This is a genomic window from Tunturiibacter gelidiferens, from assembly GCF_013410115.1.
In the GTDB taxonomy this organism is placed as follows: Bacteria; Acidobacteriota; Terriglobia; order Terriglobales; family Acidobacteriaceae; genus Edaphobacter; species Edaphobacter gelidiferens.
The window spans coordinates 403,126-460,796 of sequence record NZ_JACCCV010000002.1 but is presented as its reverse complement, the minus strand read 5'-3'; the positions used below and the strand labels follow the sequence as shown (position 1 = coordinate 460,796).

Sequence of the window (57,671 nt, the reverse complement as noted above, 5' to 3'; positions counted from 1 at the left end):
GCCTGATCTACGTGCTCTTTTGCGTCCGCTCTTTCATCTCCGCTCGCCGCGCTCGCCTCGTATCCTAGCGCCTCCAGCGTAAACTCAACTTAGCTATGTCCTCTTCTTTCGGTCCATCCAGCTTTGGCGGCGGTATGAAAGCCGTAGACCGCCCGTCCCGCGGCACCGGCAGAGCTACGGCGGCCGACCTCACAGCCTCGCGTCCCAAGCCCAAGCTGACCAAAGTGATGCCCGAGGTGTGGAAGCTGGTCAAGCCGCGTCGGTGGCTGCTCGCCGGCAGTTTTTTGTTGATGATCGTCAACCGTCTCTGCAGCTTTGCTCTGCCGGTTTCCTCGCGCTACCTCATCAACAACGTAATGTACAAGCATCAATTGAACCTGCTGCCCTGGATCATTGGAACCGTTGCGACCGCCACTTTCCTGCAGGGAGTCACCTCCTACACTCTCACCCAACTCCTCTCCACAGCCGGCCAACGGCTCATCTCAGAGCTTCGCACCCGTGTTCAACAACACATCGGCCGTTTACCTGTAGCCTTTTATGACGAGAACCGAACCGGCACTTTAGTCGCCCGCATCATGACCGACGTCGAAGGTGTCCGCAATCTGGTCGGTACCGGCTTACTCGAGTTCGTGGGCGGCATCCTCACCGCAATCATCGCCTTCTGCATCCTGATTCGCATCAGCGGACGCATGACGCTACTCACCGTCTGCATCCTTCTGGTCTTCGGCCTCATCCTGCAGAAAGCCTTCAAGACGATTCGCCCCATCTTCCGCGAACGCTCCAAGATCAACGCCGAGGTCACTGGCCGCCTCACCGAATCGCTCGGCGGCGTGCGCGTCGTCAAGGGCTACCACGCCGAAGAGAGCGAAGCCCGTGTCTTTGCTCGAGGCGTCGAACGGCTCCTCAAGAATGTAATCAGCTCCATCACCGCCCAATCTCTGATGACCCTCTCCTCGACGATGGTCCTCGGCGTCGTCGGCGGCCTCATCATGTACCTCGGCGCGAAAGAGATCGCCGCCCATCGCCTCGATGTCGGCGGTTACGTGGAGTACACCATGCTGCTCGCCTTCATGGTGGCGCCCATCGTTCAGCTTGTCTCTATCGGCACTCAGCTCACCGAAGCTCTCGCGGGCCTGGACCGTACCACCGAGATCCTGAACGAACGCGAAGAAGACAGCGAGCCCAACCGCACCGTCGTAATCAATCCGATCCACGGTGACGTCGCCTTTCAAAACGTAACCTTCGCCTACGAGACCGACAAGCCCGTCCTCCACGGCATCAGCTTCGACTCAAAACCCGGCACCGTCACTGCACTTGTGGGTTCCTCGGGCTCCGGCAAGTCCACAATCATCTCGCTCATCTGCGGCTTCCACAACGCCGTCGGCGGACAGGTTCTTATCGACGGCATCGATCTCGCAACCATTCGACTCAGCAGCTACCGCCAGCAGCTCGGAGTCGTTCTGCAAGAGACCTTCCTCTTCGACGGCACCATCCGAGAGAACATCCTCTTCAGCCGCCCGCAAGCCACCGAAGAACAGCTGATGGAGGCCAGTCGCATCGCCCGTGTCGACGAGTTCGCCGAGCGCTTTCCCGAACAATACGATACCGTCGTCGGCGAACGAGGCGTCAAGCTCTCCGGCGGCCAGCGTCAGCGTATCTCCATCGCCCGCGCCATCCTTGCCGATCCGCGCATCCTCATCCTTGACGAAGCCACCAGTTCGCTCGACTCAGAGTCCGAGGCGCTCATCCAGAGCGGTCTCAACTTCCTCATGCAGGGCCGCACCACCTTCGTGATCGCGCATCGACTCTCCACAATCCGCCGCGCCGATCAGATCCTCGTCATCGAGCAGGGAAGGATCGTGGAACGTGGAACCCATGACTCGCTCTACAAACTGCAAGGCCGCTACTACGATCTCTACACCCGCCAGCATGGCTTGGAAACGAACCTCTTTCTCGCCCCAGGCGAAGGCGACAAAGTTGAAGAGTCTGTTTCGGCAGAGTCGTAGCGTCAACCGCGCGTTACCCGCAGCGGCAAGGTTGATGCTCACATCCACGAACAATTCAAAATCCTGACGAGCGGGGAAGAAGTGAAAGCTGAGAAAGTCGCAATGAACTTACAGGACCAGTTCGGACAGGTTGATATCTACGTCTTCGACCAGATCCTCCGAGGCAACATCGCTCCCGATATGCGTGTCCTCGACGCCGGCTGCGGATACGGCAGGAATCTCGTGCATCTTCTGCGAGAGGGCTGCGAGATCTTTGCAATAGACGCAAATGCCGAAGGGGTAGCGCACGTGCGAGCGCTTGCAGCCGAATTAGCCCCGACCCTTCCAGCAAGCAACTTCTTGGTGGGAGAACTTGAACGGATAAACCTTCCAGACAACTTTTTTGACGTGGTCATCTGTAGCTCGGTGCTGCACTTCGCGCCGGACGAATCTCATTTTCTCGCCATGATTCAGGAGCTCTGGCGGGTTCTGAGGCCGGGAGGTCTGTTCTTCTGCCGATTGGGTTCGCGCATCGGGATGGACTTCGAACAGCTGCGAAGCCACATCTATCGAATCAACGACGGATCCGAATGGTTCCTGGTCGACGAGTCCATGCTGATGCAGTTGACGCAGCAGTTGGACGCCGTCATGGTCGATCCACTCAAAACTACCATCGTACAGGACTACCGTTGCATGACCACGTGGGTGCTGCGTAAGCGCTCAAACCGGCCCAATGGACAAGCCTAGCTCTCCACCCCAAGCTGTATCAGCAAAAACGCGTAATCGAACGCGATCTCTTTCAGATAGTCGTATCGACCAGAAGCACCCCCGTGCCCGGCGTCCATGTTAATGTGCAGCAGCAGCGGGGTGTCATTCGTCTTCAGCGTTCGCAATCTGGCAACATATTTTGCCGGCTCCCAGTACATCACCTGAGAGTCGTTCAGGCTCGTCTTCACCAGCATAGCGGGATATTCTCCGACCTTGAGGTTGTCATACGGCGAGTAAGACCGCATGTACTCGAAAGCCTCCGCCTCGTTCGGATTTCCCCACTCCTCATACTCCGCCACAGTCAGCGGCAAACTCGCGTCGAGCATCGTGTTCATCACATCCACGAAGGGAACGTGCGACAGAACCACTCGAAACAACTCTGGCCGCTCATTGACCACTGCACCCATCAGCAACCCGCCCGCGCTCCCACCCTCAATCGCAACCCGATCCCTGGCTCCGTACCCCTTGGCGACCAATTGCTCAATCACCGCGATGAAGTCGCTAAACGTGTTGCGTTTCACCATCATCTTGCCAGCATCGTGCCAGGAATCTCCCATCTCCCCACCACCACGAATATGCGCATAAGCGATCACCACGCCTCGATCGAGCAGCGACAAACGCGACGAGCTGAACCCGATGGGAAGAGGATATCCATACGAACCGTACCCGTAAACATAAACAGGATTCGTCGAGTTTCGCGTAAACGAGTCGCGCCGATAAACAACAGAGACCGGAATCTTCACCCCGTCTAACGCTTCTACCCAGACGCGCTCCGAAGCATAGCGAGCAAAATCAAATCCGCCCGGAACCTCCTGCTGCTTCAAAAGCTCCGAAGTGCCCAGCCGAACGTCATATTCATACACCGAAGCTGGCGAAACCAGCGACGTGTAACTGTATCGAAACGCCTGTGTATCGAACTCCCGGTTCGCATGGGCTCCCGCCGAATACACGGGCTCAGGAAATTCAATCTCCTTCGATCTCTGGAGGGTTTCACCGGAGGCAAAGTTGGTTACGGCCAAAGTTGGCAAGCCAAGCTTTCTTCTCGAAGTTACGTAAAATGAAGCGAATACCTCAAAGTCCTCAAGCGGAGCTTCAGCATCTAGTGAGACAAATTCTTTCCAGTCTACGCGCCCAGGCTTTTCGACAGCAGCAGTCACAACTCGAAAGTTCTTCCCAGTATCATTCGTCCGAATGTAGAAAAGGCCGTCGCGATGATCGACCGAATACTCCTGATCATCGATCCGCGGAGCGATCATCTGAAACTCCCCGTCGGGAGAGTCGGCCGCGAGGAAGCGGCACTCACTGGTGGTGTGGCTTCCGGCTTCCATCAGCAGATATTTGCCGTCTCGCGTCTTGCCTAAACCAATATTGAATCGCTCGTCTTTTTCTTCGTAGACCACTACATCCTTGGTCGCCGTATCGCCCAGATAGTGCCGAAAAAGATGATCCTGCCGCTTGGTGACGTCATCCTCGGTCGTGTAGAAGAGTGTCGAGTCCGTCGCCCAGACGATCGACCCTACTCGTTCAGCAGTGTCTGGCAGATCCAAGCCGGTCTTCAAGTCCCGAATGTGCAGCGTGTACTGCCTGAACCCGGTGTTGTCGGTGGAGTATGCCAGTTTGAATCCATCCGGACTCACACTCATCCCGCCCACAGACATAAACGATTGGCCCACCGCAAGCAGATTTACATCCAGCAAAATCTCCTCTGGCTGCGACTCGTCGAACCTCGGCCCCGTCGCCAGCCTCCGGCAATGAATCGGATACTGGCTCCCCTCCACCGTTCGCACGTAGTAGAACCATCCGCGCTGTAGGTATGGAACCGACACATCCGTCTCTTTGATGTGGGACAGCATCTCGTCGTAGAGTTTTTTCTGCAGATCTTCGGTGGCCTTCATCACGGAGAGCGTATAAGCGTTCTCATCTTCTAGATGAGCCAGCACCTCAGGCGATGACTTCTCCCTCATCCAGCGATAGTTATCTTCGAGGGTCTGTCCATGCAGCGTTGTGGGCGTAGGTTCCTGGCGAGCGTGGGGTGGCTGGATGGTACCTGGCGTCATTAATTTGAAGCTCCATTGACAGGATACAGCGTCGCCGCGCCCCGAGAGGCAACCATAAATTAGCCCTGTACACCCAACACAAGAATGGCATCTGCGGCACGAGTGAAACAGTCGTCCGCTACTGGAGCAAAATCATGAAACTCAATTCAGCTTGCAACCTGATCTCTCAAACCCTGGTCCTGAGTGCAGCAATCCTCTATCCCGCAATTCTTCTAGCGCAATCCGATCCCATGAGTCCCCCAGCGTCACAGACACAGCCGAATCGAGCGCAGCAAGCGCCTGCCTCTGCTACCGCCATTCAGGATTCCTCCACAAACTCCGGAGACATCGGCCAGACAATGAAGGACAAGATCTTCCTGCGCAAGGCTGCCCAGGGAGGGATGGCCGAGGTGAAGCTTGGCCAACTTGCGGCCCAGAAGGGAAGCAGCGACGATGTGAAGGCCTTCGGCCAAAAGATGGTCGACGATCACACCAAGTTGAACAACGATATGGCCCCGATCGCTGACTCTATGGGCGTCAGGCTGCCAACGAACCTGAACAAGGAAGACCAGGCCGAGTACGACAAACTCAACGGACTCTCAGGCAATGACTTCGATATGGAGTACCTGTCGTTTATGGTGAAGGACCATCACAAGGACCTGCACGAGTTTCGTCAGGAGGCCGCCAGCACAACGGACCCGACCCTTCAGACCGCGGTCAATAACGCGACGAAAGTAATTCATGAGCACAGCATGATGGTCGACAAGCTCGCCCGTGAAAAAGGTGTCCCCATGCCGCCAGACGGCGGGAACAAATCAGCTAGTCCCACTTCATAACGGTTGCTTTTCGGTTCAGGTGGTCGAGGGTGCCATGTGCACCCTCTTTTTACGCCAGTAAACTGAATTGTCGTTCCACACTAGTCAACGGTAGAAACAGCAAGGGGGTAGAATGACCATCGATGAACTATCTTTCGCGATGGCTGGCCGTCGTCCTCTTGGTCTTTGCGCCGTCGCTTGTGGTCACAGCGGAGTCAGTGAACACGCTGCCGGCGCCAGCTGGCTATGTCAACGACTTTGCCGGCGTCCTTTCTCCCTCGACCAAATCCGGCCTCGAAAACCTCTGCACCCAGGTTGATCGTCAGGCTCATGCTCAAATTGCAGTTGTTACCGTCAAGACCCTCGACGGCGACCAGTCGATCGAAGAATTTGCCACGGCGCTTGAAGATAAATGGAAGGTCGGCGCCAAGGGAACAGATCGTGGCGTTCTGATGCTCTTCGTGATGACCCCGCGACGCGGCCGCATCGAGGTCGGCTACGGTCTCGAGGGCATCCTCAACGACGCCAAGGTCGGAGACATCGGCCGTTCGATGGTTCCCGCGGCCCAGCAGGGGGACTACAACACGGCAATCCCGCTTGGAGTGACGCAGATCGCCCGAATTATTGCGACCGATGCGAGTGTCACCCTGAACCTCGCTCAACCCGTTCATCAGTACCACCGTCAGCAGCAACCCGTTCAACTAAGCCTCACAGAGGTCATTATCGGCGGCGGCGCCATCCTGCTGATCCTCTTCTTTCTAGTCAAGACCGGCAACACGGGCTTGATCTTCTTTCTCCTGGGAAATCTGATGGGAGGCGGAGGGGGCGGTTTTGGCGGTGGCCGGGGACGCGACGACGACCGTGGTGGCGGAGGTTTTGGCGGCTTCGGAGGCGGCAGTTCAGGTGGAGGGGGAGCCAGCGGAGACTTTTGAGGACGCAAATGTAAACCAGGTAGCCGTAAAGAAAGGTAAAAGAAGCCGGTTCCAATGGTAAAGTACAGCCGAAGACGCCATCTGTCGATAGCATCGAAATTTCAGACGAAGGGAAATTGAGGAAACATGAAATCTTTATGGGTTGTGCTTGGTGTTGTAGCTCTTCTCATCGTCGTTCTGCTCTTTGTAGGAGGCAGCTACATCGGCGCGAAAAACACGCTGGTGCAGAAGAATGAGGCAATCAATCAGGCGTTCTCACAGGTCAACGTCGTACAGCAGCGCCGCCTTGACCTGATTCCAAATCTTGTTGCGTCGGTGAAGGGATATGTCGCCGAAGAATCAACGATTTTGACCAACATTGCCAACGCACGCGCCGGTGTTCTCGCCGCAGGCAGCGATCACGCCAGCAATATCAATGCCAACGCCAAGCTCGACGTGGCCTTGGGTCCGTTCTTCCGGCTCCAGGAGCAGTACCCCAACCTGAAGGGCAACGAGCAGTTCACACGTCTCACCGATCAGCTGGAGGGAACAGAAAATCGAATCTCCGTCGAACGTCAGCGATACAACAAGACGCTTGAGGATTACAATGTTTACGTTCGACAATTTCCTCAAAGTATCTGGGCCAATATCGCGGGCTTTCATTATCGCGACGAGTACTTCAAAGGCAACCCAGAGAACAGTGTGGCGCCGAAGGTCGACTTCTCGAAGTAGACGAAGCGAACTGACCTGGCCCAACAAAAAAGCCGTCGCATATCGCGGCGGCTTTTTAGTGCGGCAGAGCTGATTACTTGCTGAAGGAAGAGATTGCGGTTGCCTCATCATCCTTGACGTCGAAGACGGTGTACAGCTTGGTGATCTGCAGCAGGTCGTGTACTTTCTTCGTCAGGTTCAGTAGCTTCAGCTCGCCGCCGCTGTTCTTGACGGTGGTAAAGGCGCTTACCAACTCGCCGATACCCGAGCTGTCGATGTAGCTGATGTCGCCGAGGTTGAGCAGAATCTTATTGGAACCCTTCGCCAGAACATCGCGCACGGCGTCGCGGATCGTCACACTGCCTTCGCCAAGGGTGATACGGCCGCTGAGATCCAGAATGGTGATGCCATCTACCTGGCGAGTTTTTACTTTCATGCTCATGTCTAGTGTTCTCCTTAAGTCCCCGACTGCGCGGGTGGTCGGTGCTTGATAAGTGTCAGTTCCGTGCCCGGATGTAACTGGCGAAAGTTTACCTCATCCATGAAAGCCTTGATGAGAAAGATACCGCGGCCAGAGCCGCGGAGGATATTTTCCGGGGCTAGCGGATCCGGAATCTTGTCCGGATCGAGTCCGGGGCCTTGGTCCGAGATACGGATAATCAGTGAGTCTGAAGTCGTTTCAAACGACGCGACCACATGCTTGCTGGTATCGTACGAGTTGCCATGCAGCACCGCGTTTACTGCTGCTTCGCGCACCGCCATGGCGATATGGGGAACCGTATCTTCGTCGAAGCCAGCCCGTTGCGCACACTGCTCAGCGGTCTGCTCAATCTTGTTAACGCTGTCCAGAGACGAGTCCAGGGTGAAGCTGACACGGCTTGTCGTTGAATCGGCCAAAGCAGTCCTTGCAGTGCTGGTATGCCAGTCGTCAACGTCAGACAACAGCGATGATGGCAGTTTGCTTGTGGAATTCTTGAATGTCAAGGTTCCCCCGAATCTTCTGTGTAATTTCAGACTCTTTTTCGGCCTCCGGGGTTGACCAGGCCGACTCTTTCCGACAAACTATCGACCGCAAGCTGGGCTAACATGCGATTACAGGGTATGTTTGAGAACGCATCCAGTGATTTGTTATGACCAAACATGCTAACCAAAGGACGAGCGTTTCAGCCCTCATGGGATCGGCCATTGCGGACGCCCAGGGGGGCACCTTTGGCCATATCCGTGAGTTCGCCGTGGCCCCCTCTGTCGACGCCGCCCACGTTCACGGCATCGTCCTGAAACTAGCCTCGTCGAGACGCCGCGACAAGCCCTCGCTGGTCCTGATCTCTCAACTCGAACTCAGTCCCGACGGTGCTATGCAGCTCCGCAAGTCCGCGCAACCCACTCCACTGCCTGAGGATGAGAGCTTTCTTCTGCTCGAACGCGACCTGCTGGATCAGCAGATTATCGATGTACACGGCCACAAGGTCGTCCGCGTCAACGACGTTGATCTGGTGTGGGAGAACTGCCAGGAAGACACTCCCGATCTCTCTCTGCGCATTGCGGAGGTCGAAGTCGGTATGCGCGGAGCCGTCCGCCGCCTGCTGAAAGGCCTCCCATCCACCTCGGTCGACCGCATCGCCTCGCGCTTTGGCGCGAGCGTCATCCCGTGGGACTTCGTCGACCTCATCGATCGCGATCCCGCCCGCCGTGTTCGCCTGAAGATCGAGCAGGATCGCCTCTCGAAGATGCATCCTTCCGACATTGCGGACATCCTCGAAGAGCTGGCCCCCGCCGAACGCCACGCTCTCTTTGTCTCGCTCGACGAGGAGGTCGCGGCTGAGGCCCTCGAGGAGGTCAAGCCGAAGATGCAGCAGTCGCTGATCGAGTCGCTCGACTCTGAGCAGATCGCAGGCATCGTCGAAGAGATGGACCCCGGAGCCGCAGCCGACCTGCTATCAGAGCTCACCGACGAGCGTTCCGAAGCCATTCTCGGCGAGATGGACCCCCAGGAGCGGCAGGAGGTCGAAGACTTACTCGAGTTCGCCGGCGACTCTGCCGCGGGCCGAATGACGACCGAGTACATCGCCCTGACGTCGACAGCTCTCGTCGATCAGGCGATTGCAGCTTTGCGCGACTTCGAAGGAGATATCGACATGATCACCGATATCTACCTGCTCGACGAAGAGGAGAAAATCACCGCGCTAGTTCCGCTGGTCCAGCTCCTGCTTGCGGCGGCCGGCACTCCCCTGACCGAACTGCCCCACAGCCATCTCGTCACCTGTAACGTAGATGCCAACGGCCGCAAAGTCGCCGAGCTCTTCGACAAATACAACCTGCGATCACTTCCGGTCATAGATAAGGACAAGCATCTGGCCGGTGTCATACACGCCGAACAGGTGATTGCTCTCCTAAGGGCGAATCACTAGAACCGACAGCAGGCAAAATCTAAAGGAAACGCAGCGCCGCATGAAGATTCTGTACGCTACCGGCCTCTCACCAAACGATACCTCTCTCTATCGCCTCTGGGCTCTTGAACGCCTCGGCCATCAGGTCATCCCGTTCAATGTCTTCGACTACGAATCCAGTAACCCGATCCTTCGCAAAGTAAATCAGCGCCTCGTCATCGGACCTTCCGTTGCCCGACTGAACCGAGAGCTGATAGAGATCGCTCAAGCGGAAAAACCGGATCTTCTTTGGACCGACAAGCTCCTCTACATCCGTCCTGCAACACTCGACCGAATGCGCGCCATGGACATCGTGACTGTCAGCTACATGATCGACAACCCCTTCGGAACCCGCCAGGATCCAGGCTGGCGCATCTACATGAAAGACATTCCCCACTACGACCTCCATGTAGTCCAGCGCGACAAGAACATTCTCGATTACAAATTGCGAGGCGCGCGCGATGTAATCAAGATTCAGACCGCCTACGAACCGACACTCCAATTTCCCCCGCCACAGGGCTGGTCGGACGCCGATAGAAACCGCGAGGTCTCCTTTATCGGCACCCCATACGACGACCGCGCACAAACCCTCACGCGCCTATGGCGCGAATGCGGTTTTCCGGTCGTAATCTCCGGCAACCCCCGGCAGTGGGGACGAGCAATGGAGCCCAGCGCCTATAAAGCCCTCTTCAACGGCGGCGAACTCTTTCGCGACGAGTACCGCGAAGGCATATGGAAATCCAAAATCAACCTCAGCTTCATCACTCACTCCAACTGCGACGAGTTCGTCCACAAAAGCTTCGAGATCGCTGGCTGCGGAGGCTTCCTGCTCGCCGAGCGTTCGGACGGTCACATGCAGCGATTCAAGGAGGACGAAGAAGCCGTCTTCTTCACCGGCTTCGAAGAGCTAGTCGCGAAGATCCGTCGCTATCTGCCCGACGAGGCTGCCCGTCAACGCATCGCCGCAGCCGGCTGCATTCGAGCCGCACGCGACGGCTACTACAACGACCGGCAGGTCGAGCTCATCGTAGAACGCGCACAATCGATCCTTGAAAAGATCAAAGAAAAAATCAAGCCTTCTGCCAAAACAGCGCACGCGGGCAGTCGGTGATCTTCGATCTTCTTCACGAGTCGCCCACCGTTCTCGCTGCGGACCTCTGCATCGTCGGCGCCGGAGCCGCTGGCATCACACTCGCCGTAGAGTCAGCCCGCAAGGGCAAGACAGTTCTCCTCCTCGAAGGCGGCGGCGCAACCCGCGAAGACTCCTCCCAGTCCCTCTACGACAGCGAGATCGCCGGGCTCCCGCACCGCGGCATCCACACCGGACGCATCCGCGTGAAAGGGGGAACCACAGTCCGCTGGGGAGGCCAGATCCTCGAGCTCGACGCCCTCGACTTCACGCCCCGCCCCGGCGTCCCCGAAAGCGGCTGGCCCTTCCCAAAGTCCACGTTGACCTCCTTCTACGAGCGCGCCCTCGCCCTCGAGGGGCTGGCCAAAGTCGAACGCAGCGACGCGGAAGTCTGGAAAGATCTAAACCTTCCCTTCACACAGTTTGAAGATCTCGAAGCCTACCTCTCGCGCTGGTGTCCTGAGCCCAACTTCGCCCGCCTCCATCACAAGACTCTCAACGACCACCCGAACATCCACCTCTGGCTTCACGCCAGCGCCGTCGAGTTGTTGACGGAGGGCGCAGCCGCCACCGGCCTCCGCGCGAGCACCCTCACCGGCATTGAAGCCGTCTTCCGCGCCCCGCATTTCATCTTTGCGCTCGGCGGTATCGAAAGCTCCCGCTTCTTCCTTCAACCTCGCCCCGGCGGCCTGCCCTGGAACCGCTCCGGTCTCCTGGGCCAACACTTTCAGGATCACATCGACTGCAACGCCGCCGCCATCGAGCCGCTCGACGCGAAGCGCTTCCACGACACCTTCGATCCCATCTTCGCCCGCGGCTTCAAGTACCTCCCCAAGCTACGCCTCCTGCCGCAGGCGCAGGCCGCACACGGCACCCTCAATATCGGTTCCACGATGTCGTTTGAGGACACAGGAAAAGCCCGCGGCCAGGCGAAATCAACCATCCGCAACCTCATGCGCGGACGCTTCGGCGAAGTCACTCGCGACAACCTCCGCCACACCGCAAACCATCTCCCCATGCTCGTCCACCAGGCCTGGCGCTACAAAGTAAAACGCCGCGCCTACAGCCCTCCAGATGTCCGCATCTTCCTTCGCGTCCATTGCGAGCAGGAGCCAAGCTCCCACAGTAGCATCGCCCTCACCGATCAGCCCGACCCCCTCGGCCTCTTTCGAATTCGCTTCGACTGGCAGATCTCCGAAAGGGAACTCGACACCATCCGGCAGTACGTCCTCATCGCCCAGCGCGCCCTCGCCGACGTTGCCCGCATCATCCCCAACGAAGACCTGATGTCCGGCAGCCCCGACTTCCTCGCCCGTTGCGACGACAGCAACCACCACATGGGCGGCATGCGCATGTCCCCCTCGGACGCCACCGGCATCGTCGACACCGACCTCCGCCTCTATGGACTCTCCAACACCTACATCTGCAGCTCAGCCGTCTTCCCCAGCTCAGGCTTCTCCAACCCCACCCACACCGTCCTCGCGCTGGCCCTGCGGCTGAGCGATCATCTCAGCTAAGCTCTTCAGCAAACAACAAACGGAGAACAATGGAGCAGATCGCACTCGGAGATACCGGTCGCACCACCACCCGTCTCGGCTTCGGCTGTTCCAGCTTGATGGGCGCGATGGGACGCCGTGACTCCCTCGCCATCCTGGAATCGGCCTATGACGCGGGCATTCGCCACTTCGACGTCGCACCCATGTACGGTTATGGAGAGGCCGAAGGCTGCCTCGGCGAGTTCCTCCAACGCCATCGCCCCCAGGTCACCGTCACCACTAAATATGGAATCCCGCCAGCAAAAAATTCTTCGCTAATATCGGTTGCCCGCCGCGTAGTCGGCCCTCTCACCAAAACCCTTCCCAGCCTGAAGCACCGTCTCGCTCTAGCCGCGAACGCCGCGACACGCACGAACGAGAAGACCACCTTCACGCCGCAGCAAGCCAAAACTTCGCTCGAACACAGCCTGGTCGCCCTGCGAACGGACCACATCGATCTCTGGCTGCTTCACGAGATCTCAGCAGCCGATCTCCACGACGACGCCCTCCTCAGTCTCCTCGAGCAGGAGGTGCAAAGAGGAACAATCGGCACTTTCGGAATAGGAAGTAGTGTCGACAAAATCCCGTCGCTCTTAACCGAACATCCCGCTTACTGCCGCACCCTGCAGTACGAGTGGTCTGTTCTCGACCCTGAAATAGAGACCGCTCCGACCTCGCCCTTCCGCATTCATCATCGCGCTCTAACTGAGAACTTCCGTTCGCTTCATCGCGCTCTGTCCGAAGACAAACAGCTCTGCCAGGGTTGGTCTGCATCGACGAACGCAGACCTCAATAACCCTCAGGATCTCGCCCATCTCATGCTCAAGGCCGCGCTTGTCATGAACCCCAAGAGCGTCATCCTCTTCTCCTCAAAAAACCCGCGCCACATTCAGCTCAACGTGAAAACGGCAGAAGATAGATCCCTTGAAGCCCCTGCAAGAGAGTTCCACCGCCTGGTGCAAACCGAACGAAACCAGCTATCGCTGACACAAGCAGGTGCAAGCTAGATACCAGGTTCAAAAGGATCGCCCACTCCCTCAACGCCGGGCATCAAGATGAGTTAGCCTGATAGGGGCGATCCCACAGGTCTCCAACCAACAAAACTTCCCGCGACACTCGTCCGCACGCAAGGATAAGCAATGAGCCCCTGGCGCACCTGGAGAACCCGACTCATTCTCATCTTTGCCGTGCTCGGCCCCGGCTTCATCACGGCCAACGTGGACAACGACGCCGGCGGCATCCTCACCTACTCCGCAGCAGGCGCGCAGTTCGGCTACACGCTCCTCTGGACGATGATCCCCATCACCCTCGCCCTCATCGTCGTGCAGGAGATGTGCGCCCGCATGGGCGTCGTCACCGGCAAAGGCCTCAGCGACCTCATCCGCGAAGAGTTCGGCCTCCGCATCACCTTCGTCATCATGATCCTGCTCATCGTGGTGAACTTCACCAACGTCATCACCGAGTTCTCCGGCATCGCCGGCAGCATGCAGCTCTTCCACATCTCCAAGTACGCCAGCGTCCCTGTCTGCGCCTTCATCGTCTGGATACTGGTCGTCAAAGGCGACTACAAGAGTGTCGAAAAGGTCTTCCTCATCGCCAGCGTCTTCTACATCGCCTACATCATCACCGGAGTGCTCAGCGGCCCGGACTGGCACCTCGCCCTCGTCGAAACCGTCAAGCTGCCCCCACGGAACGTCTGGTCCGACAAAGACTATGTCTACACCACCGTCGCCGTCATCGGCACCACCATCACCCCCTGGATGCAGTTCTACCTGCAGTCCTCCATCGTCGAAAAAGGGGTAAGCGTCCGCAAGTACAAAGCGTCACGGCTGGACGTCATCGTAGGCTCCATCTTCACCGACATCGTCGCCTGGTTCATCGTCGTCGCCTGCGCCGCAACCCTCTACACTCACGGCATCCGCCACATCGCCGACCCCTCAGACGCCGCCGGAGCCATGAAGCCTCTAGCAGGTCAGTACGCGTTCATTCTCTTCGCGGCCGGCCTCTTCAACGCGTCCCTCTTCGCCGCCTCCATCCTGCCCCTCTCGACCGCCTACACCGTCTGCGAAGGCCTCGGCTTCGAGAGCGGTCTGGACAAGAGCTTCAGCGAAGCGAAGTTCTTCTACTGGCTCTACAGCGTGCTGCTCTTTGCCGGCGCTGCCATCGTCCTGATCCCGAACTTCCCACTGGTCAAATTCAGCATCCTCTCTCAGGTGCTCAACGGCGTTCTCCTACCCCTGGTTCTCGTCTTCATGCTGAATCTGATCAACAAGCACGACCTCATGGGCAAATACACCAACAAGCGATGGTTCAACGTCATCGCTTGGACGACGGTCATCATCGTCACATCGCTCTCGCTCATCCTGGTCTGGAATACCGTCCACGGCTGAATCGCGGCATTACCGTTGCTGTCGCTTTTGTCTTACCCGTGCTGTTGCTTTCGTCTTAGCTGCGCTGTTGCTTTCGTCTTAGTTGTGCTGTTGCTTTCATCTTTGCACTGCGGCTGCTTTTGTCTTTGCAGTCATCCTGAGCGCAGCGAAGGATCCCGAGACACTACACCCACCCATACCACTCGAACCTTTTCACCCAAGCCGCTCGAATACTCCCTTGTTGTCATTTCGCACCCTGAGCAAAGTCGAAGGGGAAGAATCTGCTTTCACTCCTCGGTAGCCCCATCCCAACGCGAAGTCCGCGTTACAGCAACTTCCCCTCAGACAGATCCCGAATCAACCCCAGATCAGCAGCCAGAAAATCGTACCCTGGCAGATCCGTCAAAGGCGTCCAACGCATGTCATTGAAGATCCGGTTCTCCAGCGCGCCATCGAACTCCCGCACCACAAAGAACTGAAGATCGATCGCTCCGCCATTGCGGTACTTGTGCCTCACCCGAGCCACCCGCCTGCCAATCACAGCGGTGATTCCCAACTCCTCATTCAGTTCGCGAGCCAGGGCATCCTCTGAGGTCTCACCGGCTTCGATCTTTCCCCCGGGAAACTCCCACTTCAGACTCATCGGCTGGTCTGGCTTGCGTTGACAGATCAGAACCTCGACCCCACGTCCGCCTCCGTCCGCATCCCCACGTAAAATCAACGCCGCCACCACCAATCGGAGTGGTTTCTGCACCGCGGCCTCAACGTGCTCCTCGAGTTTGCGAATCGGCTCTCTCACCTGACTACAGATTAGACGACATTCGCGGCACAAAAGCTTCTATTCACTTTACTTAGGCCGGTCGAACAGTTGCCGGATAGTAAACCGGCCAGCCTTCCTGCGCACTCCGTTCCACCAAAGCCGCACTCGGATTCACCGGAAACGCCCGCTTCGCAATCGCCAGCATCGCGGCGTCATGGATAGAGTTTCCAAACACAGCGTCCGGCGCGCTCACCCCGGCCCGCGCGAGCGACGCAACCTTGCCCTCATCAGTCGGGACGTCCCGAATCACATCCGTCACCACGCCGTCCTTCACCTGCACACGCGCTGCCAGAACGCGTTCAGCCGGAATCCCAAACCGCTTGACTCCCTCTTCGATGACCCAGTTATTCGTCGAACTCACCGCCCAGATCTCGACACCCTTTGCACGAAGTTCAGCCACCAACTCCTTCATCTCTGAGAAAATATTTGCCTCAATGTGGCTGGCGAAGAAGTTCTTCGCCGCCCGCCGCATCTCGTCTTCGCGCAGGCGCTGGTACATCTGCACCATCTCCCCGCAGATCGCCACCTCAGACACCTCGCCCTTCAGATATCCCCGATATCGCGAGTCGATCCAGTCCGTCATCTCACGCGAGACCAGTCCCGTCTCGATCGTCCACTTCATAAACGAAGATCCGGCATCCCCCGACCACAGGGTCCCATCGCAGTCAAAGACCGCAACCGAAGGGGAGAGCGAAGCAACAGCCGAATGAAACTCCGAGGTACTCAGGCGACTCACTGAAACTACATGGCTCACAATCTATCTCTACTTTTCTGCGCATCTCGCGCGCGCGTTCAACGACAAATTCGACTTGAAGATTGTCATGATTTTACTACCGGTCCGCCGCGAAACTCTCCGCAGGCACCCGTCAAATCTCATCGAGACAGGCCTTCCCCATACCCGCCCTCAAAAATTAATCGAGTATTGATCCTCCGCCGTTGTTGCTAAATCGGCGGCAGCCCCTCCACCACACTCACCCCATCCGGCGGGACAAACGCAAAATCCCCATCTTTCAGGGGCACATTCTCCTGCATTCCTGTAAACGCAAACTCCGTCACCGCCCCATCCACCTCTTCCAACTTCATTCGCTCTATCGCCCCCGCTGCAGTCACCCAAAGAGACAGCAGCTTCACCCTTTGCGCCATCCCCTTCGGCACACCCGAGATCACAAACCCCGTCCCATCCACCACCACGGTCAGGTTATCCAGCTCCTTTTTCAGCTGCGTATGCCCCAGCAGAAACCGCAGCGGCGACCGCAGATCATCCAACTGTTTCGCGGGCACCCGCGTAGCCTGCGCATCGCCCGGCGTGTAGAACCAAGCAAACTTCCCATCCAGCACAAACACCTTGCCCACCGGCGCAGCATAGCTCCACCGCATCCGCCCCGGCTTCTTCAGCAGCAACGTGCCCTCTTCTGTGCGATTCATCCCCATCCCCGCGTAGCTCTCGGTGTAATGAGCCCGCAGGGAACTGAGATGGTTGTAGTGATCATCCACCTTACGCACCAACGCGTCGTTCTCCTGCGCCACCAGCAGCGGAGCGCAGCAAAACGACGCGATCAGTAGAGCCTTCGCCAGCATTACTGGATGGGCTGTGTGCAGTTGGTTCCGCCCGCCGGGTCGTAGCGAATGGTGTTGTTTTCGTCCGTGCAGAAGCCGCGATCACCGGTCTTTCCAATCGAGTTCGGAACCGCCGTAATCTCAAACGAGGTATACATATCCTGGTTGTTCACCGTCACCTTGGTGCAGTTGGTGATCGCAAACGTATACCCGGCCTTCTGTCCGCTCGCCAGATCAGGCGTAATCAGCTGCGCCGACTGCGACGTAGGCGCGCCCGACTTCGGATCCCCACCCAGCGTAGCCAGCGAGCACGAGAAACCATTCGCCGGATAAGCCGAGTTGTACTGCAGCTCCGCCTGCCCAATCGTCCGCAGCGACTGAACCGCCGACGTCTCCTGCGCCTGCTTCCTCAGCTTCAACAGCTGAGGCACTGCAAGCGTCATCAGAATCAGCATCACCGACATCACGATCAGCAGTTCGATCAGCGTAAATCCATCTTCATTCGGTCGTATCTGTAGCCCTGCGCGCAATCGGTCCCGTGCGTTCATCGTCTTCATCAAACCTCGGCAAATTCTGTATCTCGACCACCGAACAAACTCTATCAGGAGAGAGACCTAGCAGGCCAAATCTTCCCGCTCGATCTTCATCGTGCCAAGATTTCCAAGCAGCGTCAACGCCATCGTCTCCGGCTTGAACAACTCCTGCGCCAGCTCCTGCACGTCCGTCGTGGATACCGCTTCAATCTCGTGCATAATCTCATCCACGCCCGTAAATCTGCCAAAGTACATCTGCTGTCGCGCCAGGTTAGCCATCCTGCTGCCCGAGCTCTCCAGCCCAATCACCATATTGCTCTTCAGCTGGTCCTTGGCCCGCTTCAACTCCACCTCGCTGACCGTCTCTTCCTTCAGACGTCGCAACTCCCGCAGGGTAAGCTGCAACACCTCCAGCGTCTTGTCCACCGAGGTCCCCGCATACACGCACAGCGAGCCGGTATCCCGGAACGGATTCATCTCCGAGTAGATCGAGTAAGCCAGCCCCCGGTCCTCGCGAATCGTCTGGAACAGTCGCGAACTCATCCCGCCGCCCAGCATCGTGTTCATCAGGTACACCACATACCGCCGCGAATCATTCACCGGAGGCGCCGGCATCCCCAAACACAACTGCACCTGCTCCAGCGATTTTTTCCTCTTCAGCGTAATGTGCGGCGTCGCCCTCGGAGCGTCGACCTTCACCGGAACACTATCTCCGCTGGCGGCCAGCGAGCCGAACTCCCTCTCCACCTGCGCCACAAAGGCATCATGCTCCAGATTTCCCGCCGCCGAAAAGACCATATTGCGCGGAGTAAACTGCCCCGCATAAAAGTTCAGTAGCGTCCGCTGATCAAAGCTTGAAACCGTCTTCGCGGTCCCCAGAATCGGCCTTCCCAGCGCATCGCCCTTCCAGAAGTTCTGCGTCCACACCTCATGCACCAGATAGTCGGGGTTATCCTCGTCCATCTTGATCTCTTCCAGAATCACGCCCTTCTCGCGCTCCACATCCTCGGGAGCAAAGGTCGGGTGCAGCACCAGGTCCGACAACACATCCAGCGCCGGCGGCACATTCTCATCCAGCACCTTGATGTTGAAGCAGACCGTCTCCTTCCCGGTGAACGCGTCGAGATTGCCTCCGATCGTGTCTACCTCCCGGGCAATCTGCTGCGCCGACCGCGAGGTCGTGCCCTTGAAAACCATATGCTCGACGAAGTGCGAGACCCCGTTCACCCCAGCCGTCTCGTCCCGCGAGCCAGAGCCCACCCAAGCCCCCATCGAGACGCTCCGCACATGCGGCATGCTCTCGGTCAGCACCAACAAACCATTCGACAACACAGTTTTTCTGATATTGCGAGAGGCGTTCTTCGTAATTGCGGCTTCATCTACTAACGTTAAAGACATGAGACTCCTTCAGACTCCATTGTTTCACAGCGCGGTCCGCGCCATCCGTAGCACCCAGGGGAGTAGACTTATATAGATGCTCCGGCCCGACACTACGCTTCTAGACACCTAAAGCCTTTGTTATCAATCTAAGCGGAGCGCCGGACTAGGAGCGAACAGTTTTGCCGTCATCCTGAGCGGAGCGAAGGATCCCGACGAACTCGATCCTGCCCAAACCGCTCGTCCCTTTCAGCCCAGATCTATGTGTCGGAACTATCGAAGATATCCAAATATTTACAAATGAATGATATAGAGCATTTTAATAATCCAAAAGTTGAAGAAAAACCGCTCTTCGGCGCCTCGCTTCAGGAGCTGACCGGTCTGATGGAGAAATTCGCCCAGCCAGCTTACCGAGCCCGCCAGCTTTACGATGCCCTGTACACCCAGCGCATCCCCTCACTCGACCAGATCACCACTCTTCCCGCCACCCTCCGCACCGCCCTCGGCTCCTCTGGCTATACCGTAGGCCTGCCCGAGCTCGTCCAGACCGCCCTCTCCATCGACGGCACCGAGCGCTACCTCGTACGCATGGCCGACGGCGAAACCGTCGAAACCGTCTGGATGCCAGGAGGCGACGGAGGCGAGCGCGGCGACGGAACCCAGGCAGCCGAGGAAGAGGAGCACCCAGCCCACGATGACGACGATTACAAGCGCGCCACCATCTGCATCTCCAGCCAGGTAGGCTGCGCCGTCAACTGCCAGTTCTGCCTCACCGCCAAGCTCGGCATCCGCCGCAACCTCACCCCTGGAGAGATAGCCGGTCAGGTAGCCGCCGTCCTCAACCGCCACAGCGTCGAAGTCGGCCGCGACCGCATCAACCTGGTCTTCATGGGCATGGGCGAGCCATTCCTGAACTACACCGGTTTCATGGACGCCGTCCGCCTCCTCACCGGCCCCATTAGCATCCCCGAGTCCCGCATGACCGTCAGCACCTCCGGCATCCTCCCCGGCATAGAACAGTTCGCCAGCGAGACCATCCGTCCCAAGCTCGCCGTCAGCCTCAACGCCTCCAACGACGTCGTCCGCGAGTCCATCATGCCCATCACCCGCAAATGGAACATCGCTGCGCTCCTCGAAGCCATCTCCGCCGTCCCCCTGCGCCCTCGCGAGCGCGTCACCTTCGAGTACGTCCTGCTCGGCGGCATCAACGACCAGCGCGAACACGCCGACGAGCTGATCGCCCTGTTGAAGAATCTCCGCGCCAAGATCAACCTGATCGTCTGGAACTCCGGCCCCGACATGCCCTTCCACGAACCCACCCCGCAAGACGTAGGCATCTTCCAGAAGCGGCTCCGCGAAGCAGGCATCCCAGCCTTCATCCGCAAGCCCCGCGGCCGCGACATCTACGCCGCCTGCGGCCAGCTCAAACGCACCCTCGAGCAGCCACCTCCCGCCCTCGTCGAGATCGCCACCCTCTAACTGCTCCCAACTCTCGCTCTTCCTCCACCGCAAAAAAGATCGTCATCTCGACCGAAGCTGTTCACAGTCTCATCGTGAACAGCGCAGTGGAGAGACCCCCGTATTTCGTCCTGCCGGACGGGCCCACTGCGCGTGGGGCGGTCACTTCGTGACGTGTATACCGCTTCGCCCGGCGCTCCCGATGGTCGCGAATGACGTTCCTTCCGACCAACGGGAGGACCACGCGAAGCTTTGAAAAGGCGTGCGAACGCCCGCCCCACGCGCAGTGGGCCCGTCCGGCAGGACAGAATCTTTTAAGAAGCTGTCAACCCCCAAAACACCAAAACTGCTTACCAGCCAATCACATACGCATGGCGCATGAGTTTCCCTCCACCAGCTATACTGGATACAGAAGAAAAGATGCCCCGGCCAAAAGCCGGGGCATTGCATTTCAACCCTAAGTCAACCCTAAGCAAGGAGAAGTCCAGACCTAAACCACTATCTTCGAAGACTTTGCACACATTAAGTATGGGGAGGGGGGTACCTACCCCATACCCGAAACCGCCACCGGACGCTCCATCCCCAGCTCCAGCAGCCGCTCCGCCAAAAGGTCATAGTCATGCCGCAACACATCGCCCTCATGGACAAAGTTGCCCATCACCGGCTCCACCCCCAGCGCCCGAACGCGCTCCAGGTCCGCCACGATCGGCTGCTGCCCCTCACGCGCATACTGCTCCAGCCGCGCCGCCGAGATATCCCCCGTATTGATCAGCGCATAGTCGAAGATTGGAACCTTGACCCCACCCGCATGCTGCATGATCTTCTCGATATGCTGAGAGGCTGTCAGCCCCAGCGACTCGTTGGCCTGCGTCATCAGGTTGCACACAAACACCTTGGTAGCCCGCGACGCCGCCAGCGCCTCCGGGATGCCGCGAACCAGCATGTTTGTGATCAGCGAAGTGTAAAGCGACCCCGGCCCCAGAGTGATCAGGTCAGCATTTGCTATAGCCTCCAGCGTCTGCGGCAGAGGATCGGCAGTCTCCGGCTCCAGCCGCAGCTCCACGATGCTGCGCTTACTGGCCGTAATATTGGTCTCCCCCCGCACCAGCGAGCCATCGTCCATATCCGCCGCCAATGTCACGTTCGTATTCGTAGCAGGGAAGATCTTCCCCCGCGCGGCCAGAATCTGCGAGGACATCTGCACCGCCTGGGCAAAGTCTCCCGTGATGTGCGAGAGCGCGGCCACAAAGAGGTTGCCGAAGCTATGGCCCTCCAGCTCGCCATGCTCGAAGCGATACTGAAACAGCTTCGACAGCAGGTGCTCATCCTCCGAGAGCGCGACCATGCAGTTCCGGATGTCCCCCGGCGGAAGCATCTTGAAGTCCTCGCGCAGACGCCCGGACGAGCCGCCATCGTCGGTCACCGTAACCACCGCCGAGAGCTCCCGAATGATGCAGTGCGCCTCAGGGCAGCGTGGCATAGGAGCCCGCTCGACCCGCGCAGACTCTCCCAGCCGAATCCCTCTTCTCCGGTCCGGAGTCACCACGTACCGCTTCAGCCCCCGAAGCAGCGTCGACAACCCCGTGCCGCCGCCAATGGCAACCACCCGAAGGTCTTTTTCTTTCGATTCGGTTAGCTTCCGCAACGACATGCGCAGGTTCTCCTACACCAGCCTAAACGAAGCGCTGTCGGCCTGGAGCAAGTTCGTAGTTACGCCTCGGGATACAGCAGCTCCGTAAAGCGAGGATCGTCGGCCATATCCTGAAAGTCCGAGTCAGCCCGCGCCTGAATCCTGTTCCGTGGATTCTGTCGGATCGCCTCGGTCAGATGCTCCAGGCAGTGATGCGAATCTCCTGTCATGCTCGCCAGCACCGCCAGACCGTAAAAGGCATAGTCCGCCTTATCATTCTCCTTCAGGATCAGGTTGAAGTGCTCCCGGGCATCTTCGTAGTGTCCGTCGTTCAGCAGAGAGATGGCGTAATCGTATTGTTCTTCGCAGTTGGAAAAGGCATTCTTTCCCTTGGTCATCTGCTGCGCACAGGCAGTCGAGTACATGCGGACCCGGTCGCTCAGTTCACCTGCGCCTGCAGCCAGCATCTTGTCGAACGCAGCATGGGCCTTGTCGTACTTTCCATCCTGCATCAGCCGCAGCGCAGCTTCGTAATGAGCCACCACTTGCGCGCGCGCATTGTCGTTTGTCTGAGGAATGGTTCCAGCGATCGTGCGTGGAGCACGTTTTGTTGCAGGTGCAGTTGCAGTCTTTGTCTGAGCCATCGTCATTCCTGTCGCCTAAGGCGTTTCTGAGCTCTCCCATTCTAACGGGTGCTCAATTTAGTTTGTTCTCGTGTCGGTTTTATACGCAGACCTGGCCTTCAGGTCAACCCCACCTCAGTGCGGGTGCAACGGAACCCCCTCTATCGTTCCAAGTCTCATCACACCGCAAATGGCTAACTCCGCCCGTACACCGCCGGGTTCAACTCCGGGTCGTTATACATCTTCATCTGCCGATAGAGCTTAAACCGTCGCCTTCCCCCCAGCACCTCGCTCCACAGCACATCCAGGCAGCCTGCCAAATCCTCGCGCTGCTCCGCCAGCAAAGCCAGCCGTCCCACGTTGCGCGAGCGATGCTCCTCGGTCGCGCTCGCCCTGTGCGCCTCCTCCCGCGTGTGGTAAATCTTCAACGCCAGAATGGAGAGTCGATCAATCATCAGCCCCGGCGTCTCCGAGTGCAGGGGAGCAATCGGATCCTGCTCCAGCCGCGCTATCAGCCAAAGATCCATCTTCTCCACCAGATCATTCCGTCGCTGGTTTAACGCATCGATCGAATGCTTCACCCGCGCGATCTCCACATCCGCGACGCCGGGAACCCTCGCCTTATCTTCCTCATGCCAGAGCTCGAAGTTGGCCTGATGCTGCGCTATCGCCAGCGCCATCAAACCATCAGCGCCAGTCTCAAACCCCACCTCGTTCTCTGTCACATGCAGGGCCGCTGTCATCTCGTCCTGCATCCGGGTTATCAAAAGTGCATCGAGCATAGGCCCTCCTCCCAATCAAAGACTTTACCAGTTGCTGCAGTCAGGGTCCTGTCCACTCAAAGAGGCTCAACAGAGACACCGCATATTTTATTTAGTGTCGTCTTCGAGGACGATCGCATAATCCTCGTCGCCTAGGGTGCCTTCAATTTTGTTCAGCCATCCCAACGAGCGGCTCACCGGCCAAACCGTCCAGGCCGCGGGAATCGTACCCGACTCAAACTCGCAAACCAGAACGATCTTTGATTCGCCGCTCGGAAGCGTAGCCAGTTGCGATTGCGGAATGTCCTGACGATAAATCTCGGCGCGACTCTCATCCTTCACCCCGACGTACCAGAACTCTGGATCGTCGAGCGCCGCAGCAGGAAGTGCCGCGCGATCAAACGTGATCCTGACCATCCACGGAAATATCTGTCCGGCCCAGTCGGCAGCAGCCTCGGGATTAGGCGGCTCCTCACCCCGCACCGTGTAATCCTGAGCCTTGCGCAGCTTGAACGAAAGTCCCGCATAAGCCTCATACTCCTCAAGGCTCCGCGTCGATCCCAATCCATACTTCTCAACCGGCTGTCCCGCAAGCAGCCGCCGCACCTTCTCCTTGCTGCGAGAGTCCAGTTCGTGCCACGGACGACGGGCCTTATCCTCAACGTGATCGCCCCAGTGCTTCGGCGCAGCCGGCCTGCCGTAGTCGTGCCAGACGATCGTCTCCTGCGGATGAAACAGGTCATATCCGCTGGTGAAGGCGCGCACCGTCATCGCCGCCTCCTCCCCCAGAAAATACAACTCCGGATCGTATCCAATCTCTTCCACAAAAGTGCCCTGGGCAAACAAAAAACCCGCCGAAAGAAATCGTGCCCGTGGCGGCCTCGTCAGGTTCTGCCAATCCGCAATCGCCAAAGGCTTCATATGCGGAATACCATCCTCGGTAAAGCCCTGAAAGGCCATCTGCAGCGGCCCATCCGCCAGCACTTCGTCGCCACCTGGCGTAAAGGGCGAAGCATACGTACTCAAAATCGGCTTAGTGCTCTCCGTCTGCCCCATCTCGTCGAGCAGCTTCGCATCCCAATCCCACGCAAACCGGCAGTGCGAGTCCACCTGCAGAAACCACTCCTCGCCCCGCCACAGCTTCATCACCTCCGACCGCGCCCAGCAGGCCCCCTTACTCTCCCGCCAATCGACGGCAATTATCCTGAAGCAGTCGTCATTGCGGAAGGGAAGCGTATCTTCCTTAGGATCGTGTTGCCAGCAGATACCAAATCGCAGTCGCTCCGGGTAGCGAGCCTTCGCGATGCAGTCTTCCATCGTAGGAACCAGCTGCGGATCGCGATACGCAGCAATCGAGACAAAAATCCGTTGATTCGCTTCGTTCAACCCACGTTCCTCGCTCGATCAGGCTAACAGGCTCCTCCTGCCCCTTTCGTCCTATTTGCCGTAACTCCCGGAACCAAGCAGACTAGACAGAGACAATGGCAACCTCCCCAAAACGGGTTCTGATCTACCGCCTCGGCAGCCTCGGCGACACCCTCATCGCACTCCCCGCTCTGCACCTCGTAGCCCGCGCCTTCCCACAGGCCGAACGCCGCATCCTCACCAACTTCCCCGTCAACGTCAAAGCCCCGCCCGCCGCCGCCATCCTCGAAAACAGCGGACTCGTCCAGGGCTACTTTCGCTACGTCGTCGGTATGCGCAGTCCACGCGAACTTATCTCCCTATGGTGGCAACTCCTGCGCTGGCGCCCAGAAGTCCTGGTCTACATGGGGTCTGCGCGAGGAGTAGAGTCGGCACGCCGTGACGAAAAGTTCTTCCGTCTATGTGGAATAACGCGACTCATCGGCGTCCCCCTCACCGAAGATATGCAGCAGAACCGCTGGGAGCAGCAGATCCAGGCTCTTGAACCAGAGGGAGCACGCCTCACCCGCAATCTCGCCGAATTGGGAGACCCTCGACTCGACGACCCCGCAAGCTGGGATCTCCGCCTCACCTCCGCCGAGCATGCCCGCGCCAAAGAAGCTCTCGCATCAGCCGCGGGCCTGCCCGTCATAGCGGTTAGCGTAGGCACCAAAGTCCAATCGAAAGACTGGGGCCGGGAAAACTGGCGTGCACTCCTGCAACGCATCGCCGCTCTCTACCCCAACCATGCACTGGCCCTCTGCGGAGCTCCCGAAGAGGCCGACGCCAGCAACTTCGCAGCCGACGGCTGGAAGCAAAACTCCTCGAAACCCGTCATTAATCTTTGTGGCATCCTCACCCCGCGCGAGAGCGCAGCTGCCTTCGCCCAGTCTCAAATCTTCATCGGTCACGACAGCGGCCCCATGCACCTCGCCGCAGCCGTACAAACCCCGTGCGTCGCCATCTTCGCCGCCCGCAACAAGCCCCGCGTCTGGTTCCCCTATGGCAAACAACACCGCGTCGTCTACCACCAGACCGACTGCTGGGGCTGCGGCCTAGAAACCTGCATCGTCCAAAAAAAGAAGTGCCTTACCTCAATCACAGTCGACGAGGTGATCACCGAGGTTCGCGCCATCCTCGGCTAGCCGAAAGCACCCACCCCCACTCAAAGATGCGATGATGTTCGCGGGAGATCTTTTTCGTTCATGCTGCCGGAACTTCATTCGATCCTGAACCTGCTTGAGGGCGGCTTCAGTCAACTCAAAGTGCTCGTCGTTGGCGACATCATGCTCGACCGCTATATCCACGGCGAGGTTGAGCGCATCTCCCCCGAGGCCCCGGTTCCGGTCATCCGCCACGCCCAGCGTTACGAGCGTGCCGGTGGAGCAGCCAACGTAGCTATGAACCTCGCCGGCCTCGGCTGTCAGACCTTCCTTGCAGGCCTCTGGGGCAGTGACTCCGAGCAGGCAGAACTAGCCGCCATCCTCGAACGCGCCAACATCAACACCGCCGGGGTCGTCTCAAGCTCGCTCCCTACCATCTCAAAGACCCGCATCGTCGGCCGCATGCAGCAACTCTTGCGCCTCGACATCGAGAGCCGAGACCCCGTCCCGGCAATCGAAGGTCAACGCCTTCAGGAGCGCGCCATCGAGCTCGTCTCGAAGGTCCACGCAGTCATCCTCTCCGACTACGCCAAAGGCGCACTCACCCGTTCTCTCTGCGAGTCCGTCATCCGCGCCGCACGCACCGCCGGCATCCCCGTCTTCGCCGACCCCAAGACTCCTGACTTCAGCAAATACTCTGGCGCTACCACCGTCTCTCCCAACCTCGGCGAACTCTCCGCAGCGACCGGCATCCCCTCGCACCACACCGACGAACTCCTCGCCGCAGCCCAGGCCTTGATCACAGAACACGACTTCAATTTCCTTACCGTCACCATGAGCGAGAAGGGAATCACCGTCCTCCGCCGGCCGTCGGAAGGCAGCACCGGCGTCTATCACTCACCCGCGCGAGCCCGTGAGGTATTCGACGTCTCAGGAGCTGGCGACACCGTCATAGCAACCCTCGCAGCCAGCATCGCAGGCCGACTCCAGATCGAAACTGCTGTAGAACTCGCCAACCTCGCCGCCGGAATCGTGGTGAGCAAGGTAGGTACAGTACCGATCGCCGCCCACGAGTTAGTGGCTGCCCTCACTCCCAGCTCCGGACTCACCGCCGGCGAAAAGATCCTCGACCTCGAGCGCATCAAACTCCGCGTAGCCGAGTGGCGCTCCTCGGGCGAGACCATCGTCTTCACCAACGGCTGCTTTGACCTCCTCCATGTCGGCCACATCACCCTACTCGAAGACTGCCACCGCTTCGGCTCCAAGCTCGTCCTGGGCCTCAACGCCGACGCCTCCGTCTGCCGCCTCAAAGGCCCAACCCGCCCCATCGTCTCGGAACGAGAACGCGCCCGCGTCATGGCCGCCCTGGCCGCAGTAGACGCCGTCGTTCTCTTCGAAGAAGACACCCCCCTCGAACTCATCCGCGCGCTGCGGCCCAACGTACTGGTCAAAGGCGGCGACTACACCGTCGAAACAGTGGTCGGCCACGAAGATGTCATCGCCTACGGAGGACGAGTCGAGATCGTCCCTACCGTGGAGGGCTTCTCCACTACCAACATCGTAAAAAAGCTCACGGCAAATCCCACCTCGAGCGAGGAGATAAAGAAGTGATCATCGTCACCGGCGGAGCAGGCTTCATCGGCAGCAACCTCATCCAGCAGCTCAACCGCGCAGGCGAACGCAACATCCTGCTCGTGGACAACTTCGCTCCCGCCGCCAACCTCACCGGCCCGAAGTTCCTCAATCTCGCCGGAGCCGAATATGCCGACTACATGGACAAGCGCGAGTTCCGCGCCGCACTCAAAGCCGGCGACTTCGAGAACACCAGAATCCGCGCCATCCTCCATCAGGGCGCCTGTTCGAACACCCTCGAAGACGACGGTCGTTACATGATGGACAACAACTTCACCTACTCCAAAGAGTTGCTGCACTTCGCACTGGAACGTAAAGTTCCTCTGGTCTACGCCTCAACCGCTGCTGTCTACGGAGCCAGCACCAACTTCACCGAAATCCCCGCCAACGAACGCCCCCTCAACGTCTACGGCTACTCGAAGCTCGTCTTCGACAACTACGTCCGCCGCCATCTTCACGACATGAAGTGCACCGTCGTCGGACTGCGCTACTTCAATGTCTACGGCCCGCGCGAACAGCACAAAGGCCGCATGGCCAGCGTCATCCACCACTTCACCCGCCAGCTCAAAGGCACCGGCACCATCCGGATGTTCGAGGGCTCGGGCGGCTACGCCGACGGCGAGCAGCGTCGCGACTTCGTCTTCGTCAAAGACCTCGCCCGCATCAACATGTTCTTCGCCGGCCTCCTCCCCGAGAGTCCCAAAAAGCCCATCCACGCCGTCGTCAACGCAGGCACCGGCGAAGCCCGCACCTTCAAGGCTGTCGCCGAGTCGCTCATGCAGGTTCACGGCCAGGGCAACATCGAATACATTCCATTCCCAGGTGACCTGAAAGACCGCTACCAGCACTACACCCAGGCCGACCTCTCCGGTCTCCGTGCTGCAGGCTACACCGCGCCCTTTACAGCACTTGAGGATGGTATAAAACAAACCTTCGCCGAGGAGCCCGCTGCAAACTGATTCCTCGCATCAAAAAAAACAGGTACTCTAACCAAACCTCAAACTGTTCGACCTGCAATTTGTTCCTACCGACCAGAGGAGCCAGTGTGACTGATACGCAACGGAACCCCACGATTCTCTGCATCAGCACCTACGAAAAAGGGCAGCCCTTCATGAAAGAGGCTGCGCGTCTCGGCGCGGACCTTCTCCTCCTCACCGTCGACAAACTCGAACACGCCGACTGGCCCCGCGAATCGCTCACCAAACTAATCACCATGCCCGAGCAGCTCACCCCCGAGCAGGTCCTGAATACCGTCGCGTACCTCGCGCGCACAAACCACATCGACCGGATCGTCGCGCTAGACGAATTTGACCTCGAAGTCGCCGCTCTTCTGCGCGAACACCTGCGCCTCCCCGGAATGGGCGAATCACTCACCAGAAACTTCCGCGACAAGCTGGCCATGCGTGTAAGCGCGAAGCAAAAAGGTGTCCCCGTTCCTGAGTTCACGGGAGTCTTCAACTACGACGACCTTCACTCCTTCCTCGATAGCGTGTCCGGACCATGGCTGCTGAAGCCCCGCACCAACGCCTCTGCCATCGGAATCCGCAAAATCGAGTCGCCCAACGACTTGTGGCCCATCCTCGACGAACTAGGCGACCTCCAGTCGCACTATGTCCTCGAGCGCTTCGTCCCCGGCGAGATCTTTCACATGGAAGGCGTCACCTGGAACGGCAAGATACTCTTCGGCGCACCCTACAAATATGGCAAGCCACCCATGCAGACGATGCACCAGGGAGGCATCTTCAGCACTCGCGCGCTGGACAGGGAATCGAGCGACGCGCTCGCTCTCGCCGCAATCCACCAACAGGTGATTGAATCCCTTGGTCTCGTCTCTGGTGTCACCCACACCGAGTTCATCAAGTCAGAGGCCGACGGCAGCTTCTACTTCCTCGAGACCGCAGCCCGCGTCGGCGGCGCTCACATCGCCGATGTCGTCGAGTTCGCATCCGGCATCAACCCCTGGGTCGAGTGGGCGAGAATTGAAGTCGCCACGCTTCTCAACATGGAGTACACCCTCCCAAATCTAAAACACCAATACGCCGGCAGCGTCATCTGCCTCGCGCGACAGGAGCATCCCGACACCAGCACCTACGACGCGCCCGAGATCGTTCACCGTCTCAGTCGCCATCACCATGCCGGCCTCATCCTTCGTGCCGACTCCGCCGAACGCATCGAAGAACTCATCGGTCAATACACACACCGCTTCCTCGAAGACTTCTGCGCCATCGTTCCTCCTCCAGATAAACCGACAGCTTAGAGTTGCCACAGGTGGTGTCTCCTTTAAACATTTCCTCTGCTCATCTCGCCAGCGAGATACTCGGAAGCGCGCATCGAGAGCGCCAGGATAGTCATCGTCGGGTTCTGCCAACCCGCACTCACAAAGCTGGCTCCATCGACGACGAATAGATTCTTATGATCCTGGCTCTGGCACCACTTATTCAGCACGCTCTTCTTTGGATCATCGCCCATGCGACAGGTGCCGACCTCATGAATGCTGTATCCCGGCGGATTTGGGACGACGTTCTTCGAAAGCACTTCGAATCCAGCCGCATCCGCGATGGAGCAGCCAACTTCGACCGCGTCCTTCGCCATATTTAACTCGTTGTCGGTATACCGGGTCTCGATATGCAGCACTGGAATACCCCACGCGTCGACCTTTTCTTTGTCGATGCGGACGTGATTCTCGTAGCGCCCGAGTACCTCGCCCATCACCGTGATGTAGAACCCGCTTCCGTTGTATTCGTGCAGCTTCTGCTGCAGCTCAGCACCATAGGCCGCGAAGTTGCGTGGCTCGACCCCACCCATGCGGCTGGTTACATTCAACGCGTAGCCGCGCAAAAACTTGTCATACTTCGTCGTAATGTTACGGAAACGCGGAACGATTGCTGAGCCGCCCATCAACTGTTCTGTTGCCTTACCGTTCCGCGCCTCAGGCACCGAGCAGGTAACGCCCGGTCCGTAGATCTGGTCCATCAGGAAGTGCCCCATAACGCCGCTCGAGTTGCCGAGATTTGAGTTCAACAACAGGCGCGTGCTCTCAAGCGTTCCCGCGGCTAACACAACCACGCGGGCCTTCACATGCATCTCCCGTCGCGAGAGCCGGTCAATGAAGTGGCATCCATTTGGCTGGCCGGTGTTCGGATCAACCGTTATCTGCCGAACGACTGCATTGGCGATTGAGGTCAGCTTGCCGGTCCGTTCTGCATCCGGCAGCAGAAGATTCACAGAACTCGCGAGACCGTCGCGGCCTTGCGCGCGGCGTTGCTTGCAGACCGGCATGTCGTACGCCTGCGAAGCCTTGATAAACCGCTGCATCGACTCCGACCACACATCGTCGACAGGAACGAAGTTGCCATTCGGCATCTGTGGCGGCCCGTCCTGCGCGCCCGCCACCTGGAAGATCTCCTCCACCCGCGAATAGTACGGCGCCAGGTCGGAGAGACTGATGGGCCAGTCTTCGCCGAAGCCGTCATGCGATTTGGCCTTGAACTCGTAGTCGCTCAAACGGAACGACTGACGCGACCAGAACAGTGAGCGGCCACCGAACAAACGCACCCGCACCCAGTTGTAAGGAGCCGCGGGATCGAACGTGTAGGGAACTTCTTCTTCATCCACCCAGACGTTTGCATTGAACTCGTTGGCCTGGAAGACGTGCTCCAGCCGACCTGGTGGTTTGAAGCCGCGATATGGCAGATCGTATGCTGGCTTGCGTTGTGCATCTCTGGCTACGTCGGCCACGGGGCCCGCGTTCAGCATCAGGCACCGCATGCCCTTTTCCGTCAGAATCTTGGCAGCCATGCCTCCAGCGTGCCCCGACCCGACAATGAGTACATCGAATGTTGTGTCTGTCATTATGTTTTCTAGGAGTCACTCACTTCTAACGCGGGTAGGAAGGCATGGTGTGCGCGGCCTTGGGGACAGCCATTACGTGCGGCGGAAGGTTTGTAGAGGTTGCGCCCAGGCTCGCCATATCCGGCTCGATCGGAGACCAGTAGAGCCCTCCCGTCACCCAGTCCTGCCCGGCAGCCGCGCCGGCATCGTCCCAGGCCTTCGAGTTCATGGTCGCAGTCCGGATGTCTTCATGTGCGATGTTGATGAAGTCTGCGTGCGGCTCGGTCGGGGGATGGTCCGTCATCCACGTACGCAGCCAGGGCTTGATGAGCGCATCCGCCTGAGTCGCGTTCAACTGCGCGAACATCATCTTGTACTTGGTCTTTGCCTTTGCGTTGAGCCAATCGAGGCCGTCGCGATAGAGCTTCTTGCGCACCTCGGGCGAGCTGCCAATCAGGGAGTCGAGGAACATGGGTGTCCCTGCCAGAAGCGCGCCGGGCTTATTCGCTACCGCTGGCAGCAGCAAATCGCAGAGCCGCGTGAACGTCGCAAGTTGAGACGGAGTAAAAAAGCTCGCATCGATCTCTGCGATCCCATCGGCCACTTCCGTGACAGGCAGCGGCGTCTTGGGATTCAGCCCCAGCGTCCACGGAGTGGGAGCTGGAGGTGGCGGCTCAGGACTCGCTGTCTGCTGGGCAAGCAGTGCCTTCGGTAGAAGTCCTACCGAGATGACACAGCGTACGAATTCACGACGCAGCATAGACCTCCTTTTGCTTGCAGAAAGATTACACTCCAGCTTCTTCCGTCGTCCAACAGGTGCGGCGGCATGCGCGATCTCAGAGAGTCGTTTCGCCTGCTGTCTCGCCGGTCATTGAGCACTCTCTCAAGAAATATTTCAGTGTTGATTCAATACGCCCATGCGTCGATCGGCGCAGCAGGGTATGCGTTGGTCGGTACTAGTGAGGACATCATCGATCACTTAAGCTGCGCTGGTGTAGTGATCTGTCCCGTAAATAACTTGTCGAAGAGCTCCCGCGTTCTTATCGAATCAAACGGCTCGTCAATTCGCGCAGGAGTAGTTTGCGAGGGAAGCTTCACGATATAAGCAGGCCTGTCGTCAAATCGAACATTGTCTGAAGCAATGCGTTCCTCTTCCGTCCACCCCGCAGCCTTCGCCCAGAACAGGCTAACTCGCCATGAGTGATCGCCCATAATCACCAGCGTCGAGTCGTTCCAGGTGCCATTCTCTTCCAGTTCATGCCGGACATGCGCCAGGTACACATCGCACAGTGCAAGGTTGTCAAGGTAGCTTGGGTGAGATACCTCGAAACTACCCGTATGCCGATTGTAGATTCCTCCCGGATGCGGGATAGGCATATGTAAAAGAATGAAGTCTACCGATGGGTCTCGCAGAAGTTCGTCTCCTGCAGCGACAATCTCTTGGTAGTCCTGTTGATGGAGTCTGAGTTCGGCCGAAGGAGCGTTCCGACGCGGAAACAGATGCACAAGCCTGGCAAGATTTACAAGATGATCTATTGCTGGCTGCTCGCTGTTCCAGCCGATGCTTTGTTCCGGATACATCCCACCGGGCAGAGCTATATGACTTGTCCAGAAACACCGGTCGAGAACCTCGGGCAGAATGCGGCAATAGGGGTTGTACCACCCCGCCACTGCTGTCGTGTAACCCGCATCGAGCGCGTCCTGAAAGACTGTTTTGTGAGGATCTAAAATACTCCACGTCCCCGTAGATCGTTGATGCACCTCAAGAGGCCAGCCGACAACAGAGATCCGTACGCCATCGTATCGTTGTCCTGAGAAGAGGGAAGGAAGTACCTGTTCTGTATACAGACCGCTCGGGACAGTATGCGTGAAGACCGTTGCGGTACGAGCCAACTGGGTGAAGGCAGGCAACTCGAGGCCAGGATAGCGATGCTCATAGACCTGCCGATAAGAAAGTTCATCAAAGAGAATCCAGATGATTCGCCCGTGACGATGAGAAGAAGAGCTGATTCCCGTTCGCTGATGCAGGGGGCGAGGAGCGTTCAGATGACGAGCCTGCCATGAGAACAACATCGCCTGCGCAACGATCACCATCCCGCTCAGCGCTGCAAATCCGAGTATCAGTACCGCCAATTGCTTCACACGATGCAAAATCGGTTGAACGCGAGAACGCCAAGCCGCCGCCGAAATGACGATCATGCAAACCACAACGGCAAAGGCAACGTTGACAATGCTGGGAACAGGATCTCCTCGCAAGGCACACCAGTCTTTCAGCACCATCCAGCTGAGGGCAATTCCTAAAGCGCCCCACACCCATGAGTTGAATAGTGGATGTTCGTTTCCCCACACGAGTAGGAGAGACAGCGCCAGCCACACCCCGGCGAAGTTCAGCAATACCGGCACGAGCACCGCACTGACTGACCCCGTCAAGTGGTAAAACTCCGTGTGCAAAGGGGACGCTAATGGCTCCAGCAGGGTCAGCAGGACGATTGTGCTTGCGCCGAAGGCGGTTGTAACCGGGTGTCTCAACAACTTACGTGAGCCCTTCTACCGAAAAGTCGAGGATTGAAAGTTGTTGAACCGGACATTCTGTTGATCGCGCAAAACTCACCGCGGCCCATGGGCCCGGGTCCTTGAAGCCACCGAACTCTTTCTTCATGGTTGGGGACGATTTCTTGAGCTCGACCATCTAGAAAGAAGTTATAAGTATCTGATTTTATGATATTTATGGTGAGAGCGCTGGGGCTCGAACCCAGGACCAACGCCTTAAAAGGGCGATGCTCTACCAACTGAGCTACGCTCTCAGACCACACTACCAAGTTAGCACATTTGGACCCATGGATAGAGACGAACGTTGCCTTCAACCAGCGCCAGCGTAAGCTTTTACCGGCTCCCATCACTGCGCCCGGAGGAAAAGGAGGCTCTCTGTGCCGGCGCCATGACTCGCCCCCCCAACACAGGTCTCCCAGGCACGTCATGCTCCGTTCCGTTCTTTTTCGGAATCGAACCCGAAAAGTTCCATTTCGGGAAGACAGTTTTCACCCCAAATCTGGCCGGGATTGATGCGGAAACCCGCGCCACCATTGAATTCTCACACTTAAGTCGCACAACGGTTTCATTGACTTGGGGTATCACCCACAGTAGCCTCAGGCTATTGCATTGGAACAGGTGCAACCACCTCTTTGAGCTGGCAGCGAACCGGCGCAGTTCAAACTAAAAGAATCCGCTTCACTCATAGGACCAAGAGCTATGGACTCTCGCGGCACAGACAAGATCACCGACAAGGTCGAGGATCTCGCAGTAACAGAAACACCCGAAGATGTTGCTGTACTTTATTCCTGGGCAAATCTTCACGGAGCCAAGTACCGCGACTTCTCAGCCTCGCGTCGTGAGTATCGTGCGCAGCTGAGACATCGCGCCGCCGAGCAGGTGCGGGAGCAAGCCTTACTGGCTCAGGCCGAAGCCGAAGACGCAGCCGCAACCGCAGATGCCGCCGCACGCAACGCATCGAAGATCGCGCTCGATCCTTATTCCGAAGACTCCGACTCCCATAGGCGGCGCGCGCTGCGCGAGGCGGAAGAAGCCGCCCGGACAGCCGCAGCCGAACGCCTGGAAGCCGCTCGCCGCGCCGAAGTTGCCGCCGTTGCCGAAGCGGCCGCCCGTCGTGAAGAGCGTGAGATCGCGGAGGCCCACGCCTCCGCCCAGCGACAAGCCGCTCGATACGCAGACTCGGAGATTCGCCGCAGAGCCGCAGAAGATAATTCAGAGCTTCCCGGCCGAAGCTCGGACCCCTACTCTCCTCACCCTCAATCCTCGAGTTCGCCGTCCCCCCAGCCAAATCTTCGCCAGGTCACCGACGCCGCACTGCGCCAACCGTCAGTTTCTCCCCAGGAATCGCCCCTGAGCAGCGATCCAATACAGCCAGAACCGCGGGTTTACGTTAAACAAAATATGACCCCACGCCGCCCCCAGGGCTACCGCCCAGACGAAGCTTCCGGTGTCCGTCAGATTTATCGCGGCCCCGACGACTCTCAAGCCGAGTACACTACTCCTGATCCAATCAGACATTCGATTCCTACGCAAAACCGTGCTGTGCCTGCACCTCTTTTATCCCAGGACATGAAGCCGATCTCCGAACAGCCCGCTCCGTCGCCTCTTTCGCCCTCAAACGAAGGCACGGCCCCGCTCCAGGGTCAACGTCGCACCGACCCTCAGCCACGCGTCGAGTCACCGACGTCTCAGAGCGAACCCGCGTCGTCAACAAACCTGGATCCCCGTTCTCCGTCTGCAAAGGATCCTTCAAAGACATCGGTTGATGCGCCGCTCGATTCCACACGGGATTCTTCGTCAAATCTTTCGCCAGGTACACCGACTCGCCCAAGGTTGTCGGGAGCCTTTCGCTCTGCGCCGCCCATCTCTGCTACACCCCCAAGACCCGTCTCGCCGTTCTCTCAAGCGCTGGTACCCTCGGACTCCACCCGCGGTCGCCGGGCCCAGGACGACTTCGACTACCAACAGCCGCACAGTCCATCCGAACCGCCCCGTCGCACCTCTGCAGATCCTTCTGCTGAGCCCGCGCCATTGGCCTCTGCACGGCCGGCCTTCCAAGCCGATCCAGCCGGCCCGGCCTGGCTCTACGCTCCACCCGCTCAGCCCATCACTCCAAAGCCGCTCGCCCCGCAGCCGCCAACCTCTCAATCCTCCGTAGCCGACACCCTCCAGCACTCCAGGGAACGCGTCGCCGCCCGCTGGTATGCCCTCAAGGGCGTCTTCGAGCAGCCCGGACAGGATCAGCCCGAAGCTGCTCCCGTGCGTCAAAAAGAGACCCGCACCCCCGTCCTCGCCGTCTTCTCTCTCGCTGGCGGAGTCGGCAAGACCAGCCTCGTCGCGACGGTAGGTCGGGCTCTCTCTTCTATGGGAGAAAAAGTTCTGCTCACCGACACCACCTCTCACGGCCTGCTTCCGTTCTACTTCGGCGCCAGCGAACTTCGTCACGGCACCGTCCGCACGTTTTCCCCTCCCAGCGGCAGCACCGACGCTCCCATCTACCTCGTCAGCTACGACGTCGACCACAAGACCACCGGCGATGAGGCGCAGGAGCTGCTCGCCGAGGAGATTATCAGCAACGGCCGCGGCGCCCACCGCATTCTGCTCGACCTCACCGTGGGCTCCAGTTGGATCGTCCGCCGCATGTCCCGCATGAGCCCGACCATCCTCGTTCCCGTCGCGCCCGATATGAACTCAGTCATCAGCCTTCAAACCGTCGAAAAGTTTTTCAGCGGTGTCAATGACGGCGACGGTCGCCCCCTGCAGCCCTTCTACGTGCTCAATCAGTTCGACACCTCGCTGCCGCTGCACCTCGACGTCCGTGAGGTGATGCGCCGGCAGTTAGGAGATCGCCTCCTCCCCTTCGTCATCCGCCGCGCACAGTCCGTCAGCGAAGCCCTCGCCGAGGGCATGACCGTAGTCGACTACGCACCCGACGCCCCTGTTGCAGAAGACTACCTGAACCTCGCCACCTGGCTCCGCACCGTCGCCGCGCCGGCAACCGCGGGCTTCCGCAACGTTCGTTGGAGCGAACGATGAGGGAGGGTCCTCTCTTCGATCAAATTCAATCAGGCGACGCTCTCTTCTACAAAGCCCTACGCTTTCTTATCCTTCTCAGCGGAGTATTTCTCCTAGCATTCACCGGCATCCTCGAACTCACCTGGCCGCAGCAGATCGTCCTCGGCATTCTCACCGTAGCCCTGGTCATCTGGATGGATCGCAGCTCCGGCTCCTACCTCGTCACGCTGACGCTGATGCTGGCCTCCATGTTCTCCACCTTCCGCTACGGCTTTTGGAGAGTCTCCACCACCCTCAAATTCTTTCTGGATCCCGGCTCGACCTGGAGCTTTCTTGACGGCTTCTTCATCTGCCTCCTGCTCTTCGCCGAAATCTACGCCTTCGTCGTCCTCTTTCTCGGATACTTCCAAACGCTCTGGCCGCTGCGCCGCACGCCTGTCTCGTTGCCCGACGAAATCACTCAGTGGCCTGCCGTCGATCTCCTCATCCCCACCTTCAATGAGCCGCTCAGCCTCGTAAAGTACACGGCCCTCGCCGCCATGAACATCGACTGGCCCGCAGACAGGCTCAACGTCTACATCCTCGACGACGGCAAACGCGAAGAGTTTCGCCAGTTCGCCAAAGAAGCCTCCATCGGCTACATGACGCGCGACGACAACGAGCATGCCAAGGCCGGCAACATCAACCACGCCCTCGCCCAACTCAACGCTCCCTATGTCGTAATCTTCGACTGCGATCACGTCCCCACCCGAAGCTTCCTGCAGATCACCATGGGCTGGTTCCTGCGCGACAAGAAGCTCGGCATGCTGCAAACCCCCCATCACTTCTACTCGCCCGACCCGTTCGAACGAAATCTGGACCAGTTCCGCACCATCCCCAACGAAGGCGAGCTCTTCAACGGCATCGTCCAGGACGGCAACGACTTCTGGAACGCAACCTTCTTCTGCGGCTCATGCGCCGTCCTCCGCCGCTCCGCTCTAGACCAGATCGGCGGTATCGCCGTCGAAACCGTCACCGAGGACGCCCACACCTCCCTCCGCATGCAAAGGAACGGCTGGAACACCGCCTACATCAACATCCCCCAGGCAGCGGGCCTCGCCACCGAACGCCTCAGCGGCCACATTCGGCAGCGCATTCGCTGGGCCCGCGGCATGGTCCAGATCCTCCGCACCGAAAACCCTCTCTTCGCCCGAGGACTCAGCGCAGCCCAGCGTCTCTGCTACTTCAACGCGATGACGCACTTCCTCTACGCTCTGCCGCGCCTCATCTTCCTCACCGCGCCGCTCGTCTATCTCATCTTCGGTCACGTCAATCTACCGGGCTACTGGCTGCTTATCTTCGCCTACGCCCTCCCGCACCTCGTACTCGCTAACATCGCCAACTCCCGCATCCAGGGCCAGCACCGCCACTCCTTCTGGAACCAGATCTACGAGACAGTCCTCGCGCCTTACATCCTTCTTCCCACACTCTTCGCCTTCCTCAACCCCCGATTCGGCAACTTCGACGTAACCGCGAAGGGAGGCGTCGTCACGCGCAGGTTCTTCGACTCGCGCATCGCCCAGCCCTTCCTCCTGCTCTCAGCGCTCAACGCCTTCGGTATACTCTGCGCCATTCCCAGGTTCTTTCCGTTTCCCGGCGCCGGAACTCCATCGCCCCTCCACTTCATCGCAGACATGTACGACGGTGGCCACGCCGGAACAATCCTGATGAACCTGCTCTGGGCGTGTTTCAACATGGTCATCCTCGGCGTCGCCACCTCCGTCGCATGGGAGAGTCGTCAGCGTCGCCAGGCCGTCCGCCTTCCCATGTCTGTCCCCGCCGACGTCGAACTCGCCAACGGAGCCATCGTCCGCGGTGTCACCAGCGACATGTCCAGCGGCGGTCTCATGGTCCGCATCGAGCGCGCCTTCACAGCCCGCGTCGGCGACCCCCTCAAACTGACCCTGCCTGTACTCGACGGCAACGCAACCCTGCCCGCAACCATCGTCGGAATCGAAGGCAGCACCCTCCGCGCGCAGTTCGACCCCCTCACCCTCCAGCAGGAAGAGGCCCTCACCATGGTCCTCTACTCCCGCGCCGATACCTGGCTTGGATTGGACGAGACCCGCGAAGCCGACAGGCCACTGACCAGCCTGCGCCACATCGTTCAACTCGCCGGCCACGGCTTCGCCCGGACCTTTCGCAGCGGCGCGAAGGCGAAAGAGTCGTCTTCCACCCGAGAGTTAGCGGCGAGTATCGCGCCACTTCTCGTCCTGGCCATCCTGCTGAGCTCATCAATCCTCTCCGCGCAAGTTCACCCGTTTCATGGCGTTCGATTCGCCTTACAGAACGACTCAAGCACTCCACAATCCACGCCCGACGTGAAATCCGCGCCCGACGTGCAGCCTCCAGAGCCCACACCGCCGCCAAAGCCACCCTTCATTCGAAGAGTTGCGGCACCACCTGCATTACCCCCGCCTGACACCTTCGACAACGTCGTCAACTTCTCCGACCTGGGCGTCTCCCGAAACATCGTCATGCAGGGCCTCGACGCCTTCAATACAATCTACTTCTCCCTACCCCGGACGCAGGTCGTCAAGACAGCGACCATGCATCTTCGCTACCACCCCTCTCCCGGCCTCATTCCATCGCTCAGCCATATCAACGTCAGTCTGAACGGAAACCTCTTTGCCACTCTTCGCGTCATTGATCCACACTCAGCCGACGCCACTCAAGCCACCGCAATAGTTACAAATACAGTTCCCGCCAAGAGCAGCGACCTGCTCGAATCAACCGTCACGCTTCCAGTCGACGCTCTCACACGCGATAACCAGCTCACCTTCGAGTTTGTAGGCCACTACGCCTCTCAGTGCGAAGACCCCGCGCACTCCACCCTTTGGGCTCACATCGACAACAACTCCACCATCGAGTTCACCGGCACCCTCACCCAGTTGCATGACGATCTCAAGCTCCTCCCCGCACCCTTCTACGATCCACTCGTCAACCCTCATCCGGTCATACCAATCGTCTTCCTCGGCCAGCCCTCTCCGAAGGCCCTTCAAGCAGCAGGCATCATAGCCTCCTGGTTCGGCATCCTCGCAGACTCGCGCCCTATCCGCTTCCCGGTCTCCGTCGGAGTCATCCCCGCCGGCAACGCTATCGTCATCGGCCAGAGCGGCGCCTCTCTTCCCGCCTCCCTCCAGATCAACTCGATCGCCGGCCCCACCATCCTCATGAGGCCCAATCCCTCTGACCCGTATTCAAAGGTCTTGATTCTGACCGGGGAGACCGACGCCGACATCCTCACCGCAGCCCTGGCGCTCACGCTCCAGCGCGACCTCTTAAGTGGTGATCGCGTACGCATCCCCGCCATCAAAATGCCCGCTCCGCGAGAAGCCGACGACGCACCCCGCTGGCTAAGCACCGAAAAGAACACACCCATCGGCGACCTCCTCCAAACGAGCAGCCTCCAGACCGACGGCTCCAACCCCGTAGCCATCTACCTTCGCCTCCCCCCCGACCTCTTCTACGGCACGCGCCAAAACCTCGGCTTCCATCTCGGATATCGCTACAACGGCGTCCCCCTCGCGGACGACAGCTCGCTCCAGGTCTATCTCAACGACGCCTACATCCACTCAACGCCGCTATCTCACAGCGACAAACCCTCCCCCGCGCGCATCGTCCCATTCCCAGTCTCGGAGATGCGTCCCTTCTCGAACTCAATTCTTTTGCGCTTCTTCTTCCAACTCGCCAAAAAGCCCGATTGCCCTGACCCCACCGCCTCGAACCTGCAGGGCTCCATCCTCAAAGACTCCTATCTCGACCTCAAGGACATTCCTCACTTAGCCGTCCTGCCAAACCTCGAGATCTTCGCCAACGCGGGCTACCCCTTCACCCGCAAAGCCGATCTCTCCGACACGGCCGTCGTCCTGCCCGACAACCCCGGCATCGAAGAGCTCGAGCTCTATCTGACGCTGATGGCCCACTTCGGCGCTCAAACCGGTTACCCGGTCCTCAACGTCACCGTCACCAACGCCGAGGGCATGCGCCCCGACGCCCACAAGGACTACCTCGTCCTCGGCACCGTCGACGATCAGCCCGCCATCAACCGACTCAATCCCTCACTCCCCGTCAGTGTCGACGGCAGCGGCCTACACATCCAGGACACCCAGGACTTCTTCGCGCAACTCCAGCACGCCTGGTGGAAGGTCCGCAGCTCCGACCACATCCAGTCCGGCCAGCTCGAAACCGCCGGCAGTATCCCCGACGCACTCATCGAGGGTGTCGAGTGGCCCAGCGGATCAAAGCAGTCCGTCGTGGTCATCGCCCTGCGCGACAAAAGCGTCATCCCCGACTTCATCTCCACCTTCCTCCAGACCTCGCAGTCTTCAGACATCTCCCAATCAGTAAGCGTCCTGCACGGCTCGCACTTCTCCTCCTACCGCATCGGCAACGACGTCTACCGTGTCGGCTCTCTCTCGCTGTGGCTCCAGCTCAACATGCTCTTCGCCGACTACCAATGGCTCATGGTCATCTCTACCCTCGTCGTCTGCTTTCTCCTCGCCGTCATCCTTCGCTCTGCGCTGCGCCGCCGTGCACGCGCACGCCTGCAGGGAAACAGCTACACCCACCCGGCCTGAAGCAACAATCTCTGTGAGCCAATACTGAAGCGGGAATATCACCCATCCGACGTACTATCCGACCCTCTGAATTCCCTTGAACTACTCCTCTCTCCCACGTATAACTCTCAAACGTACACAAATCCTGTCACGCAGCCGGACGTTTGCCATTCGACCGTGGGGCCGCCAGTGTATCGAAGACCCAATGACACGACGAACGAACCCGCGAGCAGAGCAATTGCGCAAACTCCTTCTCCAAATCTCAGCTTTGAGCCTCCTCCCATTCAGCGCGATCCCAGTGCTAGCCTCACGGCCGGACAGCGTCCCAGACTGGGTTCGCACCGCCGCTCAGCAAAAGATCCCCGCCTATTCCCCCGAGACCAACGCAGTCGTTCTCCTCGAAGACACCACCTACACCGTCGCACCCGACGGCAGCGCCACCGAACACTTCCGCAGCGTCGTTAAAATCCTTCGCCCGCAAGGTCGCGATGAGGGCAGAATCGCCGTCCCCTTCGACAAGGACACCAAGATTCTCTCCATGCACGTCTGGAGTATCGGTCCCGACGGTCACGAGTACGCCGTCAAAGACAACGAGCAGGTAGAGTTTGGCTATCCGGGCCAGGGCAATCTCTACATGGACCTCAAGGTTCGAACCGCAGAAGCCCCCGGTCGCGACCCCGGCGGCGTCGTCGCCTACGAGTACGAGCAGCGTACCCATCCCTACCTCACCGAGAAGACCTGGCTCTTCCAAAGCGAACTCCCTCGCCTCAACCAGAGCTTCACCCTCGAGCTCCCACCCGGATTCACTCACGGCACCGTCTGGGCGCATAGCAGGGAACTGCCCCCGATCGACCTCGAACATCAGCGCTGGCGCTGGGAGATGAAGGACGTCCCGCCCATCGATCTCGATCAGGTTGAGCTCCGCCCGTCGGAGTATTCCCTCGAGGGCCGAATGACCGTCCACTACACTGGCCCAACCCTCCTCGCCCCAACCGAGGGCACCTGGCAAAGCATCGGCGAGTGGTACCAGACACTCTCGAAGGATCGCCTCGTAGCCACACCCGAGATCGCTACCAAAGCCAAAGAACTAGCCGGCGACAAGACCGACTTCTACGACAAGACCGAGGCCATCGCCGAGTTCGTTCAAAAGCAGGTTCGCTACTTTGTCATCGAGATGGGCATCGGCGGCTACCAGCCCCACTACGCCGCCGACATCTTCCGCAACCGCTACGGCGACTGCAAAGACAAAGCCACCCTGCTCGTCTCCATGCTCTCCACCGTCGGTGTCCACGGCGCTCTCGTCATGGTCGACCATCGTCGAGGAGTCGTCGACCCCGACGCACCCTCGATCGTGGGCGACCACATGATCCCCGGCATCGAAATCCCCAAGGGCTACAACTCTCCCAAACTCCGCAGCGTCGTCACCACGAAGTCAGGCCGCCGTTATCTCATCTTCGACCCCACCTGGGAGAAGACCGCCTTCGGCCAGCTCGAGCACAACCTCCAGGGAGGCTACGGCGTCCTGATGGAAGGCCCCGACAGCCAGATCATCCAGTTTCCCGTCCTCTCTCCAAACCTCAACACCATCCGCCGCACCGCCACCACCTTCCAGCTGCAACCCGACGGCTCTCTCAAAGGCACCGTCACCGAGAAGCGCTTCGGCGACCTCTCCGAACACCGTCGCGACCTCTACACCAGCGGCGATGCCAAAGAGCAGACCCAGTTTCTCGACCGCCTCCTCGGCCAGGACTTCACCACCTTCACCGTCTCCGACTTCAAAGTACAGAACGCCGAGGCTCTCAACAAAGACCTCACAACCTCGTACTCCCTCACCGCCGACCGCTTTGGAAAGCCCATGGGACCTCTGCTCATGATTCGCCCCCGCGTCCTCGGCAGCGAGCATCTCTACGCCGACCGCAAAGAACGCAAGGACATTCCCATCAACCTCAGTGAGACCATGCAGGAGCAGGACGACTACACCATCGAGCTGCCACTGGGCTACGCCGTCGACGAGATTCCCGACCCGATAAAACTCGACCTCGGCTTTGCCTCTTACGAGAGTTCCAGCGTAGTCAAAGACCACACCCTCCACTACACCCGCACCTACACCGTCCGCGAGGTCACCCTTCCAGCCGACAGATATCCCGACGTCCAAAAGCTCTCCGGCGTCATAGCAGCCGACGAACAGAACAAAGCCGTCCTCAAAAAGCAGTAAAAAAATCTACCAAAGAACAATCAGAAAAACTCCTCAGCTCCCGTACCACGAAGCAATCGAACAAGGACTACTTCCATCATGAATTACACCTCAGCCCGCACTCTCTGCTTCACTCTGCTCGCTGCCTTGGCTCTCCTCGCCACACCATTAGCCCGCGCGCAGTGGACCATTCCCACCCCCGAAGAGCTCTCCATGACCTCACAGCCCGAGGTCCCCGGAGCCGCCGCCGTCTATCTCTTCCGCGAAGAGACCACGGAAGACAACCTACGCTTGTTCAGTATTTACGAGCGAATCAAAATCCTAAATGTCCGCGGCAAGGAATATGGAAATGTTGAGCTCCCCTTTTATCACGGCAGTGTCTTTACCTCCGTCGATGACATCCAGGGAAGAACCATCCATCCAGACGGCACAGTAATTTCATTCAACGGGAAGCCTTACGAGGCGCAAATAGAGCGGTCTCAAGGCAATAAAGTGGCAGCAAAAGTGTTCACGCTGCCTGATGTTGAGGTGGGGAGCATTATTGAATATCGCTATAAACTGCACTATAGCGACAGTATTCTTCATCCCCCGCAGTGGTATATCCAATCTTCTCTATGGACCCGCAAAGCGCACTATCTCTGGAAACCTTTCAATTTGAGTGGCCGAACGATTGTGACGGGCGCGCGCGGCGACTACATTAGTACCCTCTATTGGAATCCAATCCTGCCGGCGGGTGTTGAGGTCAAACAAACTAAAGTTCCTGGATCACTAGGTTTGGCCGAGCAGACTGTTCTCGAACTCAACGTCAGCGATATTCCTCCGGCGCCTCATGATTCATTCATGCCACCGGTCACAAGCCTCACGTACCGCGTACTTTTTTACTACTCTTCGCATCGATCAAGCGAGGAGTTTTGGCGCGAGGAGGGTAAATACTGGGCCATTGACAAAAACAAATTCATCGGACCGGGGCCGGTCGTGACTGCTGTCACTCAGAATCTGATTTCCGCATCGGACACGCAGGATCAGATGCTTCGCAAAATCTATGCCGCAGTCATGCAGCTTGAAAATACAAGTTTCGCACCCGCAAAATCTGTCGTTAGCAGCCCGAAAGGTCCCAAGGAGATTCATAGTACCGATGACGTCTGGAATCAGAAATACGGGACGAACGATCAGCTCACCGGGCTCTTTATCGCCATGGCTCGCGCTGCTGGCATGAAGGCTTACTACGCATCTGTCACGCAGCGAGACCACAACCTGTTCGCAAAGGAGTATCTCACTCTATCGCAACTGAACGGCAATCTAGCCATTGTCACCGTAGACGGCAAAGAGCGTTTTTTTGATCCCGGAGCGCGCTTTTGTCCTTATGGACACCTCGTATGGCAACAAACCAAAACTGCCGGAATCCGCCAAACTGAGAATGGTACAGACTTCGTTCAAACCCCGGTCGAAGCTTCTGACTTTTCACGGATCCAGCGAGTAGCCAATCTCACGTTAGATAATAGTGGCAACGTCACAGGGACCATTGACATGACCTTCATGGGTTATGCAAATCTTGGTTGGCGTCAGAGCACACTTACTAAAGGCGCTGCAAGTCTGGAGCCGGCGCTTCAGAATAGTGTGGAGCATCTCATCCCTCACTCGCTTGTGCCAAAGTTAGTCTCGATCCAGAAACTCGATGATTATGAGCAGCCTCTTACCGTCCGCTTCGAAGTGACGGGCTCTCTTGGTTCTTCAACAGGAAAACGTCTGCTCATCCCTATCGATATCTTCCAATCTGGTTCCACACCTACCTTTACCTCGGAGAAACGGGATATTCCAGTTTATTTCCAATACTCGCGTACAAATCAGGATGCAGTGCGAATAAACTTTCCATCCTCCTTCTCCATAGAGGCGCTTCCTGCCTCAGACCGATCCAATTTGCGCAAGGCTATTGCTTACGACATGCAGACCGAATCAACAGCTACCAGCGTCACAGTTCATCGCGACTACATTCTCGGAGAAATTTACTTCAAGACTGAGGAGTACGCCGACCTCCGGAGCTTCTACTCCAAATTCGAAAACAAAGATCAGGAGACAGTCGTTCTCACCACCACACCCGCCGCCGCCAAACCAGCCTCGGCAGGGAACTGAAACCACCGCCGCCTGCCACTCGTCACGGCAGGCGGCACACCTTCACCGCCTCATCTTCGTAAGCACAACCAAACCCCGTCGCAGCATCTCGCTCAAGCACCACCCAGGTCGCGCCAATCGACTTCACCGCCGCAAATTGGCTGACATCCACACCCCTGCCCAGCCCGGTCTGCAGGGCCATCCCACGCGACCACTCCTCCGTGAGCTCAGGCCTGTTCGAAGCCGTTCCCCCATCTTTGGAATCCGGCAGCGAACTCCGCTCCGCAATCGCACGAAAGCTCTGTGCATCTTCTCCATCTTTGACCGTGTAATACGCGTCCAGAGCAAACACCGCATCCTTCGGCGTGCTCTCTCTGATCCACACAAACGCCTGCTGCCAGCGATTCCCCGCACCCCCAGCCGCCCACGCCAAGGCCTCCGGAAGTTCAAGGTGCTTCGAACCAGGAAATGTCTCACGGTCGGCCAGCACCATCACCGCCGCCAGCACAGAAAACACAGCAACCCAACGCCACGCTCGTCGTTGCAACACACGTTCCCCCAGCGTCGCGCCGGCCACCAGGATCATTACCACGTACACAAGTTGAAAGATCCGCAAGGGTTGCAGTCTCGCCACCTGGTGCACCCCCGCTCCTTCCCGCGCAAACAGCAGCGCCACCGCGATCGCCGTCCCTCCCGACGCCATCGAAGCACGCGCCAGCGCCACACCCACGCTATCCACCGTACGGCTCCGTCCCATGGCCACAATCGCAAGAATCATTAGCGGTGCCGCCAACCCAACCCACTCGTACCAGTGCCATTGGCTAAGAAACCAGTAACTCCGCGTCAGCATCACCCTCTGGTAGGCCACGCTCTCCACCGGAGCCAACAACTGCACCACCGTCGCCGCTAACACCGCCGCCAAACCCAGTCCCACCGTCCCCCACACCCGCACCAGCCGGCTCACAGACAGCGCCGCACCCAGAACCAGCACCCACCCCAGCGCATACGCGCCCATCAGCGGATGCATTATCCCGGCCCCAGCCAGAGCCCCGCAACAAAGCGTCAACCCGCGCCGCCGCTCTCCTTCCGTCTCAAACCGCGGCGACAAAAACTGCAGAGCTCCCACCAGTGCCAGAAGCGCACAGGGAGTCGAGATACTTCGCGCCGTCACGTAAGGATCCATCAGCATCAGCGACGTCCCGGCAATCGGAATCGTCAGCCACACCGCCAGCAGCGTCACCGCACCACCTCTCGCCTCACGCGACCCATAGCAGCGAGCCGCCAGCAGCCACGCCGCAAACAACGTCACCCAAAAGCTAGCCAGGTGCACCAGCAGCAGCACCATCTCCAGGCTCAAGCGCGACTCGCGCACCATGCCAGCCACGAGCGGCGCAAACACGGAGTACCGCAGGTGTCCCACCACGAACTCGGCCCCATACGGATACAGCCTCGGATCGAGCAGCCGCTTAATCTCGGGCAGATAAATACCGCCGTCCTCGGCATACGGATGATAGCCGTGGATCAGCAACGCAACCAATGTCAGCACAGTCACCAGCGCCGCCGCAAAGCTTCGCTCCCGCCGGTACTGCTCGAGTTCCAGCTCTACCGAAGAGAGCTGTGATGCTATCGATGTAGCCAAATACCTCTTGCTCCCGCCGCGATCCTATTTCTATTGCATACCGTCAGCTTGCGGTCTGCGAAGTCCTAGTCCAAAGTTATGCAGTTCATCACGAACGTAAAGTCACCCATCTCTCAACAACGCAACTTCCCTGCATTTTAGACGTCAAAAACATCGATTCAGCCTACATCTCTCGCAAGTCAAAAAAAAGAAATCGCCAAACACTATTCTTAGAAAGCTCTCATCACGGCTTCCTGCGAGTCGGCCCTCCGATTGCCCTAAAAGGGCAAGGTTCATCAAGCCGAACGAAGGGAACAATTCAAAAGAGGGAGCATGTCATGCACATTCACAGCAATCCAGTCAGCCAGCTTGCTCTGGGCTCTACTCAATCCACCCTCCAGACCCAGGAAGCCAGGAAAGCCGCAGCCGCCGTGCGCCGGAAGCTCAACAGCTTCGCAGCCAGCGATGATGGCGATGTGATCTCCCGTGTCGAGGCCCATGCGGAACCCGACCCTCAACGCAGGAAGAACTCCCAACACGACGAAGAAGCCTTCCGTAGTGTCTTCTTCTCCGTCTCCGTCTAAACCATTCCAACTGCGGGCGCATTGTTTCTGCTCCGACGTAAGCGATCGATAACACAGACGATACAATCGAAGCTGCATGCTTCATCGTCTCTTTTTTCTTCCAGTCTCCCGCGAAACGACCCATCGCCCGCTGTCCCTCTGGCTGCTCGCATGAGCGCCGCCAACAGCCGCAACCTGCTGAAGACCATCCCCGGCCTGCTCATCAGCGCCTTCTTCCTCTGGTATGCGTTCCATAACATTCCGCTCTACGAGTTCCGCGCCCTCCGCGCCGCGCACCCGGTGTGGATCCTTGGAGTCCTCGGCTTCACCGCCGCCAGCTACTCTCTGCGCTGCGTTCGCTGGAGCCAGATGATGCCCCGCAACGGTCGCTCGCTCCATGCTCACTTTGCCGTCTGCGCCCGCGTCCTCATGACCTCGCTCGCCGCCAACAACATCCTTCCCCTGCGCATCGGCGACATCATGCGCATCTTCACCTACTCCGACGATCTCGGCACCGCGCCCTCCGTCATCCTTAGCACCGTCATCCTCGAAAAGCTCCTTGACATCTTCGTCCTCGTCCTCCTCTTTGTCTCGACCGTAGGCAGCATCGCCACGCCGCGTCTTCGTCTCATCGCCAATATCTCGCTCGCCGTCTCCGCCATCGGCCTGCTGATCCTCCTCGTAGCTGCGCGCAGCCTGCAAGCACCCGTGCAACGACTCTTCGCCCGTCTTCCTGCCGGTCCGCTGCTGAAAAAAGTCGAACACTGGATAACCCTCGCTCTCGACGCAACCGGCAGGCTCGGTGTTGCCGGCTCTCTCCTCTTGCTATTTCAGACGGTCGTCATCTGGACCTGCGAAGGCATGATCTTTCTCTCCGCCATCCGTCTCCTAGGCCTCTCGGTTGACGGCATTGCCGCATGGCTCGCCGTCTCCTTCGCAAACCTCTCCTACCTCATTCCCAGCTCGCCCGGAGCCATCGGTCCCTTCGAGCTCGCCGTCAAAACCTCTCTCGTCAATCACGGTGCATCGATGTCGCAATCCGCTGTTTTCGGCCTCGCGATCCACGTCTGGATGCTTCTTTCCGTAACGGGAGCTGGCGGCATCATCTTCCTCACCCATCGCATCCGCATCCACAACCACAAGCCCTTGCTCGAAGAGATCGAAGATCTGCCCGTCGAGCTACCGTAGAGACAAGTGTCCTGCCGGACGGGCCTCCTGCGCGGAGCGCGGTCACTTCGTGACGTGTATACCGGTCTTGGCAGGATGAGCTTCCCTGGTCCTCCCGTTGGTCGGAAAAGAAGAATCATCCCGACCATCGGGAGGACCAAGCGAAGCAGTAAAAAGGCGTGCGAACGTCCGCGCCACGCGCAGTGGGCCCGACCGGCAGAACAAGCCTCTAGTAAACTGAAGCCATCTTCCAAAGCGGTGACCCCAAAGCATGTATCGCACAATCCAGCAGTCCCTGTTGGCCCGCATCCAGGCCATCCTCCTCGCAAAATACGACGTCACCCTCACGAACCTCGTCGTCGAGCAGCCTCCCAGCATCGCCCTCGGCGAACTCGCCCTCCCCGTAGCCTTCGAGCTGGCCAAGCGCCTCCGCAAAGCCCCCCGCGCCATCGCCACCGAGCTAGCCGCCGAACTCACCGCCGCCCTCCCCACGCTGGAAGGCGTCGCCAGCGTCGAAGTAGCCGGCGCAGGCTACCTCAACATCCACCTCGACCGCGCCGCCGCCGTCCGCCGCATCGCCGCCGACCAGCACGCCGACATCGGCGGCCCCGGCTTCCGCCTCGTCGAACACACCAGCATCAACCCAAACAAAGCCGCACACATCGGCCACCTCCGCAACGCCATCCTCGGCGACACCTTCCAGCGTCTCCTCCGTCCCGACCCTTTCAAAACCGGCTACGAAGTCGGCGTACAAAACTACATCGACAACACCGGCGTCCAGGTCGCAGACGTAGTCGTAGGCCTCGTCTACCTCGAAGGCAAAACCCTCACCAGCACCCGCGAACTCCTCACCGAGCTCCTCGAGACCAATCAGCGCATCGACTTCTACTGTTGGGACCTCTACGCCCGCGTCTCCCAGTGGTACACAGCCGATCCCGAACATATCGACGCGCGCAAACAGATTCGTCTCGACACCCTCCACGCCCTCGAAATCGGCAACAACGACACAGCAGACATAGCCGACCTTATCTCCACCGCCATCCTTCGCCGCCACCTCGAGACCATGCAGCGCCTCAACATCGAGTACGACTTCCTCCCCCGCGAAAGCGAGATCCTCTCCCTCCACTTCTGGGACGCGGCCCGCGAACTCATGCTCGAAAAAGGTGTCCTCTACCTCGAAACCGCCGGCAAGAACAAAGGTTGCTACGTCATGCGCCGCGCCGGCAATGAACCGGGTGCCCCACATCTCGACTCTGAGATGTGGGATTCCGCAAATACCACCACGTCTGCCTCCAGCCTCCCCGACGAAGACGCCAAGGTCATCGTCCGCTCCAACGGCACCGTCACCTACGTCGGCAAAGACATCGCCTACCATCTCTGGAAGTTCGGCCTCCTGCCCGGCAAGGACTTCGGCTACACAAAATTTCGGGAGTACCCAGACCGCTGTTGCTGGATCTCCACCACTCACGGCGAAACCCCGCACCCCACCTTCGGCAAAGCCGACCACATCTACAACGTCATCGACTCCCGCCAGAACGACCCGCAGAATAACGTCATCGCAGCACTCCGCGGCATGGGCTACACCGAAGCCGCCGACAACTACACCCACTTCAGCTACGAGATGGTCGCTCTCACCCCCCGCTGCGCCGTCGAACTCGGCTACACCATCAGCGAAGAAGATCAGAAGAAGCCCTTCATCGAAGTCAGCGGCCGCAAGGGCTTCGGCGTCAAGGCCGACGACCTCCTCGACCGCCTCATCGCCGCCGCAAAGTCCGAAGTAGACACCCGCCACCCCGAGATCGAACCGGCCGAACGCCTCACCATCGCCACGCAGATCGCAGTCGGCGCTCTCCGCTACTTCATGCTCCGCTTCACCCGCAACACCGTCATCGCTTTTGACTTCAAAGACGCCCTCAGCTTCGAAGGCGAGACCGGCCCCTACGTCCAGTACGCTATCGTCCGCGCCGCCAATATCTTCCGCAAAGCCAACACCACCGAAGCCGCGTCCCTGGCCGCCATCGCCACGCTCGACCTCTCCAACATCCTCGACACCGAAGAGGGAAGCAGCCTCTGGGAGACCTGGCTCCTCGCCTCCAAACTCACACTGTTGACCGAGCAGTGCATCGCCACCGCCGAGCCCGCCTACCTAGCCAAGTACGCCTTCCAACTGGCCCAGCAGTTCAACAACTTCTACCACCGCCACCACGTCCTCAACGAAACCAACCCCACCCGCAAAGCCCTCCTCCTCGCCACCGCCGCCGTAGCCCAACGCGAGATGATCCGCGCCCTCGACTACCTCGGCATCGAAGCCCCACCCGTTATGTAACTGTAATTCACACAAATTGTTCTTGTTCTCCTCCAACGTAACCTCAACAGATCGTCATCTCGACCGAAGCTGCTCACGGTCTCATTGTGAACAGCGCAGTGGAGAGACCCCCGTATTTGTCTTTGTCGTTGTTTGTTCCTCATCCCCGCAGTTATAAAAAAGGCCTCCACAAAAGGAGGCCTTTTCCATGCACGAAAAAATCAAGCCTCGTACCCTCTTACCCACTCCAGAATCGACCGTACCGCCACCCCACTAGGCCCATTCGCAATCCATGGCTTATTCTCATCGTGCCAAGCACACCCAGCGATATCCAGATGCACCCACGGCGTCTCCCCCACAAACTCCTTCAAAAACATCGCAGCCGAGATCGCCCCGCCCCAACGATTCGCGCCTGTATTCCTCATATCCGCGATATGACTCTTGATCTGGTCCTTGTAATCGTCGGTGCAGGGAAGCCGCCAGAACTTCTCCCCCGAGATCTTCGTAGCATCCACAAACTTCTGCCACGTCGCCTCATCGTTCGAGAACAGTCCCACATTCACAATCCCCAACGCCACCACACAAGCGCCAGTCAGCGTCGCCGCATCGATCAGATGCGTGCAACCCAGTGTCTTCGCATAGTGCAAACCATCCGCCAGCACCAGCCGGCCCTCAGCGTCGGTGTTAATCACCTCAATCGTCTTACCCGACATCGCCGTCACCACATCGCCCGGCCTATAAGCCTTCCCATCCGGCATATTCTCCGCCGAGCACACCACCCCAATCACCTTCACCTTCGGCTTCAACTGAGCAATCGCTCGCATCGCGCCGATCATTGCCGCCGCACCCGCCATGTCGTACTTCATCTTCTCCATGCCATCGCCCGGCTTGATCGAGATCCCGCCCGTATCGAACGTAATCCCTTTCCCCACCAGCCCCAGCACCGGAGCATCTTTTGCCGCCGCCTCACCCTTCCCGAGCTTCGGCTCATACGTCATCACAATCAGCGCCGGAGGCTGCTCCGAACCCTGCGCCACCGCGGCAAAGGCGCCCATCTTCAACTCCAGCAGCTTCGCCGTCGAATGCACCTCGCACCGTAGCCCCACCTCCGCGCACATCGCCGCGGCGCACCTTCCCAGCTCCGTCGGCGTCAACACATTGCCCGGCTCATTCACCAGAGTCCGTGTAAAGTTCTGCGCCGCTGCCACAATCACTCCCGCATCAAAACCCTCCTGAATCTCTGCCCGGGTCGACTTCTCCGCCTCCTTCGCGACCACCGAGAGCAACCGCACCGAACGGTCTTTCCGTTCGCTCCGGTAAGTATCCCAATCCATCTCCGCCAGCTCCGCACCCTCTACCAGCACGCGCGAAAGCAGAGTACAGGGCAGCGTCTCCAGATGCTCGTCGTCCAGAGCATGGTCCTCAGGAAACGCAATCGCCAGCTCCCGCACTCCCAGCGGCTTAGCCGCACGCACAGCAGTCCCCGCGCCCTTCCGAACCTCATCCACCGACAGGCTCTTCGCCTTTCCCAGCCCCACCACCAGCAGCCGCTCCGCCTTCAACCCATTTGGAGCATGCAGCAACAACGTCTCACCCACCGTCGCCTTGAACTCGCCCGAAGCCAGAACCTTCGCCGCCGCATCTGCCACCGCATCAGACGTCGTCAACAAAGCCACCAAGGGCTCCGCATCTTTGCCGACCGCAATATCCACCGCAAATACAGCCAGCATCGGCGTTTGAAATCCGGCAGCATCCTGAAAGAGTAGCTTTGTGTCCATACGTCTATCGTAACCCGGCTGGATGTTGAACACTTCGGAGGTAAAACTACAACGAAAGTAGAACTACCCCCGTTGACTCCTCGCGACCGCGGCCTTGGCCTCGTTATCGGCCTCGCGCTTGCGTTCGGTGGCGCGCTTGTCGTACTCCTGCTTGCCCTTTGCCAACGCAATCTCGCACTTCACCCGCCCATTACGAAAATAAAGTCGTGTCGGAATCAGCGTAAATCCCTTCTGCTTCGTCATACCCTCAAGCTTCCGAACCTCGTTCCTATGCAGCAGCAACTTCCGAGTACGCAGCGAATCATGGTTCATCGCATTCCCATGAGAGAACGGTCCGATGTGCGCATTCAACAGAAAACACTCGCCGTCCTTCAGCAGCCCATACGCGTCCTTCAGATTAGCCTTCCCCTCGCGGATCGACTTCACCTCCGTCCCACGCAGCGCCACCCCAGCCTCGAACTTGTCGGTCAAAAAATAGTTAAAACTCGCCGACCGGTTGAACGCGGCATCTCTCTTACCCGCCGCCACCGGGTCGCGGTCTTTCTCCTTCACCACCGGCTTTGGCTGGTGGGCGGCTGTCGTGTTGGACATAGAACGTGCCATGCAATCTCTTACTTTAACATGTCTGCAACTTTCGGTTCACACGCGCCCCTCACCCGCAGATGCTCCGAGCGTCTAACCACAACCCTCATCCGTCGGTCACAATGACGTCATGAGTCTGTCCATCTCTCAGCTGCGAGCCGTACCTCAAACGACCGCGGACCATCCCCGATTCCCACCCACTTTTTGACGAGGTCGACTTTGGAGCGAATGCTATACTCACCCGAGCGCAGCAGCCTGGCAGGCACGGCCCCCACAGGCAGCGCCGAAGCCGGAAAAATCTTCCCGGCGGGCGTTATCTCCGGCAAACGCCATATTCTTCACGGTGTAAAGGACGAAAACGGAAGCAGCATGGGTCGCGTGTACAAATCAACTAGCAAACTATCCCACTTTCTTCGTCGCGCGCTCCCTGCTCTGCTCCTCTGTGGCATTGCGAGCTTCAGCGCCGCAACCGCACACGCCCAGTCAGCCTCAACCTGGGACAAGCGCGGCCAGGACGCCGAGGCGCGCCAGGACTTTGACACCGCCTACGAGGACTATCACAAAGCCGTCCTCAAAAAGCCCAAAGACCTCCGCTTCACAGAGCACTTCGAGAAAATGCGGTATCAGGCCTCTGTCGCCCACGTCGATCGTGGCCGCGTCCTCCGGCAGAGCGGCGACCCCCAGGGCGCCATGGCCCAGTTCACCCGCGCCCTCCAGATCGACTCCGGCAATCAGGCCGCGCAGCAGGAGATCGATGGCATTCAAAGGCAACAGCAATCGGACCGCGACAACACCCCGCAGGCAAAAGAGCAGATGTCGCGGCAGAACGAGACCCTCAGCACCATCGGCTCCATCGCCGGTCCCGTCGAACTGAAACCCGTCTCAAACGATCCCATCACCCTCCACATGGTCGAGGACGTAAAAGTTATCTACGAGGCCATCGGCAAGGCAGCCGGCCTCAACGTCCTCTTCGACCCCGACTACAGCTCCAAGCGCATCCCCGTCGATCTCACCAACGTCACGCTTTCGGACGCCCTCCGCATCGTCGGCACCATCTCCGGCACCTTCTACAAGGCCATCACGCCGAACACCATCTTCGTCGCCACCAACTCGCGCACCAAGCGCACTGACCTCGACGAGCAGGCCGTCCAGACCTTCTATCTCACCAACGCCAGCCAGCAGAACGACGCCAACGAAGTCGTCATCGCCATCCGCAATCTGCTCGACCCCAGCGTCAAGATCTATCTCGTTCCCAGCCAGAACGCGATCGTCATGCGCGCTACGCCCGACCAGCTCCTCCTCGCGCAAAAACTCCTGAACGACCTCGATCGTGCCCGCCCCGAAGTGGTCGTAGATGTAGCAGTCCTCGAAGTCAATAAGAACGTCGAGCACAACCTAGGCATCACTCTCCCCCAGTCGATCACCCTCACCCCGCAGGCCAACCCCACCACCACGACCAGCGGCAGTACCAGCACCACCACCAGCGGAACCACCACCACCTCCAACTTCACCCTCAACACTCTCGCCCACCTCAACGCCAACAACTTCGCCGTAACAATCAGCGGCGGCACGCTCAACGCTCTGCTCAGCGATGCGGACACCCGCGTCCTTCAGAACCCCAGCCTCCGTGCTACCGATGGCCAGCGCGCAACCATGAAGATCGGCGAGAAGATCCCCGTAGCAACCGGATCCTACAACGCAGGCGTCTCCACCGGCGTAGCCAGTATCGGCGTCCAGACCCAATTCACCTACCTCGATATCGGCGTCAACATCGACATGACCCCCACCGTCCACTACGACCGCGAAGTCACCCTCAAGATGAAGATTGAGGTGCTCTCACAGATCACTACCGTCAACATCAGTGGGGTCAACGAGCCCGTCATCGGTCAGCGTACCTCCGAGCAGGTCATCACTCTCAAGGACGGCGAGCCCAGTCTCCTCGCCGGCATCATCACCAAGAACGACGCCCTCAACATCAACGGCACCCCAGGCGTCGGCGAACTGCCGTTCCTCAAGTACTTCTTCACCTCGCGCGACAAGATCAATGACAAGACCGAGATCGTCTTCATCATCATTCCCCACATCGTCCGCGAGTCCATCCTCACCCGCGCAAACGTCCGTGCCATCGACACTGGCACCGGTCAGTCGATCGAGCTGCGTCGCGATGCGTCCATGAACGACAGCGACTCAGAGCCGGTCAACTCCATCAAACCGCACAACTCCCCCACACCTACCAGCGCTGCCAACGCCGCCAGCGCCATGGTTCAGCAGCTAAGCCAGCAGGCCGCGCCAACGCCTCCCCCTGCCAACTATGTCCCGGGAGCACAGACCACTCCTGCCGAATCAACACCAGCGCCAGCTCCTGCAGCCCAGACACCAGCAACCTCAACCGTAGGCGGCCCGCCCATCAGCTTCACCGTCGTACCGCCGGAGTCCAGCCAGCCCGTCGGCAGCACCTTCCAGGTCGCCGTCATGCTGGGCAACGGACACGATGTCTCCTCTGTGCCCCTCCAGCTCCAGTTCAATCCAGCGCTCCTCCAACTCGTCAACGTAGATGCCGGAGACTTCCTCGGCAAGGACGGTCAAGCTGTCTCCCTCGTCCATCGCGAAGACAAGGGCCTCGTCGCCATCTCCTCCATTCGTCCTCCGAACACAGCAGGAGTCAGTGGAACAGGCAGCCTCTGCACCCTCACCTTCAAGGCCATCGCCCCTGGAGACTCGACCCTTACACTCGTCAAAGTCGGTGCTCTCAACAGCGCGCAGGCCAATCTTCCGGCCGTCGGTTCGCAGGCCACGGTGCATGTCAAGTGACACTCTGTACCAACCCGGGCTCCTCACGGCCTGCCCTGAGCTTGCCGAAGGGTTCGGACCTTCGAACGTGGGGTAAGCCCTGGGCCGATGCCCAATCGCGTAATCCCAGGGCATCCGGCCGGCAGCCACTTACCTCCCAATCCGGCCTCACCCTCGTCGAACTCATCATCTGCGTAGCCATCGTGGCCCTCCTCGCCTCCGCGGCCATCCCCATCGCCCGCTTCCAGGTCAAACGCACGAAAGAGCGCGAACTCCGCCGCGACCTCTGGGAGATGCGCGACGCCATCGACAAATACAAAGACGCAGCCGACAAAGGTGCCTTCCAGATCAAAGCAGACTCTCTCGGCTACCCACCCGACCTGCAAACCCTCGTCGACGGGGTCGAGGTCACCGCCGCCCAGGGGAAAAAGGTAAAATTTCTACGGAAGATCCCCACCGACCCCATGACCAACTCCACCGATTGGGGTCTGCGCTCCAACCAGGACGACACGGACTCCGACTCCTTCGGCGGCCAGAACGTCTTTGACGTCCACAGCAAGAGCACCGGAACCGCACTCGACGGAACGAAGTACTCCACATGGTAACCACTCCCCCAATCCGCTCCGCCCGCTCATCCGGGCCGCTCTCCACCCGGACATGGCCCGGTGTTTTTTTGTTGTCATTCCGTAGCGCAGCGGAGGAATCTGCTTCTCTTCCACAGAAGCCCGGGTGCCCCATCCTTCGCAGTCTCACCGCGAAGGGTGGGATCGACAAAGCCAGACCAGCCGACACCACCCGCATCTCCTCCGAGCAAGGCTTCACCCTCCTCGAACTCATGATCGTCATGGTCGTCATCGGCCTGCTCGCCGCCATCGCCATCCCCGCCTACACCAGCAACATTCGCAACGCCAAAGAAGCCGTCCTCAAAGAGGACCTCCACACCATGCGCCAGGCCATCGACTCCTACACCGTCGACAAAGCCAAGGCC

General features: G+C 59.0%; 44 protein-coding genes and 1 tRNA gene (2 of these 45 only partly in view). 26 read left to right on the top strand and 19 right to left on the bottom strand.

The annotated features are described in order from the left end of the window. From HDF12_RS14035 to HDF12_RS14025, 3 genes are all read left to right on the top strand, one after another. Positions 1 to 68: the 3' portion of a TMEM14 family protein gene (locus HDF12_RS14035; RefSeq protein WP_179584344.1), read on the top strand. 313 nt of this gene lie to the left of the window's left edge; only the last 68 of its 381 coding nucleotides appear in the window; the start codon falls outside the window, past its left edge; its stop codon occupies positions 66 to 68. A gap of 66 nt (positions 69 to 134) precedes the next feature. After that, complete coding sequence (locus tag HDF12_RS14030; protein ID WP_373563930.1) at positions 135 to 2,006, top strand: ABC transporter ATP-binding protein; 1,872 nt, start codon at positions 135 to 137, stop codon at positions 2,004 to 2,006. Between the two features lie 102 nt (positions 2,007 to 2,108). Next, positions 2,109 to 2,732, top strand: coding sequence for a class I SAM-dependent methyltransferase (locus HDF12_RS14025; RefSeq protein ID WP_179584340.1), 624 nt, complete (start codon positions 2,109 to 2,111; stop codon positions 2,730 to 2,732). On the opposite strand, the gene HDF12_RS14020 is transcribed toward HDF12_RS14025, so the two are convergent. Continuing rightward, positions 2,729 to 4,810, bottom strand: coding sequence for a S9 family peptidase (locus tag HDF12_RS14020; protein WP_179584337.1), 2,082 nt, complete (start codon positions 4,808 to 4,810; stop codon positions 2,729 to 2,731). The two genes, HDF12_RS14025 and HDF12_RS14020, sit on opposite strands and share 4 nt — an antisense overlap. A 134-nt stretch (positions 4,811 to 4,944) precedes the next feature. On the opposite strand from HDF12_RS14020, the gene HDF12_RS14015 reads away from it, so the two are divergent. From HDF12_RS14015 to HDF12_RS14005, 3 genes are all read left to right on the top strand, one after another. Continuing rightward, positions 4,945 to 5,625, top strand: a complete 681-nt coding sequence (locus tag HDF12_RS14015) for a DUF4142 domain-containing protein (RefSeq protein ID WP_179584335.1) — start codon at positions 4,945 to 4,947, stop codon at positions 5,623 to 5,625. A 122-nt stretch (positions 5,626 to 5,747) separates the two neighbouring features. After that, positions 5,748 to 6,536, top strand: coding sequence for a TPM domain-containing protein (locus HDF12_RS14010; RefSeq protein WP_179584333.1), 789 nt, complete (start codon positions 5,748 to 5,750; stop codon positions 6,534 to 6,536). Positions 6,537 to 6,662: 126 nt separating this feature from the next. Continuing rightward, entirely contained in the window at positions 6,663 to 7,247 is a 585-nt protein-coding gene (locus tag HDF12_RS14005) for a LemA family protein (RefSeq protein WP_179584331.1), read from the top strand. 73 nt (positions 7,248 to 7,320) lie between these two features. Here the strand turns inward: HDF12_RS14005 and HDF12_RS14000 are convergent, their stop codons facing one another. Both HDF12_RS14000 and HDF12_RS13995 read right to left on the bottom strand, forming a co-directional pair. Further along, on the bottom strand, positions 7,321 to 7,668 hold the full coding sequence (locus tag HDF12_RS14000) for an STAS domain-containing protein (protein ID WP_179584329.1): 348 nt from the start codon (positions 7,666 to 7,668) through the stop codon (positions 7,321 to 7,323). Positions 7,669 to 7,682: 14 nt separating this feature from the next. Further along, positions 7,683 to 8,210 carry an ATP-binding protein gene (locus HDF12_RS13995; RefSeq protein WP_306458027.1) on the bottom strand — a complete coding sequence of 176 codons (528 nt, stop codon included), beginning with the start codon at positions 8,208 to 8,210 and terminating at the stop codon, positions 7,683 to 7,685. Between the two features lie 188 nt (positions 8,211 to 8,398). Here HDF12_RS13995 and HDF12_RS13990 point away from each other — a divergent pair, with 188 nt between their 5' ends. From HDF12_RS13990 to HDF12_RS13970, 5 genes are all read left to right on the top strand, one after another. After that, positions 8,399 to 9,634, top strand: a complete 1,236-nt coding sequence (locus tag HDF12_RS13990) for a magnesium transporter MgtE N-terminal domain-containing protein (RefSeq protein WP_306458026.1) — start codon at positions 8,399 to 8,401, stop codon at positions 9,632 to 9,634. A gap of 40 nt (positions 9,635 to 9,674) precedes the next feature. Continuing rightward, the gene (locus HDF12_RS13985) at positions 9,675 to 10,763 is read left to right on the top strand and encodes a CgeB family protein (RefSeq protein ID WP_179584327.1); all 1,089 of its coding nucleotides are present in this window, start codon (positions 9,675 to 9,677) and stop codon (positions 10,761 to 10,763) included. Beyond that, a complete protein-coding gene (locus HDF12_RS22930) occupies positions 10,760 to 12,298 on the top strand; it encodes a GMC oxidoreductase (RefSeq protein WP_179584326.1) in 1,539 nt (512 codons plus the stop codon). Before HDF12_RS13985 ends, HDF12_RS22930 begins: the two co-directional genes overlap by 4 nt. Before the next feature lie 29 nt (positions 12,299 to 12,327). Next, positions 12,328 to 13,323, top strand: coding sequence for an aldo/keto reductase (locus HDF12_RS13975; protein WP_179584325.1), 996 nt, complete (start codon positions 12,328 to 12,330; stop codon positions 13,321 to 13,323). 132 nt (positions 13,324 to 13,455) lie between these two features. Continuing rightward, positions 13,456 to 14,706: an Nramp family divalent metal transporter gene (locus tag HDF12_RS13970; protein ID WP_179584324.1), complete on the top strand. Its 1,251-nt coding sequence runs from the start codon at positions 13,456 to 13,458 to the stop codon at positions 14,704 to 14,706. Between the two features lie 304 nt (positions 14,707 to 15,010). Here the strand turns inward: HDF12_RS13970 and HDF12_RS13965 are convergent, their stop codons facing one another. The 5 genes from HDF12_RS13965 to HDF12_RS13945 form a co-directional block, all read right to left on the bottom strand. Further along, on the bottom strand, positions 15,011 to 15,484 hold the full coding sequence (locus HDF12_RS13965; protein ID WP_179584323.1) for a (deoxy)nucleoside triphosphate pyrophosphohydrolase: 474 nt from the start codon (positions 15,482 to 15,484) through the stop codon (positions 15,011 to 15,013). A gap of 52 nt (positions 15,485 to 15,536) precedes the next feature. After that, positions 15,537 to 16,241, bottom strand: coding sequence for an HAD family hydrolase (locus HDF12_RS13960; RefSeq protein WP_348641522.1), 705 nt, complete (start codon positions 16,239 to 16,241; stop codon positions 15,537 to 15,539). 206 nt (positions 16,242 to 16,447) lie between these two features. After that, positions 16,448 to 17,083 (bottom strand): LolA family protein, encoded by a 636-nt coding sequence (locus HDF12_RS13955; protein ID WP_179584320.1) that lies wholly within the window; start codon positions 17,081 to 17,083, stop codon positions 16,448 to 16,450. Further along, positions 17,083 to 17,619, bottom strand: coding sequence for a prepilin-type N-terminal cleavage/methylation domain-containing protein (locus tag HDF12_RS13950; protein WP_306458025.1), 537 nt, complete (start codon positions 17,617 to 17,619; stop codon positions 17,083 to 17,085). The genes HDF12_RS13955 and HDF12_RS13950 overlap by 1 nt, the downstream gene beginning before the upstream one ends. 57 nt (positions 17,620 to 17,676) lie before the next feature. Continuing rightward, entirely contained in the window at positions 17,677 to 18,993 is a 1,317-nt protein-coding gene (locus HDF12_RS13945; RefSeq protein ID WP_179584318.1) for a M16 family metallopeptidase, read from the bottom strand. Between the two features lie 279 nt (positions 18,994 to 19,272). Between HDF12_RS13945 and rlmN the strand changes: the two genes are divergently transcribed. Continuing rightward, positions 19,273 to 20,451, top strand: a complete 1,179-nt coding sequence (rlmN, locus tag HDF12_RS13940; RefSeq protein WP_179584315.1) for a dual-specificity RNA methyltransferase RlmN — start codon at positions 19,273 to 19,275, stop codon at positions 20,449 to 20,451. 523 nt (positions 20,452 to 20,974) lie between these two features. On the opposite strand, the gene HDF12_RS13935 is transcribed toward rlmN, so the two are convergent. From HDF12_RS13935 to HDF12_RS13920, 4 genes are all read right to left on the bottom strand, one after another. Continuing rightward, positions 20,975 to 22,081 carry a gluconeogenesis factor YvcK family protein gene (locus HDF12_RS13935; protein WP_179584313.1) on the bottom strand — a complete coding sequence of 369 codons (1,107 nt, stop codon included), beginning with the start codon at positions 22,079 to 22,081 and terminating at the stop codon, positions 20,975 to 20,977. A 59-nt stretch (positions 22,082 to 22,140) separates the two neighbouring features. Beyond that, positions 22,141 to 22,704, bottom strand: a complete 564-nt coding sequence (locus tag HDF12_RS13930) for a tetratricopeptide repeat protein (protein ID WP_179584311.1) — start codon at positions 22,702 to 22,704, stop codon at positions 22,141 to 22,143. Positions 22,705 to 22,877: 173 nt separating this feature from the next. Next, positions 22,878 to 23,465 (bottom strand): DUF4254 domain-containing protein, encoded by a 588-nt coding sequence (locus HDF12_RS13925; RefSeq protein WP_179584309.1) that lies wholly within the window; start codon positions 23,463 to 23,465, stop codon positions 22,878 to 22,880. 87 nt (positions 23,466 to 23,552) lie between these two features. Further along, positions 23,553 to 24,830: a GlcNAc-transferase family protein gene (locus HDF12_RS13920; protein ID WP_179584307.1), complete on the bottom strand. Its 1,278-nt coding sequence runs from the start codon at positions 24,828 to 24,830 to the stop codon at positions 23,553 to 23,555. Between the two features lie 95 nt (positions 24,831 to 24,925). Between HDF12_RS13920 and HDF12_RS13915 the strand changes: the two genes are divergently transcribed. The 4 genes from HDF12_RS13915 to HDF12_RS13900 all read left to right on the top strand — a co-directional run bounded on the left by HDF12_RS13915 (position 24,926) and on the right by HDF12_RS13900 (position 29,840). Further along, positions 24,926 to 25,993: a glycosyltransferase family 9 protein gene (locus HDF12_RS13915; RefSeq protein ID WP_179584305.1), complete on the top strand. Its 1,068-nt coding sequence runs from the start codon at positions 24,926 to 24,928 to the stop codon at positions 25,991 to 25,993. A gap of 60 nt (positions 25,994 to 26,053) precedes the next feature. After that, the gene (hldE, locus tag HDF12_RS13910) at positions 26,054 to 27,562 is read left to right on the top strand and encodes a bifunctional D-glycero-beta-D-manno-heptose-7-phosphate kinase/D-glycero-beta-D-manno-heptose 1-phosphate adenylyltransferase HldE (protein ID WP_179584303.1); all 1,509 of its coding nucleotides are present in this window, start codon (positions 26,054 to 26,056) and stop codon (positions 27,560 to 27,562) included. Beyond that, the gene (gene rfaD / locus HDF12_RS13905) at positions 27,559 to 28,542 is read left to right on the top strand and encodes an ADP-glyceromanno-heptose 6-epimerase (RefSeq protein WP_179584301.1); all 984 of its coding nucleotides are present in this window, start codon (positions 27,559 to 27,561) and stop codon (positions 28,540 to 28,542) included. Before hldE ends, rfaD begins: the two co-directional genes overlap by 4 nt. A gap of 86 nt (positions 28,543 to 28,628) precedes the next feature. Further along, positions 28,629 to 29,840 (top strand): ATP-grasp domain-containing protein, encoded by a 1,212-nt coding sequence (locus HDF12_RS13900; RefSeq protein WP_348641523.1) that lies wholly within the window; start codon positions 28,629 to 28,631, stop codon positions 29,838 to 29,840. A gap of 23 nt (positions 29,841 to 29,863) precedes the next feature. Here the strand turns inward: HDF12_RS13900 and HDF12_RS13895 are convergent, their stop codons facing one another. From HDF12_RS13895 to HDF12_RS13880, 4 genes are all read right to left on the bottom strand, one after another. Beyond that, positions 29,864 to 31,435, bottom strand: coding sequence for a GMC oxidoreductase (locus tag HDF12_RS13895; protein WP_179584299.1), 1,572 nt, complete (start codon positions 31,433 to 31,435; stop codon positions 29,864 to 29,866). A gap of 25 nt (positions 31,436 to 31,460) precedes the next feature. Then, positions 31,461 to 32,174, bottom strand: coding sequence for a gluconate 2-dehydrogenase subunit 3 family protein (locus tag HDF12_RS13890; protein ID WP_179584297.1), 714 nt, complete (start codon positions 32,172 to 32,174; stop codon positions 31,461 to 31,463). A gap of 215 nt (positions 32,175 to 32,389) precedes the next feature. Next, positions 32,390 to 33,943 (bottom strand): sulfatase-like hydrolase/transferase, encoded by a 1,554-nt coding sequence (locus HDF12_RS13885; protein WP_179584288.1) that lies wholly within the window; start codon positions 33,941 to 33,943, stop codon positions 32,390 to 32,392. A gap of 199 nt (positions 33,944 to 34,142) precedes the next feature. Next, positions 34,143 to 34,218 (bottom strand) — tRNA-Lys (locus tag HDF12_RS13880). 445 nt (positions 34,219 to 34,663) lie between these two features. Here HDF12_RS13880 and HDF12_RS13875 point away from each other — a divergent pair. The 4 genes from HDF12_RS13875 (at position 34,664) to HDF12_RS13860 (ending at position 45,901) form a co-directional block, all read left to right on the top strand. Beyond that, positions 34,664 to 37,000, top strand: coding sequence for a cellulose synthase operon protein YhjQ/BcsQ (locus HDF12_RS13875; protein ID WP_179584286.1), 2,337 nt, complete (start codon positions 34,664 to 34,666; stop codon positions 36,998 to 37,000). Further along, positions 36,997 to 41,598 carry a UDP-forming cellulose synthase catalytic subunit gene (bcsA, locus tag HDF12_RS13870; protein ID WP_179584284.1) on the top strand — a complete coding sequence of 1,534 codons (4,602 nt, stop codon included), beginning with the start codon at positions 36,997 to 36,999 and terminating at the stop codon, positions 41,596 to 41,598. The genes HDF12_RS13875 and bcsA overlap by 4 nt, the downstream gene beginning before the upstream one ends. A gap of 184 nt (positions 41,599 to 41,782) precedes the next feature. Then, entirely contained in the window at positions 41,783 to 43,792 is a 2,010-nt protein-coding gene (locus HDF12_RS13865) for a DUF3857 domain-containing transglutaminase family protein (RefSeq protein WP_179584283.1), read from the top strand. Positions 43,793 to 43,984: 192 nt separating this feature from the next. After that, positions 43,985 to 45,901, top strand: coding sequence for a DUF3857 domain-containing protein (locus HDF12_RS13860; RefSeq protein ID WP_257025666.1), 1,917 nt, complete (start codon positions 43,985 to 43,987; stop codon positions 45,899 to 45,901). Between the two features lie 22 nt (positions 45,902 to 45,923). Here the strand turns inward: HDF12_RS13860 and HDF12_RS13855 are convergent, their stop codons facing one another. Further along, positions 45,924 to 47,519, bottom strand: coding sequence for a DUF6798 domain-containing protein (locus HDF12_RS13855; RefSeq protein WP_179584281.1), 1,596 nt, complete (start codon positions 47,517 to 47,519; stop codon positions 45,924 to 45,926). 317 nt (positions 47,520 to 47,836) lie between these two features. Here HDF12_RS13855 and HDF12_RS13850 point away from each other — a divergent pair, with 317 nt between their 5' ends. From HDF12_RS13850 to HDF12_RS13840, 3 genes are all read left to right on the top strand, one after another. After that, complete coding sequence (locus HDF12_RS13850) at positions 47,837 to 48,082, top strand: hypothetical protein (protein WP_179584280.1); 246 nt, start codon at positions 47,837 to 47,839, stop codon at positions 48,080 to 48,082. A gap of 150 nt (positions 48,083 to 48,232) precedes the next feature. Further along, positions 48,233 to 49,249, top strand: coding sequence for a lysylphosphatidylglycerol synthase transmembrane domain-containing protein (locus tag HDF12_RS13845; protein WP_257025665.1), 1,017 nt, complete (start codon positions 48,233 to 48,235; stop codon positions 49,247 to 49,249). Between the two features lie 250 nt (positions 49,250 to 49,499). Next, a complete protein-coding gene (locus HDF12_RS13840; RefSeq protein ID WP_179584279.1) occupies positions 49,500 to 51,554 on the top strand; it encodes an arginine--tRNA ligase in 2,055 nt (684 codons plus the stop codon). Between the two features lie 200 nt (positions 51,555 to 51,754). Here HDF12_RS13840 and HDF12_RS13835 read toward each other — a convergent pair whose 3' ends face one another. After that, positions 51,755 to 53,311, bottom strand: coding sequence for a leucyl aminopeptidase (locus HDF12_RS13835; protein ID WP_179584278.1), 1,557 nt, complete (start codon positions 53,309 to 53,311; stop codon positions 51,755 to 51,757). A gap of 63 nt (positions 53,312 to 53,374) precedes the next feature. After that, positions 53,375 to 53,914, bottom strand: coding sequence for an SsrA-binding protein SmpB (smpB, locus tag HDF12_RS13830; RefSeq protein WP_246373405.1), 540 nt, complete (start codon positions 53,912 to 53,914; stop codon positions 53,375 to 53,377). A 207-nt stretch (positions 53,915 to 54,121) separates the two neighbouring features. Here smpB and HDF12_RS13825 point away from each other — a divergent pair, with 207 nt between their 5' ends. The 3 genes in view from HDF12_RS13825 to HDF12_RS22385 are tightly spaced (at most 41 nt apart) and all read left to right on the top strand, a layout consistent with a single transcriptional unit that may run on beyond the window. Further along, positions 54,122 to 56,704 (top strand): cohesin domain-containing protein, encoded by a 2,583-nt coding sequence (locus HDF12_RS13825; protein WP_179584277.1) that lies wholly within the window; start codon positions 54,122 to 54,124, stop codon positions 56,702 to 56,704. A 41-nt stretch (positions 56,705 to 56,745) separates the two neighbouring features. Continuing rightward, positions 56,746 to 57,288 (top strand): type II secretion system protein, encoded by a 543-nt coding sequence (locus tag HDF12_RS13820; protein ID WP_179584275.1) that lies wholly within the window; start codon positions 56,746 to 56,748, stop codon positions 57,286 to 57,288. Further along, positions 57,282 to 57,671, top strand: partial view of a type II secretion system protein gene (locus HDF12_RS22385; RefSeq protein WP_257025664.1) — the 5' portion only. Its footprint extends 201 nt past the window's final position; the window shows 390 of its 591 coding nt (coding positions 1-390); it begins with the start codon at positions 57,282 to 57,284; its stop codon lies off the right edge, out of view. Before HDF12_RS13820 ends, HDF12_RS22385 begins: the two co-directional genes overlap by 7 nt.

Excerpts from the sequence above, each read along its gene's own strand:
- HDF12_RS14025 (WP_179584340.1), top strand. The coding sequence starts at position 2,109 with ATGAACTTACAGGACCAGTTCGGACAGGTTGATATCTACGTCTTCGAC.
- HDF12_RS13945 (WP_179584318.1), bottom strand. The coding sequence starts at position 18,993 with ATGTCTTTAACGTTAGTAGATGAAGCCGCAATTACGAAGAACGCCTCT.
- HDF12_RS13955 (WP_179584320.1), bottom strand. The coding sequence starts at position 17,083 with ATGCTGGCGAAGGCTCTACTGATCGCGTCGTTTTGCTGCGCTCCGCTG.
- HDF12_RS13990 (WP_306458026.1), top strand. The coding sequence starts at position 8,399 with ATGGGATCGGCCATTGCGGACGCCCAGGGGGGCACCTTTGGCCATATC.
- HDF12_RS13865 (WP_179584283.1), top strand. The coding sequence starts at position 41,783 with ATGACACGACGAACGAACCCGCGAGCAGAGCAATTGCGCAAACTCCTT.
- HDF12_RS13840 (WP_179584279.1), top strand. The coding sequence starts at position 49,500 with ATGTATCGCACAATCCAGCAGTCCCTGTTGGCCCGCATCCAGGCCATC.
- HDF12_RS14010 (WP_179584333.1), top strand. The coding sequence starts at position 5,748 with ATGAACTATCTTTCGCGATGGCTGGCCGTCGTCCTCTTGGTCTTTGCG.
- HDF12_RS13860 (WP_257025666.1), top strand. The coding sequence starts at position 43,985 with ATGACCTCACAGCCCGAGGTCCCCGGAGCCGCCGCCGTCTATCTCTTC.
- HDF12_RS14020 (WP_179584337.1), bottom strand. The coding sequence starts at position 4,810 with ATGACGCCAGGTACCATCCAGCCACCCCACGCTCGCCAGGAACCTACG.
- HDF12_RS13890 (WP_179584297.1), bottom strand. The coding sequence starts at position 32,174 with ATGCTGCGTCGTGAATTCGTACGCTGTGTCATCTCGGTAGGACTTCTA.
- HDF12_RS13930 (WP_179584311.1), bottom strand. The coding sequence starts at position 22,704 with ATGGCTCAGACAAAGACTGCAACTGCACCTGCAACAAAACGTGCTCCA.
- HDF12_RS13850 (WP_179584280.1), top strand. The coding sequence starts at position 47,837 with ATGCACATTCACAGCAATCCAGTCAGCCAGCTTGCTCTGGGCTCTACT.
- HDF12_RS14005 (WP_179584331.1), top strand. The coding sequence starts at position 6,663 with ATGAAATCTTTATGGGTTGTGCTTGGTGTTGTAGCTCTTCTCATCGTC.
- HDF12_RS13985 (WP_179584327.1), top strand. The coding sequence starts at position 9,675 with ATGAAGATTCTGTACGCTACCGGCCTCTCACCAAACGATACCTCTCTC.
- HDF12_RS13975 (WP_179584325.1), top strand. The coding sequence starts at position 12,328 with ATGGAGCAGATCGCACTCGGAGATACCGGTCGCACCACCACCCGTCTC.
- HDF12_RS13925 (WP_179584309.1), bottom strand. The coding sequence starts at position 23,465 with ATGCTCGATGCACTTTTGATAACCCGGATGCAGGACGAGATGACAGCG.
- HDF12_RS13895 (WP_179584299.1), bottom strand. The coding sequence starts at position 31,435 with ATGACAGACACAACATTCGATGTACTCATTGTCGGGTCGGGGCACGCT.
- HDF12_RS14015 (WP_179584335.1), top strand. The coding sequence starts at position 4,945 with ATGAAACTCAATTCAGCTTGCAACCTGATCTCTCAAACCCTGGTCCTG.
- HDF12_RS13950 (WP_306458025.1), bottom strand. The coding sequence starts at position 17,619 with ATGAAGACGATGAACGCACGGGACCGATTGCGCGCAGGGCTACAGATA.
- bcsA (WP_179584284.1), top strand. The coding sequence starts at position 36,997 with ATGAGGGAGGGTCCTCTCTTCGATCAAATTCAATCAGGCGACGCTCTC.
- hldE (WP_179584303.1), top strand. The coding sequence starts at position 26,054 with ATGCTGCCGGAACTTCATTCGATCCTGAACCTGCTTGAGGGCGGCTTC.
- HDF12_RS14000 (WP_179584329.1), bottom strand. The coding sequence starts at position 7,668 with ATGAGCATGAAAGTAAAAACTCGCCAGGTAGATGGCATCACCATTCTG.
- HDF12_RS13835 (WP_179584278.1), bottom strand. The coding sequence starts at position 53,311 with ATGGACACAAAGCTACTCTTTCAGGATGCTGCCGGATTTCAAACGCCG.
- HDF12_RS13935 (WP_179584313.1), bottom strand. The coding sequence starts at position 22,081 with ATGTCGTTGCGGAAGCTAACCGAATCGAAAGAAAAAGACCTTCGGGTG.
- smpB (WP_246373405.1), bottom strand. The coding sequence starts at position 53,914 with ATGGCACGTTCTATGTCCAACACGACAGCCGCCCACCAGCCAAAGCCG.
- HDF12_RS14030 (WP_373563930.1), top strand. The coding sequence starts at position 135 with ATGAAAGCCGTAGACCGCCCGTCCCGCGGCACCGGCAGAGCTACGGCG.
- rlmN (WP_179584315.1), top strand. The coding sequence starts at position 19,273 with ATGAATGATATAGAGCATTTTAATAATCCAAAAGTTGAAGAAAAACCG.
- HDF12_RS13845 (WP_257025665.1), top strand. The coding sequence starts at position 48,233 with ATGAGCGCCGCCAACAGCCGCAACCTGCTGAAGACCATCCCCGGCCTG.
- HDF12_RS13970 (WP_179584324.1), top strand. The coding sequence starts at position 13,456 with ATGAGCCCCTGGCGCACCTGGAGAACCCGACTCATTCTCATCTTTGCC.
- HDF12_RS13875 (WP_179584286.1), top strand. The coding sequence starts at position 34,664 with ATGGACTCTCGCGGCACAGACAAGATCACCGACAAGGTCGAGGATCTC.
- HDF12_RS13825 (WP_179584277.1), top strand. The coding sequence starts at position 54,122 with ATGCTATACTCACCCGAGCGCAGCAGCCTGGCAGGCACGGCCCCCACA.
- HDF12_RS13915 (WP_179584305.1), top strand. The coding sequence starts at position 24,926 with ATGGCAACCTCCCCAAAACGGGTTCTGATCTACCGCCTCGGCAGCCTC.